50 protein-coding genes (2 of these 50 only partly in view) are annotated in these 57,471 nt (G+C 70.3%); 33 read left to right on the top strand and 17 right to left on the bottom strand.

From position 1 onward, the window contains the following. Positions 1-546, bottom strand: partial view of a tripartite tricarboxylate transporter substrate binding protein gene (locus LIN44_RS17390; RefSeq protein WP_227315520.1) — the 5' portion only. Its footprint begins 447 nt before the window's first position; only the first 546 of its 993 coding nucleotides appear in the window; its start codon is at positions 544-546; its stop codon lies off the left edge, out of view. 163 nt (positions 547-709) lie between these two features. On the opposite strand from LIN44_RS17390, the gene LIN44_RS17385 reads away from it, so the two are divergent. Further along, on the top strand, positions 710-1,651 hold the full coding sequence (locus LIN44_RS17385) for a LysR substrate-binding domain-containing protein (RefSeq protein ID WP_227315519.1): 942 nt from the start codon (positions 710-712) through the stop codon (positions 1,649-1,651). 32 nt (positions 1,652-1,683) lie between these two features. Here LIN44_RS17385 and LIN44_RS17380 read toward each other — a convergent pair whose 3' ends face one another. After that, a complete protein-coding gene (locus tag LIN44_RS17380; protein ID WP_227315518.1) occupies positions 1,684-2,235 on the bottom strand; it encodes a MarR family winged helix-turn-helix transcriptional regulator in 552 nt (183 codons plus the stop codon). 97 nt (positions 2,236-2,332) lie between these two features. On the opposite strand from LIN44_RS17380, the gene LIN44_RS17375 reads away from it, so the two are divergent. From LIN44_RS17375 to LIN44_RS17360, 4 genes are all read left to right on the top strand, one after another. After that, entirely contained in the window at positions 2,333-3,310 is a 978-nt protein-coding gene (locus tag LIN44_RS17375; RefSeq protein WP_227315517.1) for a Bug family tripartite tricarboxylate transporter substrate binding protein, read from the top strand. Positions 3,311-3,343: 33 nt separating this feature from the next. Continuing rightward, positions 3,344-4,912, top strand: a complete 1,569-nt coding sequence (locus tag LIN44_RS17370; RefSeq protein WP_227315516.1) for a sulfatase-like hydrolase/transferase — start codon at positions 3,344-3,346, stop codon at positions 4,910-4,912. A 213-nt stretch (positions 4,913-5,125) separates the two neighbouring features. Beyond that, entirely contained in the window at positions 5,126-5,650 is a 525-nt protein-coding gene (locus LIN44_RS17365; RefSeq protein ID WP_227315515.1) for a host attachment protein, read from the top strand. 145 nt (positions 5,651-5,795) lie between these two features. Beyond that, positions 5,796-6,053, top strand: a complete 258-nt coding sequence (locus LIN44_RS17360; RefSeq protein WP_227315514.1) for a hypothetical protein — start codon at positions 5,796-5,798, stop codon at positions 6,051-6,053. Between the two features lie 152 nt (positions 6,054-6,205). Here LIN44_RS17360 and LIN44_RS17355 read toward each other — a convergent pair whose 3' ends face one another. Continuing rightward, positions 6,206-6,916, bottom strand: a complete 711-nt coding sequence (locus LIN44_RS17355; RefSeq protein WP_227315513.1) for a GntR family transcriptional regulator — start codon at positions 6,914-6,916, stop codon at positions 6,206-6,208. A 175-nt stretch (positions 6,917-7,091) separates the two neighbouring features. On the opposite strand from LIN44_RS17355, the gene LIN44_RS17350 reads away from it, so the two are divergent. The 7 genes from LIN44_RS17350 to gabD all read left to right on the top strand — a co-directional run bounded on the left by LIN44_RS17350 (position 7,092) and on the right by gabD (position 14,721). Then, positions 7,092-8,762: a GMC family oxidoreductase gene (locus tag LIN44_RS17350; RefSeq protein WP_227315512.1), complete on the top strand. Its 1,671-nt coding sequence runs from the start codon at positions 7,092-7,094 to the stop codon at positions 8,760-8,762. Between the two features lie 39 nt (positions 8,763-8,801). Beyond that, on the top strand, positions 8,802-9,713 hold the full coding sequence (locus tag LIN44_RS17345) for a TauD/TfdA family dioxygenase (protein ID WP_227315511.1): 912 nt from the start codon (positions 8,802-8,804) through the stop codon (positions 9,711-9,713). A 30-nt stretch (positions 9,714-9,743) separates the two neighbouring features. Continuing rightward, on the top strand, positions 9,744-11,165 hold the full coding sequence (locus LIN44_RS17340; RefSeq protein ID WP_227315510.1) for an aldehyde dehydrogenase family protein: 1,422 nt from the start codon (positions 9,744-9,746) through the stop codon (positions 11,163-11,165). Positions 11,166-11,361: 196 nt separating this feature from the next. Then, positions 11,362-12,588 (top strand): AI-2E family transporter, encoded by a 1,227-nt coding sequence (locus LIN44_RS17335; protein WP_227315509.1) that lies wholly within the window; start codon positions 11,362-11,364, stop codon positions 12,586-12,588. A 107-nt stretch (positions 12,589-12,695) separates the two neighbouring features. Continuing rightward, positions 12,696-12,911, top strand: a complete 216-nt coding sequence (locus LIN44_RS17330) for a hypothetical protein (protein ID WP_227315508.1) — start codon at positions 12,696-12,698, stop codon at positions 12,909-12,911. 77 nt (positions 12,912-12,988) lie between these two features. Continuing rightward, complete coding sequence (locus tag LIN44_RS17325; protein ID WP_227315507.1) at positions 12,989-13,201, top strand: DUF3079 domain-containing protein; 213 nt, start codon at positions 12,989-12,991, stop codon at positions 13,199-13,201. 71 nt (positions 13,202-13,272) lie between these two features. After that, positions 13,273-14,721 (top strand): NADP-dependent succinate-semialdehyde dehydrogenase, encoded by a 1,449-nt coding sequence (gabD, locus tag LIN44_RS17320; protein ID WP_227315506.1) that lies wholly within the window; start codon positions 13,273-13,275, stop codon positions 14,719-14,721. Positions 14,722-14,732: 11 nt separating this feature from the next. Here gabD and LIN44_RS17315 read toward each other — a convergent pair whose 3' ends face one another. The 3 genes from LIN44_RS17315 to LIN44_RS17305 are packed head-to-tail and all read right to left on the bottom strand — an operon-like array spanning position 14,733 to position 16,749. Continuing rightward, a complete protein-coding gene (locus LIN44_RS17315; RefSeq protein WP_227315505.1) occupies positions 14,733-15,563 on the bottom strand; it encodes a hypothetical protein in 831 nt (276 codons plus the stop codon). A 27-nt stretch (positions 15,564-15,590) separates the two neighbouring features. Continuing rightward, a complete protein-coding gene (gene flhD, locus LIN44_RS17310; RefSeq protein ID WP_227315504.1) occupies positions 15,591-15,944 on the bottom strand; it encodes a flagellar transcriptional regulator FlhD in 354 nt (117 codons plus the stop codon). Position 15,945: 1 nt separating this feature from the next. Further along, positions 15,946-16,749: a Crp/Fnr family transcriptional regulator gene (locus LIN44_RS17305; RefSeq protein WP_227315503.1), complete on the bottom strand. Its 804-nt coding sequence runs from the start codon at positions 16,747-16,749 to the stop codon at positions 15,946-15,948. A gap of 249 nt (positions 16,750-16,998) precedes the next feature. Here LIN44_RS17305 and LIN44_RS17300 point away from each other — a divergent pair, with 249 nt between their 5' ends. Both LIN44_RS17300 and LIN44_RS17295 read left to right on the top strand, forming a co-directional pair. Beyond that, positions 16,999-18,996 carry a PAS domain-containing sensor histidine kinase gene (locus tag LIN44_RS17300; protein ID WP_227315502.1) on the top strand — a complete coding sequence of 666 codons (1,998 nt, stop codon included), beginning with the start codon at positions 16,999-17,001 and terminating at the stop codon, positions 18,994-18,996. Positions 18,997-19,109: 113 nt separating this feature from the next. Beyond that, a complete protein-coding gene (locus LIN44_RS17295; protein ID WP_227315501.1) occupies positions 19,110-20,090 on the top strand; it encodes a tripartite tricarboxylate transporter substrate binding protein in 981 nt (326 codons plus the stop codon). A gap of 17 nt (positions 20,091-20,107) precedes the next feature. Here the strand turns inward: LIN44_RS17295 and LIN44_RS17290 are convergent, their stop codons facing one another. Both LIN44_RS17290 and LIN44_RS17285 read right to left on the bottom strand, forming a co-directional pair. Beyond that, positions 20,108-20,938, bottom strand: coding sequence for an IclR family transcriptional regulator (locus tag LIN44_RS17290; protein WP_227315500.1), 831 nt, complete (start codon positions 20,936-20,938; stop codon positions 20,108-20,110). After that, positions 20,935-21,762, bottom strand: coding sequence for an IclR family transcriptional regulator (locus tag LIN44_RS17285; protein WP_227315499.1), 828 nt, complete (start codon positions 21,760-21,762; stop codon positions 20,935-20,937). The genes LIN44_RS17290 and LIN44_RS17285 overlap by 4 nt, the downstream gene beginning before the upstream one ends. Before the next feature lie 314 nt (positions 21,763-22,076). Between LIN44_RS17285 and LIN44_RS17280 the strand changes: the two genes are divergently transcribed. From LIN44_RS17280 to LIN44_RS17265, 4 genes are all read left to right on the top strand, one after another. Continuing rightward, positions 22,077-23,036: an MBL fold metallo-hydrolase gene (locus LIN44_RS17280; RefSeq protein ID WP_227315498.1), complete on the top strand. Its 960-nt coding sequence runs from the start codon at positions 22,077-22,079 to the stop codon at positions 23,034-23,036. A gap of 59 nt (positions 23,037-23,095) precedes the next feature. Beyond that, on the top strand, positions 23,096-24,847 hold the full coding sequence (locus LIN44_RS17275; protein ID WP_227315497.1) for an FAD-dependent oxidoreductase: 1,752 nt from the start codon (positions 23,096-23,098) through the stop codon (positions 24,845-24,847). A gap of 37 nt (positions 24,848-24,884) precedes the next feature. After that, positions 24,885-25,115 (top strand): DUF2783 domain-containing protein, encoded by a 231-nt coding sequence (locus tag LIN44_RS17270; protein WP_227315496.1) that lies wholly within the window; start codon positions 24,885-24,887, stop codon positions 25,113-25,115. A 152-nt stretch (positions 25,116-25,267) separates the two neighbouring features. Beyond that, on the top strand, positions 25,268-26,647 hold the full coding sequence (locus LIN44_RS17265; RefSeq protein WP_227315495.1) for an MFS transporter: 1,380 nt from the start codon (positions 25,268-25,270) through the stop codon (positions 26,645-26,647). A 56-nt stretch (positions 26,648-26,703) separates the two neighbouring features. On the opposite strand, the gene LIN44_RS17260 is transcribed toward LIN44_RS17265, so the two are convergent. Continuing rightward, positions 26,704-27,012 (bottom strand): hypothetical protein, encoded by a 309-nt coding sequence (locus LIN44_RS17260; RefSeq protein ID WP_010814535.1) that lies wholly within the window; start codon positions 27,010-27,012, stop codon positions 26,704-26,706. A gap of 173 nt (positions 27,013-27,185) precedes the next feature. On the opposite strand from LIN44_RS17260, the gene LIN44_RS17255 reads away from it, so the two are divergent. Together LIN44_RS17255 and LIN44_RS17250 are read left to right on the top strand one after the other, a co-directional pair. Further along, positions 27,186-27,407 (top strand): DUF2188 domain-containing protein, encoded by a 222-nt coding sequence (locus LIN44_RS17255; RefSeq protein WP_116296420.1) that lies wholly within the window; start codon positions 27,186-27,188, stop codon positions 27,405-27,407. Between the two features lie 59 nt (positions 27,408-27,466). After that, positions 27,467-28,852: an erythromycin esterase family protein gene (locus LIN44_RS17250; RefSeq protein ID WP_227315494.1), complete on the top strand. Its 1,386-nt coding sequence runs from the start codon at positions 27,467-27,469 to the stop codon at positions 28,850-28,852. A 45-nt stretch (positions 28,853-28,897) separates the two neighbouring features. Here the strand turns inward: LIN44_RS17250 and LIN44_RS17245 are convergent, their stop codons facing one another. From LIN44_RS17245 to LIN44_RS17230, 4 genes are all read right to left on the bottom strand, one after another. Then, a complete protein-coding gene (locus tag LIN44_RS17245; RefSeq protein ID WP_227315493.1) occupies positions 28,898-29,215 on the bottom strand; it encodes a hypothetical protein in 318 nt (105 codons plus the stop codon). Between the two features lie 86 nt (positions 29,216-29,301). After that, positions 29,302-29,577, bottom strand: a complete 276-nt coding sequence (locus tag LIN44_RS17240) for a BON domain-containing protein (protein WP_227315492.1) — start codon at positions 29,575-29,577, stop codon at positions 29,302-29,304. Between the two features lie 23 nt (positions 29,578-29,600). Further along, complete coding sequence (locus tag LIN44_RS17235) at positions 29,601-30,155, bottom strand: BON domain-containing protein (RefSeq protein ID WP_227315491.1); 555 nt, start codon at positions 30,153-30,155, stop codon at positions 29,601-29,603. Between the two features lie 56 nt (positions 30,156-30,211). Then, positions 30,212-31,375, bottom strand: a complete 1,164-nt coding sequence (locus LIN44_RS17230) for a flavodoxin family protein (protein ID WP_227315490.1) — start codon at positions 31,373-31,375, stop codon at positions 30,212-30,214. A gap of 274 nt (positions 31,376-31,649) precedes the next feature. On the opposite strand from LIN44_RS17230, the gene LIN44_RS17225 reads away from it, so the two are divergent. Together LIN44_RS17225 and LIN44_RS17220 are read left to right on the top strand one after the other, a co-directional pair. Beyond that, complete coding sequence (locus tag LIN44_RS17225) at positions 31,650-32,216, top strand: CinA family protein (protein WP_227316448.1); 567 nt, start codon at positions 31,650-31,652, stop codon at positions 32,214-32,216. A gap of 81 nt (positions 32,217-32,297) precedes the next feature. Continuing rightward, positions 32,298-32,642: a hypothetical protein gene (locus LIN44_RS17220; RefSeq protein WP_227315489.1), complete on the top strand. Its 345-nt coding sequence runs from the start codon at positions 32,298-32,300 to the stop codon at positions 32,640-32,642. Positions 32,643-32,728: 86 nt separating this feature from the next. Here LIN44_RS17220 and LIN44_RS17215 read toward each other — a convergent pair whose 3' ends face one another. From LIN44_RS17215 to LIN44_RS17205, 3 genes are read right to left on the bottom strand one after another with little or no spacing between them, the layout of a single operon-like run. Then, positions 32,729-33,346, bottom strand: coding sequence for a diguanylate cyclase (locus tag LIN44_RS17215; protein WP_227315488.1), 618 nt, complete (start codon positions 33,344-33,346; stop codon positions 32,729-32,731). 28 nt (positions 33,347-33,374) lie between these two features. Beyond that, a complete protein-coding gene (locus LIN44_RS17210; RefSeq protein WP_227315487.1) occupies positions 33,375-33,809 on the bottom strand; it encodes a PA2169 family four-helix-bundle protein in 435 nt (144 codons plus the stop codon). 36 nt (positions 33,810-33,845) lie between these two features. After that, positions 33,846-34,226: a hypothetical protein gene (locus LIN44_RS17205; RefSeq protein ID WP_227315486.1), complete on the bottom strand. Its 381-nt coding sequence runs from the start codon at positions 34,224-34,226 to the stop codon at positions 33,846-33,848. A gap of 339 nt (positions 34,227-34,565) precedes the next feature. On the opposite strand from LIN44_RS17205, the gene LIN44_RS17200 reads away from it, so the two are divergent. The 8 genes from LIN44_RS17200 (at position 34,566) to treY (ending at position 55,595) form a co-directional block, all read left to right on the top strand. Then, on the top strand, positions 34,566-37,991 hold the full coding sequence (locus LIN44_RS17200; protein ID WP_227315485.1) for an alpha-1,4-glucan--maltose-1-phosphate maltosyltransferase: 3,426 nt from the start codon (positions 34,566-34,568) through the stop codon (positions 37,989-37,991). A 21-nt stretch (positions 37,992-38,012) separates the two neighbouring features. After that, a complete protein-coding gene (gene treS / locus LIN44_RS17195) occupies positions 38,013-41,366 on the top strand; it encodes a maltose alpha-D-glucosyltransferase (RefSeq protein ID WP_227315484.1) in 3,354 nt (1,117 codons plus the stop codon). Beyond that, a complete protein-coding gene (glgB, locus tag LIN44_RS17190) occupies positions 41,363-43,657 on the top strand; it encodes a 1,4-alpha-glucan branching protein GlgB (RefSeq protein WP_370641712.1) in 2,295 nt (764 codons plus the stop codon). The genes treS and glgB overlap by 4 nt, the downstream gene beginning before the upstream one ends. Continuing rightward, on the top strand, positions 43,654-45,846 hold the full coding sequence (gene glgX / locus LIN44_RS17185; protein WP_227315483.1) for a glycogen debranching protein GlgX: 2,193 nt from the start codon (positions 43,654-43,656) through the stop codon (positions 45,844-45,846). Before glgB ends, glgX begins: the two co-directional genes overlap by 4 nt. Continuing rightward, entirely contained in the window at positions 45,843-48,068 is a 2,226-nt protein-coding gene (gene malQ, locus LIN44_RS17180) for a 4-alpha-glucanotransferase (RefSeq protein WP_227315482.1), read from the top strand. The genes glgX and malQ overlap by 4 nt, the downstream gene beginning before the upstream one ends. Before the next feature lie 120 nt (positions 48,069-48,188). Beyond that, positions 48,189-50,732, top strand: coding sequence for a glycogen/starch/alpha-glucan phosphorylase (locus tag LIN44_RS17175; RefSeq protein ID WP_227315481.1), 2,544 nt, complete (start codon positions 48,189-48,191; stop codon positions 50,730-50,732). 193 nt (positions 50,733-50,925) lie between these two features. Beyond that, positions 50,926-52,929: a malto-oligosyltrehalose trehalohydrolase gene (treZ, locus tag LIN44_RS17170; RefSeq protein ID WP_227315480.1), complete on the top strand. Its 2,004-nt coding sequence runs from the start codon at positions 50,926-50,928 to the stop codon at positions 52,927-52,929. After that, a complete protein-coding gene (gene treY / locus LIN44_RS17165) occupies positions 52,926-55,595 on the top strand; it encodes a malto-oligosyltrehalose synthase (protein WP_227315479.1) in 2,670 nt (889 codons plus the stop codon). Before treZ ends, treY begins: the two co-directional genes overlap by 4 nt. A 10-nt stretch (positions 55,596-55,605) precedes the next feature. Here treY and LIN44_RS17160 read toward each other — a convergent pair whose 3' ends face one another. After that, complete coding sequence (locus LIN44_RS17160) at positions 55,606-56,172, bottom strand: malto-oligosyltrehalose synthase (RefSeq protein WP_227315478.1); 567 nt, start codon at positions 56,170-56,172, stop codon at positions 55,606-55,608. Between the two features lie 469 nt (positions 56,173-56,641). Between LIN44_RS17160 and LIN44_RS17155 the strand changes: the two genes are divergently transcribed. The 3 genes in view from LIN44_RS17155 to LIN44_RS17145 are tightly spaced (at most 46 nt apart) and all read left to right on the top strand, a layout consistent with a single transcriptional unit that may run on beyond the window. Continuing rightward, the gene (locus LIN44_RS17155) at positions 56,642-57,013 is read left to right on the top strand and encodes a BON domain-containing protein (protein ID WP_227315477.1); all 372 of its coding nucleotides are present in this window, start codon (positions 56,642-56,644) and stop codon (positions 57,011-57,013) included. Between the two features lie 46 nt (positions 57,014-57,059). Continuing rightward, entirely contained in the window at positions 57,060-57,290 is a 231-nt protein-coding gene (locus LIN44_RS17150; RefSeq protein WP_025585081.1) for a hypothetical protein, read from the top strand. Positions 57,291-57,330: 40 nt separating this feature from the next. Continuing rightward, on the top strand, positions 57,331-57,471 hold the 5' end (the start) of the coding sequence (locus LIN44_RS17145) for a hypothetical protein (RefSeq protein ID WP_227315476.1). The gene runs 273 nt beyond the window's last position; only the first 141 of its 414 coding nucleotides appear in the window; it begins with the start codon at positions 57,331-57,333; its stop codon lies off the right edge, out of view.

Genomic DNA, 57,471 nt, shown 5'->3' with positions numbered 1-57,471 from the left:
GCCGGTCATGCGCTGGAACAGCTCGCCGGCCAGGTGGGTCGAGGTGCCGTTGCCGGCCGATGCCATATTGACGCGCTTCGGGTTGGCCTTCAGGTAGGTAATGAACTCCGCCAGCGTCTGCACCTGGGCGCGCTCGGCAAAGGCCGGCGACAGCACCACCACGTTGGGCACGCGCGCGACCATGGTCACTGGCGCGAAATCGGCCGCGGCGTCGTAGGGCAGCTTCTTGTACAGGGTGGGGTTGATGCCGAACTCGCCCACCGAGCCCATCAGCAGCGTATAGCCATCGGCGGTGGACTTGGCAGCGACGCCGGTGCCGACGATGCCGCCCGCGCCGGGGCGGTTCTCCACCAGGACCGGTTGCTTCCATTGCAGCGCGAGCCGCTCGCCGACCAGCCGCGCCACCATGTCGGTGGTGCCGCCCGGCGGATACGGCACGATGATGCGGACGGGCTTGGCGGGAAAATCCTCGGCGGCGGCGATGCCGGATACGGTGATGCCAACGGCGAAGGCGCCGGCGGCCAGCGCGCTGAACAAGCGATTCATGGTGTTTCCTGTCTACCTGATGGTTGTCGTTATGGCGGTGCCGCGCTGTGGGGGGCTGCGGGGACCAGGGCTGAATCATTTCTCATCAAGTCAGCCGTTTCAAGCGAGATTTCGGTATAGGATGATGACTTAATGTCATCAACTATACCCGCCCTTCCCCGCCATGCGGCAACGCCTTCCCAGCCTTTCCAGCCTGCGCGCCTTTGAAGCGGCCGCGCTGCACCTGAACCTGCGCCGCGCCGCCGCCGACCTGTTCATCACCGAAAGCGCGGTATCGCGCCAGATTGCCGCGCTGGAAAGCCTGCTCGGGGTGCAGCTGTTCCACCGCGCCAACCAGCGCATCACGCTGACCGCGGCCGGTGCGCTCTACAGCGTCCAGGTGCGCGAGATGCTGCGCAAGCTGCAGCGCGACACGCTCGAGGTGATGGCGCATGAAGGCTCGGGCGGCACCGTCGAGCTGGCGTGCGTGCCGACCCTGGCGGTCGAATGGCTGATCCCGCGGCTGCCTGACTTCTACGCGCGGCATCCGAAGGTCGTAGTCAATATCAGCGCCCAGTCCGACGTGTTCCTGTTCGACGGCACGCCCTACGACGCGGCGATCCACTTCGGCGAAGCCGTCTATCCCGGCGCGCGGGCGGACCTCCTGTTCGGGGAAGAGTCCGTGGCCGTGTGCCATCCTCAGCTGTTCGGCCGCAAGAAGCGCATCGGCGCGCAAGACATCGCGCATGCGCCGCTGCTGCACCTGGCCACGCGCAGTTTCGGCTGGAAGCAATGGATGGAGGCGGCCGGCATCGACGACGTCAACGCCATGCGCGGCGCCCGCTTCGACCACCACAGCATGGTCATCGCCGCGGCGCGGGCCGGCCTGGGCATCGGCCTGGTGCCGCGCTTCCTGGTGGAAGAGTACCTGGCGAGCGGGCAACTGGTCAGCCCGGTGGCGCGGTCGCTGCGCTCCACCAGCGCGTATTACCTGGTCCAGCCCGATACGCGGCCGATGAGCCATGCCATGCAGCATCTGCGCGCATGGCTGCTGGAGGCGGCGGTGACGTTTGCCAGGGGGCAGGCTGCGGGGTCAGGCGCACCGGAGCCGGCCACGCAGGAGTAAAGGACGCCACGCTCACGCCGGCGCTCCACCGCCTATCCATTCTCTGCGCGCCACAGCTGCTGCAGCTCCCACGCCGGCGCCTCGCCCGCCGGCTGCGGCAACGCCTGGGCTTCGGTCAGCATGGCGCCGGCCCGGGCCTGCAACTTGTCCAGGCAGCGCGACAGCACCCGCGCCTCCTCGGCCGTCAGGCAGGCGGCCAGCCGCGTATTGAAGTCACGCGCTTGCGCAAAGGCGGTGCGGTAGACCGCCTCGCCCTCCTCCGTCAGCGTGAACGCTGCCGCGCGCCGGTCCTGGGAACGCGTTTCCCGGCGCACCAGTCCGCGTTCCACCAGCGCGTGAACGGCGCGGCTGGCCAGCACTTTGTCTAGGCCGGCGCTCTCCGCCAGTTCGGTCAGCCGCGTGCCGGGCTGCTCGCCGAGGAAGGCAATCATGCGCCATTCGCGCCGGGTCACGCCCGCCCGCGCGCGCAGGTGCAGCGCGGCCGCGCCCAGCGCGACGCGGTTCAGGTGATAGACCCGGTAGTTGATGAAATCGGCCAGCCGCTGCGGCCGCTGCAGGCGGTTGCCGCCCTTGTCGTGTGCCATGCCACACCCGCTATTTTGGTTGACTTTGTCAATTATATCGACGGGTGTTAGCTTCCTCTCCATGCCGGCCGCCGGCGCAAAACAGACAGGAGACACCGTGAGCCCCAGCAACTTCCTTCCCCGCCTCGTCGCATGCCTGCTGGCCGTCGCCGCGGCCTGGTCCGCGCCGGCCAGCGCGCAGTCGGACCGGCCGCTGCGCATCCTGGTGGGCTACCCCGCCGGCGGCACCGCCGACCTCGCCGCGCGCCTGGTCGGCGACAAGCTGCGCGAGACCCTGAACCAGACCGTGGTGATCGAGAACAAGCCCGGCGCCGGCGGACGGCTGGTGATGGACTACGCGCGCACGCAGCCGGCCGATGGCAATACGCTGGTGGTGGCCAACTCGGCGGTGATGACCATCGCACCGCTGGTCTACCGCAAGCTCAACTACGATATCCAGCGCGACTTCACGCCGGTGGCGCAGGCCGCCAACTTCCAGCTGGCGCTAGCCACCGGCCCGGGCAGCCCGGCGCGCACGCTGAAGGATTACGTCGCCTGGCTCAGGGCCGGTGCGCAGAACAATTCCTACGCCTCGCCCGCGCTCGGCAGCATTCCGCATTTCTTCGGCCTGATGATCGGCAAGCAGGTCGGCGTCGACATGCTGCATGTCCCGTTCAACGGCTCGGCGCCGCTGATGAGCGCATTGGTCGGCGGGCAGGTGCCGGCCTCGGTCGACACCCTGGCCGACCTGACCGAAATGCACCGCGCCGGCAAGATCCGCGTGCTGGCGACCTCGGGCACGCACCGCTCGGTGGCGCTGCCGGACGTGCCGACCTTTACGGAACTCGGCTACAAGGGCATCGAGGGCGAAGGCCGCTATGGCGTGCTGGCGCCCGCCGGCACGCCGCGCGCGGCGCTCGACCGGCTCAACGCCGCCATCGTCAAGGCGGTGCAGTCGCCCGACGTGCGCGACAAATTCCTGAAGCTCGGGCTCGAGCCCGCCACCGGGCCCGCCGAGGCCTTCGCCGGGGTGCTGAAGGCCGACGCCGCCAAATGGGCGCCGGTGGTCAGGGCATCGGGCTATACCGGCGACTGATGCCGCCAGCCGGCTTCCCGCAACCTTACGACCATGACGATCCGCAACACCCTCTTCATCATGTGCGACCAGCTGCGGCGCGACCATCTCGGTTGCTACGGGCATCCGACGCTGCGCACGCGCAATATCGACGCCCTGGCCGCGCGCGGCGTGCGCTTCGACCGCGCCTATGTCACCTCCGGCGTCTGCGGCCCCAGCCGCATGAGTTTCTACACCGGACGCTATGTCAGCAGCCACGGTGCCACCTGGAACCGCGTGCCGCTTTCGGTCGGCGAAGTCACGCTGGGCGAGTACCTGAAGGACAGCGGCCGCGCGCTGGCGCTGGCGGGCAAGACCCACGTAATGCCCGACAACGCCAACCTGAAGCGGCTGCACCTGGACGGCGGCACCGAGCTGGAAACGCTGCTGCGCAGCGGCCACTTCATCGAAGTCGACCGCCATGACGGCCATCACGCCGAGCCGCGCAGCGCCTATGCCGACTGGCTGCGCCGGCAAGGCTACGACAGCGCCGACCCGTGGACCGACTACGTGATCAGCGCCGAGAACGCGCGCGGCGAAATCGTCTCGGGCTGGCACATGCGCAATGCCGGCCTGCCGGCGCGCGTAGCCGAGCCGCATTCCGAGACCGCCTACACCGTCGGCCAGGCGATGCAGTACATTGCCGCGCGCGGCGACGATCCGTGGGTGCTGCACCTGTCGCTGGTCAAGCCGCACTGGCCCTACCTCGCTCCCGCGCCGTATCACGCTGCCTATACGCTGGACGACTGCCTGCCGCTGCAGCGCCACGACGCCGAACTGGAAGACCCGCATCCGGTGCTGTCGGCCTATCGCACGCAGGAGGAATGCGCCAACTTCATGCGCGCCGAGGTCTCGGACACGGTGCGCCCCGCCTACCAGGGCCTGATCCAGCAGATCGACGACCGGCTGGGGCTGCTGTGGGAACAGCTCGAGCGGCTGGGCCGCTGGGACGACACGCTGATCGTCTTCACGGCCGATCATGGCGACTTCCTGGGCGACCACTGGCTGGGCGAGAAGGAGCAGTTCTACGACACCGTGCAGAACATCCCGCTGATCGTCTACGACCCCTCGCCGCAGGCCGATGCGACCCGCGGCACCGCACAGGACAGCCTGGTCAGCGCGGTCGATGTGGTGCCCACGGTGCTCGATGCACTGGGCCTGCCGCCCGCCGACCACCGCGTCGAAGGCCGCTCGCTGCTGGACCTGACGCGCGCCGCCGCGCGCGACGGTGCGGGTGCGTGGCGCGATGCCGTGGTCTCGGAGCTGGACTACGCCTATCGCGGCGCGCGTGTCGCGCTGGGCCGCCATCCCGGCGAATGCCGCGCCTGGATGGTGCGCGACGCGCGCTGGAAGTACGTGCATTGGCAAGGCTTCCGGCCGCAGCTGTTCGATCTCCAGAACGACCCCCAGGAATACTTCGACCTTGGCGCCGACCCAGGCCACGAAGCCGTGCGCAGCGCCATGCGGCTGCGCTTGCTGGACTGGTTCTGCACGCTCAAGCCGCGCGTGACGGTGACCAACGAAGAGGTCGTGGCCAAGACCAATGTGTACAAGCAGGCCGGCGTGTTCTTCGGCGTCTGGTAGCCGGATCGCTGCCGCCTGAGCCAGGCGCGGCCGGCGCCGCTGGCCTGAAAAAGTTGCACGGTTTGCCTGTCGATACTGCAACCGTGTGCCGCGGCCGGCATGTCAGGCCGCGTGTACCGCCGCCCGCGGCCACGGCCCGGCGACGGCCCGGATGGCGTATCCCTTGCAACAGGGCTGGAGGGCCCTGTGTTCGGGCCGGCAACCGGAGCGATCATGAAGAACATCTGGATCCTGGTGGCGGACGAATCCGTCGCCCGCATCTTTGCCTCGCATGGCGACAGCGCCCCGCTGGAAGTCGTCGAGGAAATCACCGACGCGGCCGCGCATGCCGACCGCGCCGACCTGCGCCGCGACGCCTATGGCCGCCGCGGCCAGGCAGCCGTCCAGGGCGACGCGGGGCATCCCGGCGCCCACCAGGTGGGACCGTCGACGGTCACGTCTTCGGCGGGCGAGGACGAGCTGCACCAGGAAGCGCAGCTGTTTGCCCGGCGCGTCGCGGATTACCTCGGCGATGCGCGCAACAAGCAGCGCTTCGACGAACTGGCGCTGATCGCGGCGCCGCGATTCCTGGGGCTGTTGCGCAAGACCCTGCCCGCCGGCGTGACGGACGTGGTCACCAGGGAAATCGGCAAGGATTTCAAATACGTGCCGAACAACGACCTGCAGCAGCGGCTGGCCGATGAGGGCATCGTGCCGGCGCGGCGCGACGAACGCGTCAATACCGGGCGCGACCGTTAGCGGGATGGCATGACCACGCAGCCGCCCGTGCTGGCGCAGGCGGCTGCGCCGCCGTCAGCGGGCGGTGCCGGAGCCGCTGGCGGCACCGCTGCTGCCGCTGGCGGTACCGCCAGGGCTGGTGGTGCTGGTCGCACCGGAGGTGCCGGTGGACGTGCTGCCTGGCGTGCTGCGGCTGCGGTTCTGTTCCGTCACCGAACCCGATCCGGATAGCGAGCCAGAGCCGCTGGTGCTGCCGGTGGCGGTGCAACCCGCCAGGAGGCCAAGTGCGAGCAAGGCTGTGCCGATGCGTAAGGGTGTTTTCATGTTTTCCTCCATCTGGCAGGTTGGCGGCAAGCCTTGCTGCATGGCGCAGCCTGCCGGCGGGGCGCCGATGGCGCCGCTGCGCTGGAGAAGACGCAACTGACGTACCAGATTGGGAGGCGCGGGTGCAGCGCTGCGGCGAAGCGGGCACGGCAGCTCACCGTGCGTTCGCCGCAGTAAGAAGTACGCGGGGCGGGTAAAAGTTACCGTGCGGGTACCTGGGGGCCACGGCATCGGGGCCGTCGACGCGACACTTTATCGCGTCAGCGTCCACTTGTAGGCGTAGCGGTCCGGGCGGAACAGCAGCTCCGCGCAAAACAGCGGCGTGCCTTCGATGTCGTAAGGCGTGCAGCGCAGGCGCAACAACGGCACCCCTTCGGCAACGTCAAGCTTGCGGGCCACGTCGGCGGGCGCCGGGATCGCGCTGGCCTCCATCGCCACGTCGCGAAAGCGATACCCCAGCCGGCTTTCGAACAGCGCCATGGCGTCGTTGGTCTCGACGTCTTCCTGCACCAGGCGGCGCATCAGCGGCTCGGGACCCATCAGGTTGAAATAGGCGACCGCAACATCGTCCCAGTAGCGCACCGTGGCGACGCTCAGCACCTTCTCGCCGGGTTGCAGGCTCAACGCTGCCGCGACATGCGGCGGCGCCCGCAGCAGGCGCACCGAAGCCAGCTTGCCGTAGGCCAACTGGCCGCGGGCGCGCCCGGTCTCATAGAAGCCGGTCAGTGCGCCCAGGCTGGGCGTGTCGGCCGGCCGCGTGACGAAACTGCCCTTGCCATTCACTTTTTCGATGAGGCCGGCGTTGTGCAGGCCGGACAAGGCCTGCCGCACGGTGATGCGGCTGACGGCGAATTCCGCCATCAGCTCGGCCTCGGACGGCAGCTTAGCGCCCGGGCCCCATGTATTGCTGGCGATCCGCTGGCGAATCTCGGTTTCGATCTCTTTGAACCTGGGCAGCGCCACGTGTGTTCCGCCACGGCCGGCGGCTCCTGACTGAGTGGCACGGATTATACCTGTCATGACAGGCAGCGCCTTAACCTATTGACCTGTTATAACAGGTAATGGCAGTATCCGACGTCACCAGCGAACTTGCGCCCCGCACCATCCCCGCTTGCTGGCCACTCAGGAGACACTGCAATTGAAAACCAGGGCAAATGACACCGCCAGCGCGCCGGCGGAGTTCGACTACATCGTCATCGGCGCCGGATCGGCGGGCTGTGCCGTCGCCGCGCGCCTGGCCGAGGATGCCGGCATCACCGTGGCGCTGCTCGAGGCCGGCCCGCATGACCATCATTACGCGATCTGGGCGCCGGTCGGCATCGCCGCCGTGGTACGCAAGGCCGGGCCGCGCAACTACGCCTACTACACCGAGCCGCAGCCGGGCCTGAACGGCCGCCGCTCCTACCAGCCGCGCGGGCGTGGCCTGGGCGGCAGCTCCTCGATCAACGGCATGGTCTATATCCGCGGCCACCGGCGCGACTATGACGACTGGGCTGCGCTGGGCTGCCGCGGCTGGGGTTTCGACGACGTACTGCCCTACTTCCGCCGCAGCGAGCGCAATCCCCGGCTGGGCGGCAAGCACGATCCGCTGCATGGCGACGACGGACCGCTGCACGTCAGCGACCTGCGCTCGCCCAACCCGTTCGCGCAGCGCTTCGTCGAGGCGGCGATCCAGGCCGGACTGCCGCGCAACGACGACTTCAACGGCGCCACCCAGGAGGGCGCGGGCCTGTACCAGGTGACGCAGCGCAACGGCGAGCGCTGGAACGCGGCGCGGGCCTACCTGCACAGCGGCAACGCCGCCGATTCAGCGCTGAATGGTGGCCGCCGCGGACTGGCGGTGATGACCGATACGCAGGCGCTGCGCATCGTGTTCGACGGCAAGCGCGCGACCGGCGTGGAGGTGGTCCGCGGCGGCACCGTGCAGGTGCTGCGCGCGCGGCGCGAGATCGTGGTCAGCGGCGGCGCCTTCAATTCGCCGCAGCTGCTGCTGGCCTCCGGCATCGGCCCGGCCGCGCACCTGCGCGAAGTCGGCGTCGACGTGGTCCATGAGTTGCCGGGCGTGGGCGAAAACCTGCAGGACCACCTCGACATCATCGTCAACAAGCAGCTGCAGACCACCGAGCTGTTCGGCAAGACCGGACGCGGCATGCTGCGGCTGGCGCGCGAGGTGATGCGCTACCGGCGCACCCGCACCGGCATGGTCACATCCAATATTGCCGAGGCCGGCGCGTTCCTGCGCAGCCGTCCCGAACTGGAGATTCCCGACGTGCAGCTGCACTTCGCGGTAGCGCTGCTGGGTAACCGCAACCTGGGCAATCTCGGCCACGGCTATTCCTGCCATGCCTGCGTGCTGCGCCCGAAGAGCCGCGGCCACGTGCGCCTGCGCAGCGCCGACATGCGCGACGCGCCGCTGATCGACCCGCGTTTTCTTTCGGCCGAGGAAGACATGGCCGGCATGGTCGAAGGGGTGCGCGCGATTCGCCGCATCTTTGCCCAGCCCGCGCTGGCGCAGCACGGCGGGCGCGAGATACTGACCGACGCCTTCGGCCCCGACAGCAGCAACGAGGCGGCAATCCAGGACTTCGTGCGCAACCATGCCGATACGGTCTACCACCCGGTCGGCACCTGCAAGATGGGCGTCGACGACATGGCGGTGGTCGACCCGGAACTGCGCGTGCGCGGCGTGCAGGGCCTGCGCGTCGCCGATGCCTCGATCATGCCGACCCTGGTCGGCGGCAACACCAACGCGCCGGCCATCATGATCGGCGAGAAGGCCGCGGACCTGATCAAGGCCGCGCTCCGCTAAGCCCCCTGCATTGGCACACCACACTTCAAGGAGACAACCATGCAAGCCACCACAGCCGCCAGCATCAGCCCGCAAGCCTACCGCGAGCTGGAGCAGGAACCGTTTCCCTTTACCGTGCGCCGCTGCACGCCGACCATCGGCGCCGAGGTCGAGGGCATCGATTTCCGCGAGGACTTCGACCACGACACCTATCTCTCGCTGCGCCGCGCACTGCTGAAGTACAAGGTCCTGTTCTTCCGCAACCAGGCCATCACGCCGGCCCAGCACGTTGCGGTGGCGCGGCGCTTCGGCGAACTCGAAGTCCACCCGATGTTCACCAACCATCCCGAGCATCCGGAACTGGTGGTGTTCGGCCGCAACGACAAGACCCGCGGCCGCGAGAACCTGTACCACTCCGATGTGTCGTGGCGCGAGATCCCGTCGATGGGCTCGATGCTGCGCTGCCTGGAGTGCCCGGAGGTTGGCGGCGACACCATCTGGATCAACATGGCCGCGGCCTACGACAACCTGCCGCAGGAGATGAAGGACCGCATCGCCAATCTGAAGGCGGTGCACGACGCCATGCCGGCATTCGGCACCGCGCTGAGTGAGGAAAAATACGCCGAGATGCGCGCCAAGTATCCGCCCATGGTGCATCCGGTGGTACGCACCCATCCGGAAACCGGCGAGAAGATCCTGTTCGTCAACGAAGCCTTCACCACGCATTTCGCCAACTTCGCCAAGGAACAGCCGTACCGCTTCGGTTCCGATTTCCGGCCAGCCGAACTGGACCTGATGCAATACCTGTACCGCCAGGCTGCCGCGCCCGAATACCAGGTGCGGCTGCGCTGGCAGCCCGACACGATCGCGCTGTGGGACAACCGCTCCACGCAGCATTACGCCGTGCAGGACTACTTCCCCGCGGTGCGCCACATGAACCGCGCCACCATCATCGGCGACCGTCCGGTCTGAGCCGGCACCAACCCAACGAGGCAAGCGGACATGCATAGCGTCGACAAGTTCTATATCCAGGGCCAATGGGTGCAGCCCGCCGAGGGCGCCACCCGGGCCGACCTCATCGACCCGGCCACCGAAGCGGTCGCGGGCCAGCTCGCCATGGGCACCGCCGCCGACGTGGACCGCGCCGTCGCCGCCGCGCGCGAGGCCTTCCCCGCGTGGTCGGTATCCACCCGCGACATGCGGATCGCGCTGCTCGAGCGCATCATCGCCGCCTACCAGGCGCGCCTGCCCGAGCTGGCGCAGGCGGTGCGCCAGGAGATCGGCGCGCCGATCACGCTGGCCACCAACCTGCAGGCCGCCATCGGGCTGGCGCAGCTGCAGGCAACGCTGCAGGCGCTGCGCGACTTTGCCTTCGAAAGCCCGCGCGGCAAGAGCCAGGTGTTGCGCGAAGCCATCGGCGTGGCCGCGCTGATCACACCATGGAACTGGCCGCTGAACCAGATCGCGGCCAAGGTGGCGCCGGCGCTGGCGGCGGGCTGCACGGTGGTGCTCAAGCCATCGGAGATCGCGCCGCTGGACGCGCAGATCTTTGCCGAGATCATGGATGCCGCCGGCACGCCGCCGGGCGTGTTCAACATGATCTATGGCGAAGGCCGCGTGGTGGGCGCCGCGCTGTCGTCGCATCGCGACGTCGACATGGTGTCGATCACCGGCTCGACCCGCGCCGGCGTGGAAGTGGCCATCAGCGCCGCGCCCACGGTCAAGCGCGTGGCGCAGGAACTGGGCGGCAAGTCGCCGCTGATCATCCTCGACGATGCCGACTTGCAGGCCGCGGTGACCAGCGGCGTGTCCCAGTGCATGGTCAATTCCGGCCAGACCTGCGTGGCGCCCACGCGCGTGCTGGTGCCGCGCGCGCGCTACGAGGAGGCGGTACAGATCGCGGCGGCGGTCGCCAATGCGGTGAAGGTCGGCGACCCGTCCGATCCCGAGACCAGGATGGGCCCGATCTCCAACCGCGGCCAGTATGACAAGGTGCAGCGCCTGATCGGGATCGGCATCGAGGAAGGCGCGCGGCTGGCGGCCGGCGGCCCGGGCCGTCCGGACGGCATCGAGCGCGGTTTCTATGCCCGCCCGACCATCTTTGCCGATGTGCGCAATGACATGGCCATTGCCCGCGAGGAAATCTTCGGGCCGGTGCTGTGCCTGTTGCCGTATGACAGCGAAGAGGAAGCCGTCGCCATCGCCAACGACACGGACTTCGGCCTGGCCGCCTATGTCGCCTCGTCCGACCCGGCGCGCGCGCGCAGGCTGGCGGCGCGGCTGCGCGCCGGCAACGTGCGCATCAATGGCGCGATGATGGATATCACCGCGCCGTTCGGCGGCTACAAGGCTTCCGGCAACGGCCGCGAGTACGGCCCCGAAGGCATCGCCGAGTTCCTTGAAACCAAGACCGTGACCGGCTGAAGCCACGGCCGTCCGTCCACGCACCGCCCGGCCGCCAGCGCACCCCGCTGGACGCCGGGCGGTGTCGTTTGTGCGGCGCATGCGCCCGCACTGCCGCGCTTGTCTGACATCGGCAGGCGGCGGCGTCCGACAGCCAACGCCTGCCGGACAGCTATCTTCGAGGGTAGCGCCAGGCCTTTTGCCGAAGCGCCCGGCTATGTCAACCGTTCCCGATCCCACCGCACCGGGGCTGCCGCCCGCGCAGCCCGTCCCGCGCCTCACCGACGACGGCCGCCCCGACGGCGCCGGCGCCGGTCCGACTGCGTCCGCGTCCGCGCCCGCGCCCGCGCTGTTGACCGATGCCGCGGTCGCCGGCGCGCTGCATCGTGCCAGCACGGCGCTGATGGTGCTGGCGGTGCTGTTCTCGCTGTACGCCGTGCACGTGGCGCGCGATTTCCTGGTGCCGGTGGTGATCGCGGTGGTGATGGCCTACCTGCTGGACCCGCTGGTGTGCGCGCTGCAGCGGCTGGGGCTGGCGCGCTCGCTGGCCAGCACCATCGTGCTGCTGGCATTGCTCGCCGCCCTGCTCAGCGGCGCCTACCTGCTGCAGGGCCAGGTCGAATCGATGGTCAACAGCCTGCCGGAGATGGCAAGCAAGCTGTCGCGTTCCGTGGGTGCGCTGCTCAGCGGCGACGACTCGATGTGGCAGAAGATACGCCGCGCCGCCACCGTGCTCAGCGGCACCGGCCAGCCGCCGCCGGCGCGCGGCACCCAGGTGGTGGTGGAGCAGTCGGCGGGCCAGATCAACAACATGCTGCTCGCCGGCTCGGTCAGCATCTTTACCATGGCGGCGCAGGCGGTGGTGGTGGTGTTCCTGCTGTATTTCCTGATGCTTGCCGGGGATACCTTCAAGCGCAAGTTCATCAAGATGGTCGGCACCACCATCTCGCAGAAGAAGATCAGCGTGCACATGCTGGACGAGGTCAACCGCTCGATCCGCCGGTACATGGGCATGCTGGTGGTGACCAACGCCGGCCTTGGCGTCTGCACCTGGCTGCTGCTGAAATGGCTTGGGGTCGACAACGCCGGCAGCTGGTCGATTGCGGCGGCGGCATTGCATCTGGTGCCCTACTTCGGCGCGCTGGCGATCGCGGTCTGCCTGGGCATGGTGACCTTCATGCAGTTCGGTACGCTCGGCATGGCTGCCGCGGCAGCAGGCGGTTCGCTGCTGATCGCGACCCTGATCGGTTCGGTCATCACCACCTGGATGACCGGCCGCATGGCGCGCATGAACGCCGTGGCGGTGTTCGTGGCGCTGCTGCTGTTCACGTGGTTGTGGGGCGTGTGGGGCATGCTGCTCGCGATTCCGCTGATTACCATCGCCAAGGTGGTGGCGGATCACATTGAAGGCATGGAAGTGGTGGCCGAGTTCCTTGGCGAGTAGCGTGCGTTCGCGCACCTGTCGCAGCGGAACTGCACCGCTATACTGAAACAGCGATTGCTGCACCACAGCATTAACGGGCACGGCAATGCGCGCGGAGGAAAACCACCATGTCTCTATGCGACCTGTGCGCGTCGCAGCTCGACCGCCCCGGCCATGTGCCGCCGCATCCGCGGCTGGCGATATCGGCGACGCTGCGCATGGCGAGCGGCCAGAATGCGTTCGTGTACCGCTGCGGCCACTGCGGCGAGACCCTGCTGCTGTCATCCGACGACGGTGAAGCGCCCGACCGCTGGACACGCCTGGACGCGGAAGGCTGGCGCTGACCGAGCGCCACAGCGTGATGATGCCGCCTTGATCCAGCACAAGACCGAGATCGGGAGCGTCGACATAATGGCCGATCATGGCCAAGAAATTTCCCCTCTACCCCAGCCATCCCGAGCGCATCTGCTGGGGCTGCGACAAATACTGTCCGGTCGATGCCATGCGCTGCGGCAATGGCTCCAGCCGCACCCAGCATCCCGTCGAACTGCTCGGCGACGACTGGCTCGAATGCGGCGACTGGGGCATCGAGCCGCCGTCCGCCACGCCACCGTCCGGAACCACCTCCAGGTAGCAGGATTACAATCGTTGTCTCCGGCTTAACGATAAGACCCGGCGCCAGCGCCGGCATACACCGAGACAACCATGCTGAATCTCCAGGACTCCTCGCTGCTGCGGCAGCAATGCTTGATCGACGGCCGCTGGATCGATGGCGAGCGCCGCATCGATGTGACCAACCCCGCCACCGGCGAGCGCGTCGGCCAGGTGCCGCAGCTGGGCGCCGCCGAAACCCGCCAGGCCATCGAGGGCGCCAACCGCGCGCTGCCGGCATGGCGCGCGCGCACCGCCAAGGAACGCTCGGCGCTGCTGCGCAAATGGTTCGAGCTGATCATGGCGAACCAGGAAGACCTGGCCCGCATCATGACCGCGGAGCAAGGCAAGCCGATCGCCGAGGCGCGCGGCGAGATCGCCTACGCGGCCTCGTTCATCGAATGGTTTGCCGAGGAAGGCAAGCGGGTCTATGGCGATACCATTCCCGCCCCGGTCAGCAACCAGCGCATCGTGGTGACCAAGGAGCCGGTCGGCGTCTGCGCCGCGATCACGCCGTGGAATTTTCCCGCCGCCATGATTACCCGCAAGGCAGGCCCGGCGCTGGCGGTAGGCTGCACCATGGTGCTCAAACCCGCCTCGCAGACGCCGCTGACGGCGCTCGCGCTGGTGGCGCTGGCCGAGCGCGCCGGCATTCCGGCCGGCGTGCTGTCGGTGGTGACCGGCTCGGCCAGCGCGATCGGCGGCGAGATGAGCAGCAATCCGCTGGTGCGCAAGCTGACCTTCACCGGCTCGACCGAAGTCGGCCGCACGCTGATGGCGCAGACCGCTGCCACCATCAAGAAGGTGTCGATGGAACTGGGCGGCAATGCGCCCTTTATCGTGTTCGACGATGCCGACCTCGACGCCGCCGTGGAAGGCGCGATCGTCTCGAAGTACCGCAACGCCGGACAGACCTGCGTCTGCGCCAACCGCATCTATGTGCAGTCCGGCGTGTATGACGCGTTTGCGCAGAAGCTGGTTGCCGCGGTGGCGGCGCTGAAGGTGGGCAACGGCATGGAAGACGGCGTGCGCATCGGTCCGCTGATCGACGACAAGGCCGTGGCCAAGGTGGAAGAGCATATCGCCGATGCGCTCGGCAAGGGCGCGCGCCTGCTGCAGGGCGGCCAGCGCCACGCGCTCGGCCATTCTTTCTTCCAGCCGACCGTGCTGGCCGACGTCGCGCCCGGCATGCTGGTCGCGCGCGAGGAAACCTTCGGCCCGCTGGCGCCGCTGTTCCGCTTCGACACCGAGGACGACGTGGTCGCCATGGCCAACGATACCGAGTTCGGCCTGGCCAGCTACTTCTATGCGCGCGACCTGGGCCGGGTCTGGCGCGTCTCCGAACGGCTGGAATACGGCATGGTCGGGGTCAACACGGGGCTGATCTCGAACGAGGTCGCGCCGTTCGGCGGCGTCAAGCAATCGGGCGTGGGCCGCGAGGGCTCGCATTACGGCATCGACGATTACCTGGTCATCAAGTACACCTGCATGGCAGGCATCTGAGCAAGCGCCCTTCAGCCCGCCGTGCCGGCTGCGTGCCGGCACGGCTGCTGCGGCGCCAGCCGGCAGCTGTCCCGAAAGCGCGCGATCTGGTCGTGCACCTGCCGCATCTGTTCGATCTGGTAGCTGGCGCGCTCGCGGCTGTAGCGGCTGCCGGACTCATGCAGCGCCTCGTCCGCGGCGCGGGCCAGGCCTTCCAGCGCCTGCGCCAGCGCGCGGCCCTCGACGCTGCGGTGCCGCCGCAGGCGCCAGGACAAGGCCTCCTGGCCCTGGTCCAGCAGGTTCTGCTGCAGAAGGCCGAGCCGCTGGGCAAGGCCCTGCGCGTCATGCAGGACCGACAGATAAGCGCAGACGACCGCGAGCCGCTGCTGCATCTCGCCGCCGGACAGCAGCTCGCGCGCGCAGTCAGCCCAGGCCTGCGCCTCGGGCCCGGGCGCTTGCCCGCGGCAATCGCCCACATAGACGGCCAGCGGCAGCACCGACACCGCCAGCCCGGGCGGCAGCACGCTGGTGAAACGGCTGGCGACGGCCTGCTGCACGGTGCGGTCCAGGGCGCAGCAGGCCTGCATGTCGGCGTCGACATAGAAGTCGAGCGCCGGCTGCCGGCCGTCGCCCACCGAGACCACCGCGCGCACCGGCGGGTGCCCCGCCATCGCCAGGGTTTCCAGGCCGGCTTCGATGCAGCCCTGCTCGGCGGCCTCGGCGCCGAGCGCCTGGACGATGTCCTGCATCTGCAGCGTGCCGGCGATTTCAGTGCGGTCGGCGGCGGGCAGCCACCCGCCGCGACGGTCTGTGGCCATGGTGATCCGCTTCAGCTCGACATGCGTGATCGCATTGCCCGTCATATACCCTCCGATTCCAGAAGTCGTGTCTCAATCGCGCCGCGATGCCATCACGATGGCGGCATGCATGCCTGGCAAGGCGTGCGGCGGCTCAGTCCCGGTCAGCGTGGCCACCAGCAGGCTGTCATCCAGCCGGAAGCGGCACAGCACCAGGCTGGAACGCGCCAGCGCCACGATCTGCGGCGCCGTCAGCGCTGCCAGAAGGCGTCCCAGCTCGCGCCCGAGGCCGAGCCGGAACAGTGCCTCGGCCTCGTTTTCGCGCATCAGCCGCTGTACCAGCAGCAGGTAGGACAGGTTCAGCGCCTCGACCTGCCGCAGGCTGTCCGCGTCCGCTTCGTGGTGCGTGTCGGGCGCGCTGGCACCGGCAGGCCTGGCCTGTTCCATGTCAGCCTTGCGCGGGTGCCGCTGCGCCGCCCGCCAGCGGCAAGCGTGGCGCGGGCGCGTGGACGAGGATCATCGGGCGCGCGGCAATGGCGCGCAGCGCGGGCTTGTCGAGCAGCGTGATGGTGCGGTGCCGTACCGTGATCAGGCCGACGTCCGCCAGCCGCGAGAACTGCCGGCTGACCGTTTCCAGCGTCAGGCCGATAAAGCTGCCGATTTCCTCGCGGCTCATGCGCAGCACGAAGGCCGACGATGAAAAGCCGCGCAGCGCGAAGCCGTCGGCCAGCCACAGCAGGAAGGTCACCAGCCGCTCTTCGGCAGTCATCAGCGCCAGCATGGTCTGCACCGCCCGCGCGCGCTGCAGCTCGCCGTCCAGCGCCGCCAGCAATTGCCTGCCGAGCGGCGCCAGCGTGGCCGCGGCGAGGCGCAGCGCGTCGACGGTGAACAGGCACAGCTTGGTGTCTTCGAGCGCGGTGGCGTACGACGCATAGTGCGGGCGCACCAGGCTGTCGAGTCCGACCATGTCGCCGGGGAAGTGGAAGGCGACCACCTGGGTGCGCCCGTCTTCGGTGGTGACATGGGTCTTGATGGTGCCGACGCGAATGGCATAGACCGATGTCACCGGGTCGCCCAGCAGGTACAGGAACTCGCCCTTGCGCAGGCAGACCGTGCGTTGCGCGCCTTCCGTGCCTGCCGTGCCCCGTTGCGGGCCGCCCGGCTTGCACTCAGGGCAGGCGCCGGCCATCCGGCAGCACGTGCTGCACGGCATGGCTTTGCGCTGCGGCTGGCGATCGTCGGACTGTGTCATCGGCGCTGAGGGATGGAGGCCTGAAGAACCTGGTACGTCCATTCTAGGGAGCCACCCTGGCCAGACAATCCGTACATTCCGATTGCCATCACGGAAGCGTCTGACCTTGGCTTGCGCCGGCGCGCCGGGAAGTTTGTGCTGCACTTGACGATGCGGGCGGGTGCCAGCGAAGCGCCAGCAGGCGTATCCTTACCGCACGACCAGGATCGGATGTGCCGGTACATGCCGGCACGTCGCCCAGCCCATCCCATGACAAGACGCCCCGAGGATCCGCAACCCCATGCCGGCAACGCCAGCGCCCCAACCAGCGCCCCAACCAGCGGCGCGCAGCCCGGCAGCCCGGACGACCGCAACGCCGCGGACACCCCCTACCGGACGCTGGTGGAAGCCGTACAGGACTACGCCATCTTCACGCTCGACGTGGACGGCCATGTCTCCAGCTGGAACAAGGGCGCCGCGCGCATCAAGGGCTACCGGCGCGAGGAGATCCTGGGCAAGCATTTCTCGCAGTTCTATACGCCCGACGCTATCGCCCGCCGCTGGCCCGACGCGGAACTGAAGGCGGCCGCCGAACTGGGCCGCTTCGAGGACGAGGGCTGGCGCGTGCGCAAGGACGGCAGCCGCTTCTGGGCCAACGTCGTCATCACCGCCTTGCGCGATCCCGACGGCCGTCTGATCGGCTTCGGCAAGGTCACGCGCGACCTGACCGAGCAGCGCCGCGCTGCCGAGGCGCTGCGCCAGAGCGAAGAATCGCTGCGCCTGCTGGTGGAGGGCGTCAAGGACTACGCGATCTTCATGCTCGATCCGGGCGGCCATATCGCCAGCTGGAACTCGGGCGCGTCCTATATCAAAGGCTACCGGCGCGACGAGATCATCGGCCGCCATTTCTCGCTGTTCTATCCGCAGGAAGACGTCGCCGCGGGCAAGCCGGCCCGGCACCTGGACCTGGCCCGGCGCGCCGGGCGCATCGAGGACGAAGGCTGGCGCGTGCGCAAGGACGGTTCGCTGTTCTGGGCCAATGTCACGCTGACCGCCGTGTACGACGATTCGCGCGCGCTGCGCGGTTTTGCCGAGGTGACGCGCGACATGAGCGAACGCCGCCGCCGCGAGGAACTGGAACGCTCCAGCCAGCGCCTGAACGAATTCCTCGCCACGCTTTCGCACGAGCTGCGCAATCCGCTGGCGCCGGTGCGCAGCGCGCTGACCGCGATGCGGCTGGCGCCCGGCGACGGCGCGCTGGCCAACCAGAGCCTGGCGCTGATCGAGCGCCAGGTGACGCACCTGAGCCGGCTGGTCGACGACCTGCTCGACATCGGGCGCATCACCTCCGGCCGGATCGAGCTGCGCACCGGACCGGTGGAACTCGACGACATCATCGCGCTGGCGATCGAGGGCGCGCGCCCGGCGCTCGATGCCAAGTCGCAGCGCGTCGACGTGCAGCGCGCGCACGGCCCGATCCGCATGGATGCCGACAAGACGCGGCTGGTGCAGGTGTTGCAGAACCTGGTGCTCAATGCATCGAAGTTTTCACCGCCCGGCACCGTCGTGACGATTGCCACGGCGGTGCAGCACCGTACCCTCGAGATCCGGGTGGCGGACCAGGGCCGGGGCATCTCGCCGCATGCGCTCGAGGAAATCTTCCAGCTGTTCGTGCAGGAAGGCCGGCCCGGCACCGATGTGCAGGGCGGGCTGGGCATCGGCCTGTCGCTGTGCCGCTCGCTGGTGGAGCTGCACGGCGGCACCATCGCCGCCGCCAGTGCCGGGCCCGGGCTGGGCAGCACCTTCACCGTACGCCTGCCGCTGCCGGCCGCGCGCCAGCCTGACGCCCCGCGCGACGCCGCCCTGCCGGCGACCGACCACGCCAGCGCCGAGGTGAAGGTGCAGCGCATCCTGCTGGTCGACGACAACCGCGACGCCGCCGACAGCCTGGCGATGCTGCTCGAAATGTGCGGCCACGAGGTGACCATTGCCTACGACGGCTCCGAGGCCCTGCACGTGGCGCCGCGCTGCCGGCCGCATATCGCGCTGATCGACCTGGCCATGCCGGGCATGGACGGCTTCGAGGTGGTGCGCGCCATGCGCGGCGTGGCCGGCACCGAATCGACCCGTTTCGTCGCGCTGACGGGCTTTGGCCAGCCGGCCGACCGGGAGCATACCGAAGCCGCGGGCTTCGATGCGCACCTGGTCAAGCCGGTGGAGCTGGAAACCCTGTTCGGCACCATCGCGCGGCTGCGCCAGCCTGACTGATCGGCACTGCATCCGGCCGAACCCGACCTTCGCCAATCCCGAACCCGCACGCGCCGCCGCTGCGACACACTGACGCCCGTTCCATCGCAACAGATCAAGGAAAGGAGACAGCGATGCAGGGTTGGATCAGGCGTGCGGCCACGGGGCTGCTGTTTGCATGGGCGGCGACCGCCGCCGGCACCGCGCTGGCGGACTACCCCGACAAGCCGGTGCGGCTGGTGGTGCCGTTCCCGCCGGGCGGCGCCACCGACCTGCTGGCGCGCGAAATCGGCAACGCGCTGTCGGCGCGGCTGCACCAGCCGGTGGTGATCGACAACCGCCCCGGCGCCGGCGGCAACCTCGCGGCGATTGCGGTGGCGCGCGCGCCCGCCGACGGCTATACGCTGCTGTTCGGCACCTTCGGCTCGCTGGCGGTGAACAAGAGCCTGTATGACAAGCCCGGCTACGATCCGCTCAAGGACTTCGCGCCGGTGGCGTCGGTGGCTTACCTGCCCAACGTGCTGGTGGTGCATCCCAGCGTGCCCGCGCGCACCGTGCCGGAACTGCTGGCGCTGGCGCGCAAGGAGCCGGCCAAGCTCACCTACGGCTCGTTCGGCAACGGCTCGTCGTCGCACCTGGCGGGCGAGCTGTTCACGCACCTGGCTGGTGTCGATATCACGCATATTCCGTACAAGGGCAGCGCGGCGTCGATGACCGACCTGATCGGCGGGCGCATCACCATGATGTTCGACAGCGTCTCCACGGCACTGCCGTATATCCGCGACAAGCGCGTGCGCGCGCTGGCGGTGACCACGCAGAAGCCGTCCGAGCAGCTGCCCGGCGTGCCGACGCTGGCCGCCGCCGGCGTGCCCGGCTACGAACTGACCGCATGGTTCGGCGTGGCGGCTCCGGCCGGCACGCCGAAGGCGGTGATCGACCGTCTCAACGGCGAGATCGTCGACGCGCTGAAGCAGCCCGAACTGGCCGCCAGGCTGGCCAGCCAGGGCACGGTGCCCTTTCCCGCCACGCCGGCGCAGTTCGGCAGCTATATCCGCGCGCAATACGAGAAGTGGGACAGCCTGATCAAGTCCGCCAAGATCAAGCTCGATAACTGACCGCCAGGCCTGAGGCCTCAGCCAGCCTCGGGGGCGCCGAAGCGCCACGACAGCCGTGCCGCCGCCTGCCGCACCAGCGCGGCGGTGGCGCCGGCGGTGCTGCTGTCGAAGCTGCCGCTCGAACCCATCACCGCGATCACCAGCGCCAGGCTGCCGGTGTGGTCGAACACCGGCGCCGCCAGCGTGTCGATGCCCGGCACCGGATGGCTCAGCGCATTGTCGAGGCGCGCCGCACGCACCTGCGCCAGCCGCGCGGCGTAGGCCGGCGCCAGCTTGCCGCCGGGCCCGAGCACCTTGTCGGCGGCGGCGCCCGCCATGCGCAGCGCATCGTTCTGCAGCAGGCCCGCCAGCACGTTGGCCGGCAGGTGCGCCGCGACGGTGCGGCCGATCGCGGTATGGACCAGCGACAGCACCGTGCCCACGCGCAGGCTGACATGCTGCGGCCGCGCCGATTCTTCCAGCCGCACCACCGTGGGCCCGAGCGGCCCCAGCACCGCCATGGCCACGCTCAGGCCCGTGGTGCCGGCCAGCTCGATCACCTCCGGTTCGGCCTCGCGCGTCGGCGACAGCCGCTGCAGCGCGATCAGCCCCAGCTCCAGCGCCAGCGGTCCGCACCGGTAGTTGCCGGCGGCATCGCGCGCCAGCAGTCCGGTCTTCTGCAGGCTCACCAGGTGCGGAAATGCCTTGGCCGCCGGCATGCCCGCGGCCAGCGCCAGGTCGCGCAGCGGCAGCGGCCGCCCCGCGGCCACCAGCGCGCCGAGCAACTGGCCGGTGCTGTCAAGCGACTGGATGCCGCGCTGCGGCTTGCCGCCGTCCGGGTCCTGCGGGGTTTCGTTCGCGCCGCTCATGGCTGTTCACCGTTCGGTTCGCGCAGCGCCGCACCGATCTCCGCGCCCGCGGCGAGCAGCGCCCGCGCCGCCGCGCCGTGCCAGTCGACATCGATGGCGCCGGTCGATCCCACCAGCGTCAGCACCAGCCGCAACGCGCCGGCGCCGTCGAGCACCGGCACGCTGAGGCTGCTGACGGCGGGGCTGGGGGCATCGATGCTGCGCTCGATGCCGCGCGCGCGAATCTCCGCCAGCCTGGCGTTGAATGCAGCCAGGTCCGCCGCGGTGGCATCCGGCTGCTGCGCGTGCCACAACGGCTGCCACTGCGCCGGCGGCTGGAAGGCGCAGAACACGCGGCCGGTGGCGGTGGCGGCCAGCGCCATCACCGTGCCCACGTGCAGGTTGACGTGCAACGGCGCGCTGGCCGGCACATAGCGCACGATGGTCGGCCCCTGCGGCCCCGCCAGGCAGATCGCCACGCTGCAGCCCAGCGCCTGCGCCAGCGCATCGGCGCGCGGCAGCGCGGCGCGCCAGGCGGCGTCCTGCTCCAGGTGCAGCAGTCCCAGGCGCAGCGACAGCGGGCCGGGCTCGTAGCGGCCGGACAGGTGGTCGCGCTTGATCAGGCCCAGCCGCGCCAGGCTGACCAGATAGGCATGCGCCTGGGCCGGCGCCAGCTGCGCGGCCTCGGCCAGCGCCGCCAGCGGCATCGGCACGCGCGCCGCGGCCAGCGCCGCGAGCAGGCGCGCGCCCACCTCGACGCTCTGGATGCCGCGCTGCGCTTTGTCGGCGCGCGCCGGGGGCTCGCCTGACGGCTTTGCCCCCGCTCCTGCCCTGGGTCTGGCCATTGAGGTCCTGTGTGATCGGAAAAGCCGGATATTAATCGAACGCCTCCCCAATCCCGCCGTACGCGGGTTTACCCCGACATCAGCGCGGCCCCTGGTCGTCGCCACAATTATTTGTCATAGACGAATCATTTCGCTATTGATTAATTCACCGACCTTTCCTAAGATGGCATTACCCCGTCGCGACACGGCCGGCCAGGCCGTGCGAGATCCGGAAATCCATACGAACGGGGGCGAGACAGCCAGCGTCCTGCCGCGTGCACCACCATGCACTGCGGTCCGTGCCGTCTTGCCCTCCCACAAAAGGAAAAGACGCCATGTCCAAGGCATTCGCATCGCAGGCTGACCTGGAAGCCAAGCAGATCACCTTCACCCAGCTGTCCGACAACGCGTGGGCCTATACCGCCGAGGGCGACCCCAACTCCGGCGTGGTGATCGGCGACGACGGCGTGCTGATCGTCGACACCACCGCCACGCCGGCCATGGCGCAGGACCTGATCGCACGCATCCGCACCATCACCGACAAGCCGATCAAGTACGTGGTGCTGTCGCACTACCACGCCGTGCGCGTGCTGGGCGCGTCGGCCTACTTTGCCGAGGGCGCGCAGCAGATCATCGCCAGCCGCGGCACCTACGAGATGATCGTCGAGCGCGGCGAGGCCGACATGAAGTCCGAGATCGAACGCTTCCCGCGCCTGTTCGCCGGCGTCGAGACCGTGCCCGGCCTGACCTGGCCGACGCTGGTGTTCGAGAAGGAAATCACCCTGTTCCTGGGCCAGCTGGAAGTGCGCATCGCCCACCTGGGCTCGGGCCACACCAAGGGCGACACCGTGGTCTGGCTGCCGCAGCAGAAGGTGCTGTTCTCCGGCGACCTGGTCGAGTACGACGCCGCCTGCTACTGCGGCGATGCGCAACTGGCCGAATGGCCGGCCACGCTCGATGCGCTGCAGGCGCTGAACCCCGAGAAGCTGGTGCCTGGCCGCGGCCCCGCGCTGACCACGCCGGATGAAGTGAAAAAGGGCATCGCCTACACCAAGGACTTCGTCACCACGCTGTTCAAGTCGGGCCAGGAAGCGGTGGCGGAAAAGCTCGATCTGAAGGCCGCGATGGCGCACACGCGCCGCGCCATGGATCCGAAGTTCGGCCACGTCTTCATCTACGAGCACTGCCTCCCCTTCGACGTCTCGCGCGCCTATGACGAGGCCAGCGGCATGCGCCATCCGCGCATCTGGACCGCGCAGCGCGACAAGGAGATGTGGGCCGCGCTGCAGGACTGACGACGGCACCCCCACAAGCCATCGCACAACAGAGCTTTTCAGGTGGAGGAGACACAAGCATGAGCAGCATCGACTACCAGCGGCTGTCGTTCGCATACCAGCCCTGCGCGGAACAGCAGCGCGCCGGGCAATCCGCCCAATCCGCCGACGCCGCGCCCGCGGCGGTGCATCCGGTGGTCGTGGTCGGGGCCGGCCCGGTCGGGCTGGCCACCGCCATCGACCTGGCGCAACGCGGCGTGCGCGTGGTGCTGGTGGATGACGACTGCACGCTGTCGACCGGGTCGCGCGCGATCTGCTTTTCCAAGCGCACGCTCGATATCTTCGACCGTCTCGGCTGCGGCGAGCGCATGGTCGACAAGGGCGTGCGCTGGCATGTCGGCAGGGTGTTCCTGCGCGACGAGCAGGTCTACAGCTTCGACCTGCTGCCCGAGAGCGGCCATCGCCGTCCCGCCTTCATCAACCTGCAGCAGTACTACCTGGAAGGCTACCTGCTGGAGCGCGCACAGGCGCTGGCCAATATCGAGATCCGCTGGCGCAACAAGGTGGTCGGCGTGGAAAGCCGCGGCGGCACCGATGCCGGCGTGGTGCTGAGCGTCGAGACCCCCGACGGCTGCTACCCGCTGGCCGCGCGCTACGTGGTCGCCGCCGACGGCTCGCGCAGCCCGATGCGCAAGCTGCTGGGCCTGGACAGCAAGGGCCGCACCTTCCGCGACCGCTTCCTGATTGCCGACGTCAGGATGGAGGCCGATTTCCCGGCCGAGCGCTGGTTCTGGTTCGATCCGCCCTTCCATCCGCACCAGTCGGTATTGCTGCATCGGCAGCCGGACAATGTCTGGCGCATCGACTTCCAGCTGGGCTGGGACGCCGACCCGGTGCTGGAGAAATCCCCGGAGCGCGTGATTCCGCGGGTGCAGGCGCTGCTGGGCAAGGAGGTGAAGTTCGAGCTGGAGTGGGTCAGCGTCTACACCTTCTCCTGCCAGCGCATGGACAGCTTCCGCCACGGCAATATCCTGTTCGCCGGCGACGCCGCGCACGGGGTCTCGCCGTTCGGCGCGCGCGGTGCCAACAGCGGCGTGCAGGACGCCGAGAACCTGGCGTGGAAGCTGGCCTACGTGCTGCAAGGCCATGCCTGCGACCGGCTGCTGGACACCTACGCCAGCGAGCGCGAATTCGCCGCCGACGAGAACATCCGCAACTCCACCCGCTCGACCGACTTCATCACGCCCAAGAGCGCCGCCAGCCGCGTGTTCCGCGACGCGGTGCTGGCGCTGTCCAGGCGCCACGCGTTCGCGCGCGCCCTGGTGAACAGCGGCAGGCTGTCGGTACCGGCGGTGCTGCACGGCTCGCCGCTGAACACCGAGGACGCCGCGCCCGCTGCCGGCGGCAAGCTGGTGCCGGGCGCGGTCTGCTGCGATGCGCCGGTGTCCGGCGTGGGCGGCGCGGGCTGGCTGCTGTCGTACCTCGGCGGCGACTTCACCTTGCTGGTGTTCGGCAATCCGGAAGGCCTCGATGCCGGCACGCTGGCCGACCTGGCGGCGCTGAAGCAGGCCGGCACGCCGCTGCGGCTGGTCTATGTCACCGACGCCGCGCAGCCGCCCATGACCTGCAGCCACGCCACCGTGCTGCGCGACGACCAAGGCCTGGCGGCGGCACGCTACGGCGCCGCGCCCGGCACCTGCTACCTGATCCGTCCGGACCAGCATGTGTGCGCGCGCTGGCACCGTCCCGACCCGGCCGCGATCCGCGCCGCGCTGGCGCGCGCCACCGGCGCCGGGCTGCGCGCGCCGCAGCCGGGCCGCATGGCCGCCTGATTGCCCGAGCGCCAGCCCAGCACCACCGGAGATAGCGATGCCCAATACCCTCAACACCCAGTCCAACCTGGCGCGGCCCGACGACTTCTACGAAGCGCTGATCGAGATGCACCGCGACCTCGACGAAGCCCAGAGCCAGGCCGCCAACGCGCAGCTGATCCTGCTGCTGGCCAACCATATCGGCGACCACGACGTGCTGCTGGCGGCTATGGCCGAAGCGCGCGCGGGCGTCATCGCCAGCGCGGAAACGGATACCGCGCCGGCCTGACCGGAGCGCGCGGCGCAAGCGCGGCCGGTCCGCGCCTGCGCCGCGCGCCCTTCTGCAACACATCCCGGGCCAACGCGCACCAGACGCGGCCCACTGGCGGCATCCGCCCGGCTGCCTGCCGCCGCAGCCACCCTCGCACGGAGACAACACCGATGAGCCATCCGGTCTCAGGGGAGCTTTCGTCCCTATCCAGCCTGGCGCCTTCCGACCCAGCCGCAGCCCCAGCCGCCGCCCCAGCCGCAGCACTGGCCGCGCGCGACGAGGACGCGCTCTACCGCAAGGTCTGGCTGCGCATCATTCCCTTCCTGTTCGTCTGCTACGTGGTGTCGTTCCTGGACCGCATCAACATCGGTTTTGCGCAGCTGCAGATGAAGCAGGACCTGGGCTTCAGCGACGCCATGTACGGCCTTGGCGCCGCGGTGTTCTACGTCGGCTACGTGCTGTGCGAGGTGCCGAGCAACATGCTGCTGGCGCGCTTCGGCGCGCGCCGCACCTTTACCCGCATCATGGTGCTGTGGGGCATCGTGTCGGTGGCGATGATGGCGGTGTCGACACCGACGCAGTTCTACGCGCTGCGCTTCCTGCTGGGCGTGTTCGAGGCCGGCTTCTTCCCCGGCATCGTGCTGTACCTGACCTACTGGTTCCCCGCGCGCCGGCGTGCCGCGGTGATGGCGATCTTCTTTGCCGGCGTGGCGGTGGCGGGCGTGCTGGGCGGGCTGGTGTCCGGCTGGATCATGCGCGACATGGCCGGCGTGCTGGGCCTGCAGGGCTGGAAGTGGATGTTCGCGATCGAAGGCGCGCCGGCGGTGCTGCTGGGGCTGGCGGCCGCGCGTTTGCTGGTCGACGGGCCACAGCAGGCAAGCTGGCTGAGCGAGCGCGAACGCGCCTGCCTGCTGCGCGACACCGCCGCGCACGCGCAGGCCGGCGGCCATTCGCTGCATGCCTTGCGCCAGGTGCTGCGCAACCCGCGCGTGTACCTGTTCGCCTTTATCTATTTTTCGCTGACCTGCGGCTCGCTCGCGCTCAGCTTCTGGATGCCGCTGATGATCCGGGATTTCGGCGTGACCGACGTGATGTCGGTGAGCCTGTATTCGGTGGTGCCGAATGCGGTGGGCGCGGTCGGACTGATCGTGATCGCGCGGCATTCCGACCGCACCGGCGAGCGCCATCGCCATTTCCTGCTGTGCACCGCGGGCGGCGCCCTGGCGCTGGCGGCGCTGACGCTGCCGCTGCCGGGGCTGGCCGCGATGCTGGCCATCCTGTCGGTGGCGGCGGTGCTGATCTTTGCCGCGCTGCCGGTGTTCTGGGCGCTGCCGCCGGGCTACCTGCCCGGCGCCGGCACCGCCGCCGGGATCGCCTTCATCAGCAGCGTCGGCATCACCAGCGGCATCGTCAGCCCGTGGGTGATCGGGCAGATCAAGACCCGCACCGGCAGCCTGGACCATGCGCTCTACCTGCTCGCGGCACTGCTGCTGGCAAGCGGCCTGGCAATGTGGCTGGGCGTGCCGAAACAGCCCGCGCGGCCGGCGTAAGGCCGGTCCCGGGCAACGTCAATTCCGGATGGCCCGCACCCGCACGGGTGCGGCGTTCAGTGGGATCGGCCGCAGGGAATCACGGAGGCGATTTCCTCCCGCATCACCTCGACCACATCGTCGATCTCCAGCCCTTCGGCGGTGACCAGCACGTCCTGTCCGCGGCCGATCGCGTAGACCACGCCGCGCCAGCGGCCGGGCTCGACGGCCTCGCACAGGCGGATATTGAATTCGGTGTCCTGGTCCTGGCTATACACCGTCACCAGGTCGCCCACCTGGGGAGTGCGCACCGCTTCTCCGTCGAACGCCCGGGCCACCACGGTCACCGGCGACTGCGTCAGCCCCCTGGCAAATCTTGCTCGCATGGTCCGCTCCTCTGATTGCGATCCAAGTCCAGCTTACAAGAGGCCGGATAAATAACCAGGGATTTCCATCGGAAAGTGGAACCGGAAGCGCTTCGCGCCTGTCAGACGCCGCCGGATAGACAGCCCGCGCAGATCGACCACAATAAAAGGACCGATATCCGAGGAGACCCGACATGGGCAGCAACATACACGTCGTTCCGCACGACGAAGGCTGGGACGTCATCCACGAAGGCGCACGCTACGCCGAATCGCACCACGCCACGCAGGAAGAGGCGGTCGCCGCCGGCACCTCGCAGGCCCAGCGCGAGCACGTCGAATTGCTGATTCATGGCCGCGACGGCCAGATCCGCTCGCGCAACAGCTTTGGCCACGATCCCCGCGCCATTCACGGCTGATCCGCACTGCCTGCCGCAACGCTGAGGCTGCCGGCACGCGGCCGGCAGCCCGCGCGACCATGCCACGACACCGGGCCGACCCACACGCCGTGGCCGCCATCGCGGCCGCGACCGTGCCGTGGCCGGCCGTCGACCACGCGGCCGAAAGCCCCTTCACCGGCGCCTTTGCCAACAGTGCCGCGGCGCTGGCCGACCGGCTCGGCGGGCACCGCGTGGTGCTGCTGGGCGAGAGCACGCACGGCACCGCCGAGTTCTACCACGCCCGCGCCGCGCTGACCGCGCAGCTGGTGGCGCGGCACGGCTTCCGCATCATTGCGGTGGAAGCAGACTGGCCGGACGCCGCCGCGGTGGACCGCCACGTGCGCGGCCGCCCGCAGCAACCCGCCGAGTCCCCCGGCGCGGCCTTTACGCGCTTCCCGGTCTGGATGTGGCGCAACCTCGAAGTGGCGCGCTTTATCCGCTGGCTGCACGCGCACAATGCCGCGCTCGCGCCCGCCCGGCGTGCCGGTTTCTTCGGTCTCGACATCTACAGTCTGGGCGCGTCGATGGCGGCGGTGCTGGCCTACCTGGAAGGCGTCGACCCGCGCGCCGCACAGGCCGCGCGCGAACGCTATGGCTGCCTGGAGCCATGGCGGCGCGACCCGGCGCGCTACGGCCGCGCCGTGCTGCACGGCACCCATGCCGACTGCGAGGACGCGGTGGTCGGGCAGTTGCAGGCCTTGCTCGACAAGCGCCTGGCCTATGCGCGCGCCGGGCACGAAGACTTCCTCGATGCCGCGCAGAACGCGCGCCTGGTGGCGTCGGCCGAACGCTATTACCGCGTCATGTACCACGGCAGCGACGACAGCTGGAACCTGCGCGACACGCATATGTTCGAGACCCTGTCGCAGTTGCTGCACGCCCATGGGCCGGAAGCGCGCGCGGTGGTGTGGGCGCACAACTCGCATATCGGGGATGCCGCGCAGACCGAAATGGGCATCAGCCAGGGCCAGCTGAATATCGGCCAGCTATGCCGCGAGGCCTTCGGCGACGCCGCCGCGCTGGTCGGCTTCAGCACCTACGACGGCACCGTCGCGGCGGCAACTTCGTGGGACGGGCCCATGGAAATCAAGCAGGTGCGTCCCGCGCGGCCGGACAGCTACGAGCACCTGTTCCACGCGGCCGGCCATGCGCAGGGCTGGACCGACTTGCGCGGCGGCGGCGTGGCTGACGGTGATGGCAGCGCGGTGCACGCCGAACTGCGCGAACTGCTGATGCCGGCGCGGCAGGAGCGCTTCATCGGCGTGATCTACCGGCCGGAGACTGAACTGCAGAGCCACTACGCGCGCGCCATCCTGCCGCGGCAGTTCGACGTGCTGGCGTGGTTCGACCGCAGCAGCGCGGTGCCGGCGCTGCCGGCGGCGCCGGTGCCGGGCGCGCCGGAAACCTGGCCTTCGGGACTCTGAAACACTGGCCAGGCCCTGTGTGCGGCCCCGGCTGCCGGGTGGCAACTACTTGCGGCTCTTGGGCGCCTTCGGTTCCGACGCCGGATAGTCATACCGTTGCGGCGATTGCGGCCCCTCGTTCACGGCGGGGCTGGCAGGCGTGGCGGGCGTTGCCGGCGTGGCGTGGGTGCCGTGGCCGCCCGGGGTGGCCGGTGTGGCCGGCGTCGCGGGCGTGGCGCGGCGCGTGTCGCCCTGGCCCGGCATGACGTCCGACGCCGACGTGCCCGGCGCGCGCGTGTCGGCGCCGGGGCGCGTGGTGGTGGTCTGGGCCCACGCGGGCATGCTGAGCAGCGCGGCCAGCGCAAGGATCGCAGTGTGTCTCATGACAGTCTCCTTCCTCGGGAACGGCCAGCGGCATTTCGCGTGGCCGGATCTGCCGCTGTTGCGAAAGCCATGCCAGCGCACACGGCTCACCCCCCGGTGCGGTCGGGCGCGACCTCGATGTGATTGACGACGTCGCGCCCGCCGGCGCTCGCGCGCACGCAGGCCTCGACCGCGTCGCGGTCGGCGGCGCTGCCGATCGCGCCGCGCAGCGTGATGCGGCCTTGCGCCACGTCCAGCGCAATCTCGCTGACGTCGAGTCCGCTCTCCCACAAGCGCTCGCACAGCGATGCCTGCAGCGCCGTGTCGGCCGCGCCGACGGCGTTGCCGCGCGGGTTGGTGTCCGTCCTCGGGGAATCGGGCATGGCCGGGCCTCCGCGCCGCCGCCTCAATACATGCGCATGCCGTGGCCGGGGTGGCCTTCGGCCCCGGACGCCCTGACCACCCGCAAGTGGTTGACCAGGTCCCTGACGCCGAAGACCTCGTCGGCAATATCCTCGATGCGGTACTTCTGGTGGCGATCCGGCACGCTGCCCTCCAGCGTGACCACGCCCTGCTCGACCCGCACCTCGACCTCGTTCAGGTCGAGCCGGCCACTGCGCGTCAGTTGCTCGCACAGGTCTTCGAGGATGCGCTCATCGCTGCGCTGGTAGTTGCGCGGCCCGACCGGCCGCCGGTGTTCCGTGCCGCCGCGGTAGAGGTCCATGCGCTCGTTGTAGCCGGTGAACTGGCGGTAGGGATCGGCCATGCCCCGGGCTGGCGGCGCCTGGGTATCGCGCGGCCGCCATTCCCCGGTACCGCGGCCGCCACCGAATTCGCCGGGGTCGACGGGCTGGTCATAGTCGTACACGCCATAGGCACCCACGTAGTGGCTGCGCATATCGGCCTCGGGCACGGCACTTTCGTGCCATGGGCGGCCGCGCCAGTTGTCTCTGCGATCCATCGTTGCCTCCGTTCGTCCCGCCGCGGCGGCCAGCGGGGTTGCTGTCAGCGCTTGCGCTATTTCTGCCGCGGCGCCACCAGGCCCTGGTCCGCCGTGCGCAGTTGGCCATGGCGCAGCTGCTCGACCGCGCAAGCCAGCGCGCGCGCCACGTTGTCGACTTCGCCCTGCACGCCGGTATCGTGGTCCAGCGCGACGTGGCTGGTGGCATAAGGCTCGTAGTAGCCGATATACCGGTCCAGCCGCGCCTGGGCGCCGGCATCGATCAGTCCCATCCAGTCCAGCCAGTCCGACAGCGCGCGGCGCACGCCTTCGATGCCGGCGACGTCGCCGTGCACCACCAGCCCGTAGGCGCGCCCGGCCAGGTGCTTGGGATAGTCCCAGCCCGACAGCTCGATCGCCTTGGCCCGCGTCACGTCCTTGCCGTGCGTGCTGGTGGGATCCGGGTTGCCGCCATCGGCGCAGACCAGCCGGTCCATCATCAGCTTGAGCGGGCTGCTGGCCTGGTACCAGTACACCGGCGTGACGATCAGCACGCCGTGGCAGGCGGCCCAGCGCGGGTAGATCTCGTTCATCCAGTCATTGACCTGGCCCAGCGCATGGTTGGGATAACAGCTGCACGGCCAGTGGCACAGCGGCATCGCAGTCGATACGCAGCCCTTGCACGGATGGATGTGCAGTTGCGGGTCGGAGGCCAGGTGGCTCAGGTCGAGCAGGTCGACCTCGATGCCCTGCGCTGCCAGCCGCTCGCGCGCAAGCCCGGCCAGGCGCCAGGACTTCGACATTTCACCCGGGCAGGTGTAATCGTTGCGCGAGGCCGCGCAGATCAGCAGCACGCGCGAACGCGTGGCCGGATCGGCCTGGCGCTGCTGGGCCACGCGCACCGCCTCGCTGGCGGCGCGCCATTCGTCGGAGAGGTCGTAGTCCGGGTCGGCATAGCCGGCGCCCGCCTTGTGCGTGAGCGGCGCCTTGCGGCTTTGCGCATAGGCATCCCACGCAATGCGCTCGAGGCGGTCGAGCGCTTCGTCCTCCTGCCGGTAGGCCGGATCGGTAAAGCGCGCCAGGAAGCGCTGGCGAAAGACTGCGCGCGGCAGCGGGCTGGTTACCTGGCCCCTGCGCACGTCCTCGGGATTGCCGGCGTGGCGCGGCGCGCGCGGCGCATCGGCTGCGGGACCATGCGGTGGCACAGGGGGCGTGGGCGGCTTTGGCGGCTGCTCGGGCATGGCGCTCTCCGTACAGGTCGTTGCGCGGGAGACATGCAAGATGAGCGCCACCGCCGTGCCACGTATGCGCGGCGCGCGGCGCGCAGCTTTTACAGGCGCGCTCCGGCGCTGCATGTACATTTTTCCCCGCATTTGGATCCGCCGCTGCCGCCATCGGTGGCGCGCTGTCCCTGCGGCGCAGCGCGTCCGCCATCCACGGTGCTGGCACGGAACCTGCCGCCTTGGCGGGAAATCGACTGCGGATACCGCAATGGAGAACCTGCGAGTGATTGCGATGAGCCACGGCGGCGCAGGCGGCAGCAATAACGTCGGCATCGCGCGCTATCTGCTGCGTCACGGGCTGCACGTGGTCACGGCGGAATCCTGCACCGCTGGCCTGATTGCCTCGCGCATCGCCGAGGTGCCCGGCTGCGGCGACGTGCTGCGCTGTGCGATCGTGGCCTACTCGCCGTCCGCCAAGGAACAACTGCTGCACGTCCCGCCGGAGACCATCCGGCGCCATGGCCTGACCAGCGAGGCGGTCTCGCTGGCGATGGCGCGCGGCGCCATGCAGCTGACCGGCGCGGACCTGGCGATCGCCAACACCGGCGTGGCCGATGGCGGCGGCGACGGCGATATCCCCGCCGGCACGCAATGCTTTGCCTGGGTGTTCCGCCGCCATGGCCATGCCGCCCACGACGTGCTGTCGCACGCGCAGGGCATCGCGGCCTTTACCGAAACCCGCCGCTTTGCCGGCGCGCGCAACGCCGTGCGCGAAGCCGCCGCCGACTGGGCGCTGGCACGCATCTGCCACTACCACCAACTGGCGCGCAGCGGGCCAGGCCGCGACCCGCGCGCATGAATCGCCGGCGCGCCGAAACGGCACGCCGGCAATCCCGAGGGCCCTGGGCCCGACCGACGTAGTCTTGCAATGGAGACCATCATGAAACGTACTCTCGCTACCACGGCACTGGTCGTCGGCACCGCGCTCTGCCTGCCGGCCTTTGCCCAACAAGCACCGGCGTCGCCGAACGTGCCGAACCCCAGCGTGCCGCCGATCGAAGGCTCACCTCCGTCCTCGCGCAACCAGCCGGCCGCCACCGACATGGGCGCCGCTTCCGCCCCTGGCGCCAGGGACACCATGAAGAAATCGAAGTCCAAGTCGGACAAGGCCTCGAATACCGCGCGCAGCAAGAAGCCGCGCGAGCAAGGCGCGCCCGCCGCACCCACCGCCGATGCGCCAAGCGGCCCCAAGGGCGATTCGCCGGATCCGGCGCCGAAGCAGTAAGCGCCCGGGTGCGCTGAACTCACCCGTGTTCCCCTGACCTGCCGCGCCCGCCACCGGATCGTCCGGTCGACTGGCGTCGCCGCAGGTCAGCCGTCGCCTCGCATGGCGCGCGTCGCTTGCGCCAGCAGGGCTTCGCGTTCGCGCCGGCGCCAGCGCACGCAGCGCCATAGCTCTTCCAGGTAGGGCAGCCCCGCCAGCAGCACCACCGCCACCATCAGGCCGGCCAGATAGCCGGGCGGCAGCGGCTGCGCCTTCAACGCCAGCGCCATGCGCGCCGGCTCGGTGCCGCGCCCGAACAAGGCGAGGAACTGGTCCCAGTGCAACACCACCACATACGATGCCGCGGCCAGCGGCAGCACTTCCAGCAGGCTGTGCATGTGCTGCTCGACCGGCGCGATACGGCGGCGCTTGCTGGCGTAATGCACGTCCCACCAGGCGGTGGCCTCGTGAACCACCAGCGCCGCCAGCACCGCCGCGATCACCAGCGCGTTGACCTCGAGGAACAGCACCAGCAGCAGCGGCAAGCCCACTTCGGCCAGCATCAGCATGTGCAGCAGGGATTCGGGGACACCGGCGTTGCGTTCGATCTGCGTGGCCCGGTGACATAGCCAGTCGCCCACGCCCGCCAGCAGCCACAGCGGCACCAGCCCGTACATCAGCACGAGCCGGGCAGCGTGTTCGAAGGCATGGAGGTCGGCCGGCATGGCAGTGCTCTGGTCCGATGCAGGCCGGCTACGGCCGCTGTTGCGGCACGCGGTACTGCTGCCGCAGCACCCGGAACAGCTCATGGTTCAGCTGCACGCCGCGATACTGCCGGCGCACCACGGCGCGCACGCGCGAGCCCAGCACATGCGTGCGCAGCGCGCGCGCATAGCGCCGCTGCACGGCGTGCTCGCGCTTGCTGATCGCCTGCACGATGGCACGGTCGGAGCTGTGCTTGCCGATGCTGCGCGCCGCGGAGGCGGGACCAGCGGCGGGCACCTCGCCCAGGTCGAGCAGGCACGCCCGCAGCTCATGCGCGGCCTGGGCGAAGGCATTGGCGCGGCTGGTCAGCACGGACTTGAGGTGGGGGTTGGCCGCGGCGGTGGCGGCGCGGCGGCAGCCCAGCTCGCCCTCGCGCGAGGCCGCGATCAGTGCATTGAGCAACAGGATTTTTTTCTTTGCCATGGCACACCTGCCCTGGTCCGCGCACGGACCGTGAAGTCACCGATCGGAGCCGGCGCCTGCCGGCGGTTGCGCGTTGGCGCCGGGCATGCGGCGCATGCCGGGCTGGTCCAAGGATAGCGGCCCGGGACGCGCGGCGCCAGTTGCGTCGGTGGCCGCGAAGGCGCGCCACGCGGCGGCCTGCCACGCCTTGCGCGCCTCGCGCATGCCGCGCAGGTTCATCGCGATCAGCGCCAGCTGCAGCACGATCAGCGCATAGGCGTCGCCATGCCAGCCCCACGCGATCCACAGCACGTTGCTGGCCAGGAACACCCAGAAGCCGGCGCGCCGCCGCGCGATCGAGCGCGAACCGACCAGCCAGGTCGCCACTACCGTCACCACCATTGCCGGCCATTGCGCCGCCTCCAGCCATTGATCCATGGGTCCCCTTTTGATGGCTTGCCACCGTGCCGGCAAGGGCACGCATGGGCGCAAAGGGGCAAGAAACGTACCGGCAGCGCACCGGTGGATGGCGGGCGCGCGGCCTTGCGCGTTATTTCCATCGGCACGGCGGGCTCCAGTAGTTTTTACAAGCGGTGGCAGAAGCGGCACATGCGCTGCCGCGGCGCACGGCCTTGCGCTGCCTCGCCGGACCGCCGTGTCTCCGCACGCGGGCGCGCTGGCACGCACTTCGCATGGCACAGCCATCCCGGCGGCCGGCCGCAAGGCGCCGCTCCGGGATTTTTGTTGCTCCGCCGGAGCGAAACACCGGGAGGACATGTGCGGATCTGCCAGATCGACCTGACCGGAACGCCCGAGGCCGACCAGCATGCGCTGCAGCGCGTGGCGGCGCTGGGGTTCGACCACGTATTGATCGGCGGCTGGCCGCATCTGCCTGGGGACGACACGCTCGCGGCGTGCGCCAGGCATGGCCTGGCCCCTCTGCTCGATATTTCACTGGACCGCTATATGGCGGATGGCGCCGCCGGGAAGGACGACCTGCCCGATGCCGCCTGGATCGACACCGCGGCGCCCGCGTTCGCGCCGCACGAGACCGACAACCACATCCCCGGCACGCGCCTGCGCTGGCATGACCGCCAGATCGCCGAAGCGCTGGTGCAATGGTGGGCGGCGCGGCTGCGCCTGGCGTGGGCCGCGGGTGCGGCCGGGTTCTGCTGCCGCGCGCCGGCACGCGTGCCCGGCGAGAGCTGGGCCGCGCTGCTGGCGACCCTGCGTGGCGACGCGGTACCGGAAACGGCGCGCGGCACGCCGCGCTTCCTCGCCTGGACCCCGGGGCTGACGCCGGCACAGGTAGACGCGCTGGCGCCCGCCGGCTTCGACGGCGCCTTCTGCTCGCTGCCGTGGTGGGACTACCGCAGCGCCTGGCTGACCGAGGAAATGGCGCGGCTGCGCCGCCTCGGCCGCGTGCTGGCGGCGCCGGCGCTGGCGCCGGCGCGCCATGACGCGCTCAGCGCGCGGCGCGCGCTGTGGACCGCCGCGGCGATCGGCGACGGCATCCTGGTGCCGGCGGGATTCGAGACCGGCGGCGCGCAGGCGCGCGATCCGCTCGCCCCCGACGGCCACGCGCATGACGGCGTGCCCTACGACATCACCCATGAAGTGCTCGAGGCCAATACCTGGCTGGCCGCGCGCGACCCCGCGCCGGCCCTGGCGGTGCGCCTGCTGAGCGGCCCCGACGCGCCGCTGACCGTGCTGGCGCGCCTGCCCCTGCCCGACGGCCATGGCAACGGACCCGAGGCCGCCCCGCACCGCGATGACCCGGCGGTGCCTGACGCCGGCCCCGCGCTGGCGGTGGTGCTCAATCCCGACCCGATGGAACCGGCCAGCCTCGGCGCCGACCGCGTGCTCAGCGCCATGCCGCATGCCAGTGCCCGCCTGGAGCCGGCAGCGGGCGGACCGGGCGGCACCCTCGACGGCACCAGCCGGCTCGACGCGCTGTCCAGCATCACGCTCGCGCCGGCGGATATCCGCCTCTACGAAGTGCCGCCGGTGCCGCTGAGCCGGCCCGGCATGCCGCGGCCCGACGCGACCGCACCGCACGGCCACGAAACCCTGGCGGTAACGGGACTCGGCAGCGTGGTCGCCGCCATGGAAGCGCCGCGCATCGCCATCGAACGGGTCGAGCCGGCCTGCGACGCCGGCCGCTTTGCCGTGCGCCGCGTGGTCGGCGAACGCGTGACCGTCAGCGCCGATATCTGGATGGATGGCCACGACAAGCTTGCCGCCGCGGTGTTGTGGCGCGCGCCGGGCGAGACCGACTGGCGCGAAACGCCGATGCAGCCAGGCATCAACGACCGCTGGGAAGGCAGCTTCCCGCTGGTGGCGCTGGGCCGGCATGAATTCACGGTCGAGGCCTGGCGCGATACCTTCGCCAGCTGGCTCGACGAGATCGGCAAGAAGCGCGCGGCGGGGCTCAACGTCGCGCTGGAAACCGAGGAAGGTGCCCGGCTGGTGGCCGACGCGCTGCTGCCGCCCGGCGGGAACGGGAAACAGGGCAACGGCAGGAAGAACGGCAAGAAGGATAACCAGAAAGCCGCCGGCAGCGAACTCTCCGCCATCGTCGACGAGCTGACCGCTGCCGCCGGCGACGACGAGCGGCGCCTGCAACTGCTGCTGTCCGAACGCACCGCCGCGGCCATGCACGCCGTGATGCAGACGCCGGCCGGACGCCCGTTCGCGTCGCGCCACCCGGTGGCGATGCCGGTCGAGGCCGACCGGCTGGCGGCGCGTTTTGCCAGCTGGTATGAGCTGTTTCCGCGCTCGCAAAGCAACGACGCGCAGCGCCATGGCACCTTCGACGACGTCATCGCGCGCCTGCCCGCGATCCGCGCCATGGGCTTCGACGTGCTCTACTTCCCGCCGATCCACCCGATCGGACGCACCCATCGCAAGGGCCGCAACAACAGCCTGCGCAGCGAGCCGGGCGACCCCGGCAGCCCTTACGCGATCGGCGGCGAGGAAGGCGGCCACGATGCCTTGCACCCGGAACTGGGCACCTTCGAGGATTTCAGCCGGCTGATCGACGCCGCCGCGGCGCACGGCCTGGAGCTGGCGCTGGACTTTGCGATCCAGTGCTCGCCCGACCATCCGTGGCTGCGGGACCATCCGGAGTGGTTCGCGCACCGGCCCGACGGCTCGCTGCGCTACGCCGAGAACCCGCCGAAGAAGTACGAGGACATCGTCAATGTCGATTTCTACGCCGCGGCGCCGGCCGGTGCCGCGCTGTGGCAGGCGCTGCGCGACGTGGTGATGTTCTGGGCCGACCACGGCATCCGCATCTTCCGCGTCGACAACCCGCACACCAAGCCGCTGCCGTTCTGGGAATGGATGATCGCCGACGTGCGCGCGCGCCATCCCGACACCATCTTCCTGGCCGAGGCCTTTACCCGGCCGAAGATGATGGCGCGCCTGGCCAAGCTGGGCTTCAGCCAGTCGTACACCTACTTCACATGGCGCAATACCAAGTGGGAGCTGACCGAGTACCTGACCGAACTGACGCAGAGCCCGCTGCGCGAATTCTTCCGCCCGCACTTCTTCGTCAACACGCCCGACATCAATCCCTACTTCCTGCATCACGGCGGCCGCCCCGCGTTCCTGATCCGCGCGGCGCTGGCGACGCTGCTGTCCGGGCTGTGGGGCATGTACAGCGGCTTCGAGCTGTGCGAGAGCGCGCCGTTCGTGCTCGACGGCAAGGTGCGCGAGGAATACCTGGACTCCGAGAAATACCAGCTGCGCGTGCGCGACTGGCAGCAGCCGGGCAATATCGTCGCCGAGATCTCGCGGCTCAACGAGATCCGCGCCGGCCACCCCGCGCTGCAGAACCACCTGGGGCTGCGCTTCTACCAGGCCGGCAGCGACGCGGTGCTGTGGTTCGCGCGCTTCGTGCCGGGCACCGATTACCTGTTCGGCGACGACGTGCTGCTGGTGGCGATCAACCTCGACCCGCGCACCGCGCACGATGCCGATATCGAAATCCCGCTGTGGGAATGGGGCCTGCCCGACCAGGCCGGCCTGGCGGTGCAGGACCTGATGCGCGGCCAGCGCTTCGAGCTGCGCGGCAAGCACCAGCGCATCCGGCTCGACCCGGCGCAGCTGCCGTTCGCGGTCTGGCATGTGCAGCCGCTGGAACGTCCCGCCCCCCGCCCACCTGCTGCGCCGGTCTCGACCGACCCGCACGGCGCCTGACAGGCATACGTGGAGACACGGATGAAACGCCTTACCGAAACCGCCAGCGCCGCCCTGCTCAACGCCGATCCGCTCTGGTACAAGGACGCGGTGATCTACCAGCTGCACATCAAGTCCTTCTTCGACGCCAATGGCGATGGCGTGGGCGACTTCGCCGGCCTGCTCGGCAAGCTCGACTACCTGGTCAACCTGGGCGTCGACACGGTATGGCTGCTGCCGTTCTATCCGTCGCCGCGCCGCGACGACGGCTATGACATCGCCGACTACCGCAACGTCCACCCCGACTACGGCACGCTCGCCGACGCACGCCGCTTTATCGCCGCGGCGCATGCGCGCGGCCTGCGCGTGATCACCGAGCTGGTGATCAACCATACCTCGGACCAGCATCCGTGGTTCCAGCGCGCGCGCAAGGCCAAGCCCGGCTCGGCGGCGCGCCGCTACTACGTGTGGTCGGACCATGACCAGGCCTACGCCGGCACGCGCATCATCTTCTGCGATACCGAAAAATCCAACTGGAGCTGGGACCCGGTGGCGGGCGCGTATTTCTGGCACCGCTTTTACTCGCACCAGCCGGACCTGAATTTCGACAACCCTCAGGTACTCAACGAGGTGCTGTCGGTGATGCGCTTCTGGCTCGACATGGGGGTCGACGGCCTGCGCCTGGACGCGGTGCCCTACCTGGTCGAGCGCGAAGGCACCAGCAACGAGAACCTGCCCGAGACCCATGCCGTGATCCGCAGCATCCGCTCCCACCTGGACCAGCATTTCCGCGGCCGCATGCTGCTGGCCGAGGCCAATATGTGGCCGGAGGACGCGCAGCAGTACTTCGGCCTGACCGGGCCCGACCCGGAAGGCGACGAATGCCACATGGCATTCCACTTCCCGCTGATGCCGCGCATGTACATGGCGATCGCGCGCGAAGACCGCTTCCCGATCACCGACATCATGCGCCAGACGCCGGAGGTGCCGCCCAACTGCCAGTGGGCCATCTTCCTGCGCAACCATGACGAGCTGACGCTGGAGATGGTGACCAGCAGCGAGCGCGACTACCTGTGGGAGGTCTACGCCACCGACCGGCGCGCGCGCATCAACCTGGGCATCCGCCGCCGCCTGGCGCCGCTGATGGAACGCGACCGCCGCCGCATCGAGCTGATGAACAGCCTGCTGTTCTCGATGCCGGGCACGCCGGTGATCTACTACGGCGACGAGATCGGCATGGGCGACAACATCCACCTGGGCGACCGCGACGGCGTGCGCACGCCGATGCAGTGGTCGCCCGACCGCAACGGCGGCTTCTCGCACGCCGATCCCGAGCGCCTGGTGCTGCCGCCGCTGCAGGGCCCGCTGTATGGCTACGAGGCGGTCAATGTCGAGGCGCAGGCGCGCGATCCGCACTCGCTGCTGAACTGGATGCGGCGCATGCTGGCGCTGCGCCGCAAGCACCGCGCCTTCGGCCGCGGCACGCTGCGCTTCCTGTTTCCCGGCAACCGCAAGATCCTGGCGTACCTGCGCGAGTTCGAGGGCGAGCACATCCTGTGCGTGGCCAACCTGTCGCGCGCGCCGCAGGCGGTGGAGCTGGACCTGTCCGCCTTCAACGGCCGCGTCCCCGTCGAGATGATGGGCGCGACGCCGTTCCCGGCGATCGGCACGCTGACTTACCTGCTGACGCTGCCGCCCTATGGCTTCTACTGGTTCGTGCTGAGCGACGAGGCCCAGCCGCCGTCATGGCACGTGGAGGCGCCTGAACAAATGCCAGACCAGATCACCCTTGTGATGCAGAACACCGGCCGGCCCGAACTGACCGAGGCCTCGCGCCGGCTGATGGCCAGCGAAGTGCTGCCGCACTACATCGGCCGGCGCCGCTGGTTCGGCGGCAAGCACGAGCGCATCGAGCGCGTCGGGCTGGCCTACCTGCTGCCGTTTGCGCGCGGCAGCGGCGGCGAAGACATCTACCTGGGCGAGGTCGAGGTCGGCCTGCCCGGGCGCACCGAGCGCTACCAGCTGCCGGTGGGCATCCTGTGGGACCGCGAAAGCGCCGACGGGGTCTCGCAGCTGGCGCATGGGCTGTCGATGGCGCGGGTGCGCCAGGGCAGCCGCGTCGGGCTGGCCACCGACGGTTTCGTGGTCGAGCCGTTTGCGCGCGAGGTGGTGCGCGCCTTGCGCAACGACCTGCAGCTGCACGCCGGGCACGACGTGATCCACTTCCGCGCCGAACCCGGGCTGGCCGCGCTGGAACTGGAACGCGACCCGATCGAGTACATGTCGGCGGAGCAGTCCAACAGCTCGCTGTCGTACAACAACACCGCCGTGCTCAAGCTGGTGCGCCGGCTCTCGGGCGGCATCCATCCGGAAGCCGAGATGACGCGCTACCTGACCGCGCAGGGCTATGCGCACGCTGCGGCGCTGCTGGGCGAGGTGGTGCGCACCGGGCCGGACGGCGTGCCGCATACCATGATGCTGCTGCAGGGCTATATCCTGAACCAGGGCAACGGCTGGGACTGGACCCTCGATTACCTGGGCCGCGCCATCGACGATGCGCTGCCGTCGCAGGACAGCGAGGACGAGTTCGCCGAGGCCATGAACGGCTACGCCGCGCTGGCCGGCACGCTGGGGCGCCGGCTGGCCGAACTGCACGCGGTGCTGGCGCGCCCCACCGACGACCACGCCTTCACGCCGCTGCCCGCCAGCGACGACGATGCCCGCGCCTGGGCCGGGCAGGCAATGGAGGCGCTGCAGCGCGCGCTGGACCGGCTGCAGGCGCGGCCCGCCACCGAGGCCGCAAGCCCGGCCTTCGCGGCCGATGTGCAAACCCTGATGGCCGCGCGCGAGGCGCTGCCCGGGCTGGTCGAGCAGCTCGCCGCCGCGGCGCCGGGCAGCCTGCAGACCCGCATCCACGGCGACTTCCACCTCGGGCAGGTGCTGATCGCGCAGAACGACACCTACCTGGTCGACTTCGAAGGCGAGCCCGGCCTGCCGCTCGACTGGCGCCGGCGCAAGACCTCGCCGCTGCGCGACGTGGCCGGGCTGCTGCGCTCGCTCGACTATGCCGCGGCCACGGTCGGCACCGACCGCAGCGAACGCACCCACAGCGAACTGCCGCCGCAGCTGGCCGAGCGGCGCGCGGTGCTGCTCGAGCGCTTCCGCACCACCGCCAACGATGCCTTCCTGAACTGCTACCGCCAGCACATGGAGGCCGCCCCCGTGCCCTGGGTGGCGCCCGACCAGCTGCAGCCGCTGCTCGACCTGTTCCTGCTGGAACGCGCCGCGTATGAGGTCGAATACGAAGCCGCCAACCGCGTCACGTGGATCGACCTGCCGGCCAGCGGGCTGGCGCGCCTGCTGCGCAAGCTGGCCCCGACCGGAGAACCGGCATGAGCCCCCCGGCCAGCCCCGGCGGCGGCACCCGCGCCGGCCAGCAGGCGGGCATGCTGCCCGGCCATGAACTCGAGGCCCTGCTGGGCGGCCGCCATCCCGATCCGTTCAGCGTGCTGGGTCCGCATCCGGATGGCGACGCCACGCTGGTGCGCGCCTGCCTGCCCGGGGCGGCGTCGGCTCAGCTGGCCGATGCCGGGGGCGCGCCGCTGGCGGAGATGGAGCGGCTGCATGGCGGCGGCGTGTTCGCCGCCCGGCTGCCGCGCGCGGCCGGCACCGGTGCCGCCGCCTACCGGCTGCGCGTGCAATGGTCCGACGGCACCGAGCAGTGCAGCGCCGACCCCTACGCCTTTGGCCTGCTGCTGGGCGAGCTGGACCTGCACCTGATCGCCGAGGGCCGGCACTTCGAGCTGGGCGCCTGCCTGGGCGCGCAATGCCAGCGCGTGGATGGCATCGACGGGGTGCGCTTCGCGGTGTGGGCGCCGAATGCGCGGCGGGTCTCGGTGATTGCCGACTTCAACGGCTGGCATCCGGCGCGGCATCCGATGCGGCTGCGCCATCCCAGCGGGATCTGGGAGCTGTTCGTCCCCGCCGCGCTGGGCGCGCAGCCAGGCAGCCGCTACAAGTACGACCTGCTCGACCCGCATGGCACCGAGCTGCCCGACAAGGCCGATCCGCTGGCGCTGGCCACCGAGCCGCCGCCGGCCACCGCTTCGGTCGTGACCGGTCCCGGCCAGGGCGCGCCCCCGTTCAGCTGGCACGATGACGACTGGATGGCCGGGCGCCAGCAGCGCGACCCGTACACCACGCCGATGTCGGTCTACGAGGTGCACGTGCTGTCTTGGCTGCGCGCGGCCAACGACGCTCAGCATGGCTGGAATATACTGGCCGACCGCCTGGTGCCCTACGTGCAGGAACTGGGCTTCACCCATATCGAGCTGCTGCCCATCACCGAGCACCCGTTCGGCGGCTCCTGGGGCTACCAGCCGCTGTCGCTGTATGCGCCCACCGCGCGGCTGGGACCGCCGCAGGCCTTTGCCGCCTTCGTCGACCGCTGCCACCAGGCCGGCATCGGCGTGATCCTGGACTGGGTGCCGGCGCACTTCCCTACCGATCCGCACGGGCTGGCGCAGTTCGACGGCACCGCGCTGTACGAGCACAAGGACCCGCGCGAAGGCTTCCACCAGGACTGGAACACGCTGATCTACAACCTGGGCCGCAACGAAGTGCGCGGCTTCCTGCTGGCCGGCGCGCTGCACTGGCTCGAGCACTTCCACGCCGACGGCCTGCGCGTCGACGCGGTCGCTTCCATGCTCTACCGCGACTACAGCCGCCAGCCCGGCCAGTGGGTGCCGAACCGGTTCGGCGGCCGCGAGAACCTCGAGGCGGTGGACTTCCTGCGCGAACTCAACGCGGTGGTCCATGAACGCTGCCCGGGCGCGCTGACCATCGCCGAAGAGTCGACCGCGTGGCCCGGCGTGACCGCCAGCGTCGCCAGCGGCGGGCTCGGCTTCGACTTCAAGTGGAATATGGGCTGGATGCACGACACCCTGCATTACCTGGCGCATGAGCCGGTCCACCGCGCCTGGCACCACCAGAACATGACCTTCGGCCTGGTCTACGCCTGGTCCGAAGCCTTCGTGCTGCCGCTGTCGCACGACGAGGTGGTGCACGGCAAGGGCTCGATGCTGGGCAAGGTGCCGGGCGACGACTGGCAGCGCTTTGCCGGCCTGCGCGCCTATTACGGCTTCATGTGGGCGCATCCGGGCAAGAAGCTGCTGTTCATGGGCGGCGAGCTGGCGCAGTGGCAGGAATGGAACCACGACGCCGAGCTCGACTGGCCGCTGCTCGACCAGCCCATGCACCGCGGCATGCACACGCTGGTGCGCGACCTGAACCGGCTCTACCGCGAACTGCCCGCGCTGCATGCGCTTGACCACAGCCCCGAGGGCTTCCAGTGGGTAGTGGGCGACGACAACCACAACAGCGTGTTCGCATGGCTGCGCCGCGCGCAGGCCGACAGCCGCGAGGTGGTGCTGGCGGTGGTCAACATGACGCCGGTGCCGCGCCACGGCTACCGTGTCGGCGTGCCTTGTGCCGGCGCATGGCGCGAATGCCTGAATACCGATGCCGCCGTCTACGGTGGCAGCAACGTCGGCAACGGCGGCGCGGTCACGGCCATCGACGTGCCTTCGCACGGGCAGCCGGCTTCGCTGGCGCTGACGCTGCCGCCGCTGGCCACGCTGGTGCTGCGCTTCGACCAGGGTGACGGCAGCGAAGGCGCCGCGACATGACCCGCCAGTTCGCTGACCGGCTGCTGCCGGGCAAGCCGTTTCCGCTCGGTGCCCACTGGGACGGGCTGGGGGTCAATTTCGCGGTGTTCTCGGCCCACGCCTCGCGCATCGAGCTGTGCCTGTTCTCCGACAACGGCCGCAAGGAACTGGCGCGGCTGCCGCTGCCGGAATGCACCGACGAGATCTGGCATGGCTACCTGCCCAACGCGGCGCTGGGCACGCTGTACGGCTATCGCGCGCATGGCCCTTACGACCCCGGCCATGGACACCGCTTCAATCCGCACAAGCTGCTGCTGGACCCGTATGCGCGCCAGCTGAGCGGCCCGGTGCGCTGGTCCGACGCGCTGTTCGGCTACCGGCTGCAAAGCGCGCGCGCCGACCTGACGCCGGATCGCCGCGACAGCGCGCCGACCATGCCCAAGGCGGTGGTGGTCGACGAAAGCTTCCACTGGGGCGACGACCGGCCGCCGGCGGTGCCCTGGCCCGCCACCGTCATCTACGAGGCCCACCTGCGCGGCCTGTCGATGCTGCGCGACGACCTGCTGCCCAACCTGCGCGGCACCTTCGCGGCGCTGTGCGACCCGCGCTTTATCGACCACCTGGTGCAATTGGGAGTGACCACCATCGAGCTGCTGCCGGTGCACGCCATCCTGCAGGACCGCTTCCTGCTGGAGCGCGGCCTGCGCAACTACTGGGGCTACAACACGCTGTCGTACTTCGCTCCGGAGCCGGCCTACCTCGGCACCGGACAGCTGCAGGAATGCAAGGTGGCGATGCGGCGCCTGCATGCCGCCGGCATCGAAGTGATCCTCGACGTGGTCTACAACCACACCTGCGAAGGCAACGAACTGGGGCCGACGGTGTCGTGGCGCGGGCTCGACAACGCCAGCTACTACCGGCTGATGCCCGGCGACGAGCGCCACTACATCAACGACACCGGCTGCGGCAACACGCTCAACCTGTCGCACCCGCGCGTGCTGCAGATGGTGCTGGACTCGCTGCGCTACTGGGTGGATTGCTACCACGTCGACGGCTTCCGCTTCGACCTGGGCAGCACGCTGGGGCGCGAAGGCAACGGCTTCGACGCGGGCTCGGGCTTCTTCGACGCGCTGATGCAGGACCCGGTGCTGAGCCGCGTCAAGCTGATCTCCGAGCCCTGGGACCTGGGTCCGGGCGGCTACCAGCTCGGCAACCATCCGCCCGGCTTTGCCGAGTGGAACGACAAGTTCCGCGACGTCAGCCGCCGCTTCTGGCGCGGCGACGCCGGCCACCGCGGCGAGCTGGCGGCGCGCCTGGCGGCCTCGGCCGACCTGTTCGACCGCCGCCACCGGCGCCCGTGGGCCAGCATCAACTTCATCACCGCGCACGACGGCTTCACGCTGGCCGACCTGGTCAGCTACAGCGCCAAGCACAACGAGGCCAACGGCGAAGACAACCGCGACGGCACCGACGACAACGCCAGCGCCAACTGGAGCCCGGACGGCAGTGTCGAAGGGCCCACCGACGACCCCGATATCCTGATGCGCCGCAACCGCGTGGCGCAGGCGCTGATGGCCACGCTGCTGCTGGCGCAAGGCACGCCGATGCTGACCGCCGGCGACGAATGGGGCCGCAGCCAGGCGGGCAACAACAACGCCTATTGCCAGGACAACGAGCTGTCGTGGCTGGACTGGAAGCAGGCCCAGGCGCCCGGCGCGCAGCCGATGCAGAAGATGGTGCGCCGGCTGCTGGCGCTGCGGCGCAAGCTCTATGCGCTGAGCGGCGACCGCTTTGCCCACGGACGCGAAGAACCAGCGCCGGGCATTGTCGACATTGCCTGGTTCGACACGGACGGCAAGCCGCCCACGCCAGAGGAATGGGCCGATCCGGACATCCGCACGCTGGCGCTGCGGCGCGCCGCCGCCCCGCCGCAGCCGGAACGGCCGATGCTGGGTTCGCTGGCGGAGGCCGAGCCGAGCGATGCGCGCGCGGTGCAGGTGACGCTGCTGCTGCTCAACGCCGGCGACAGCGACGCCACCTTCCAGCTGCCCGAGCCCGCGCTGCCGTGGGTGCTGCTGTTCGACAGCAGCCGCCCCGAGGCGAGCGATGCCGAGCTGGCTGGCGCGCCGGTGCACGAGACCCAGGCGGTCGCCGCCCACTCGCTGGTGCTGCTGGCGGCGCAGGCGCCCACGCCGGAGGACCACGCGTGAGCCGCGCCGGCACCCCCTCGCCGCTGCAGGCGCTGGCGCTGCGCGCCGGCCTGCAGCCGCACTGGACCGATGCCTGGGACCAGCCGCGCGAGGTCGGCGACGCGGCGCTGCGGCGCGTGCTGGAAGGTCTGGGACTGCCCTGCGGCAGCCCCGGGCAGTGCGCCGCTTCGCACGCGTGGCTGGCCGCCGACAACGCAGCGCATGCGCTGCCGCCGCTGCTGACCGCGGAACGCGGCCAGCCGGTCGCGGTGCCGTGGCCGCATACCCTGCCGCAGCGCGCCTACCGGGTCACGCTGGAAGACGGCGCGGTCCTCACCGGTATCGCGGTGCGCGTCGAAGGCGCCGGCGGCGGGCTGATGCAACTGCCCGCCATCGACGTGTGCGGCTACCACCAGCTGGACCTGGGCGATGGCCATGCCACGCTGGCGGTGGCGCCGCGGCGCTGCTACGGCGTCGCCGACGCGCTGCGGCATGCCGGCCGCGGCGGCAACGGCGGCGAAGGCGCGCGCACGCCGCCATGGGGCCTGGCGGTGCAGCTCTACAGCCTGCGGCGCGGCGCGCCCTGCGGCATGGGCGACCTGACCGCGCTGGCCGAAGCCTGCGCCAGCGCGGCGCGCGCCGGCGCCGACGCCATCGCCATCAACCCGCTGCATGCGCCCTTCGCCGCGCTGCCCGAGCGCTACAGCCCCTATGCGCCGTCCAGCCGGCTGTTCCTGAACCCGCTCTATGCCGACCCGGCCATGGTGTTCGGCCAGGCGGCGGTGGACGCCGCCATCGCCGGCCTGGGCGCGGGCGACACGCTGCAGGCACTCGACGGCCGCCGCGAGATCGACTGGATCGCGCTGGCGCCGCTGCGCTACGCCATGCTGCGCTGGCTGTGGCAACGCCGCGAAACCCTGCTGCCGCGCGCGACGCTGGACGACTATGCCGCCTTTCGCGCGCGCGGCGGCACGGCGCTGCATGCGCATGCCTGCTATGAGGCGATCCAGGCGCAACGGCTCTGCGACAGCGCCAACGGCACCAACCACAAGGCCGCGCCGGACTGGCGCTGCTGGCCGGTCACGCAGCGTTCCCCCGCGGATGCCGCGGTGGCGGCCTTCACCCAGTCTCATGCCGACGAAGTGGCCTTCCACGCCTTCCTGCAATGGCTGGCCGACGACGGGCTGGCGCGGGCGCAGCGCGCGGCGCGTGACGCCGGCATGGCCATCGGCATCATCCGCGACCTGGCGGTCGGCGCCGACCCCGGCGGCAGCCAGGCCTGGACCCGCCAGCCCGAAACCCTGGCCGGCTTCCATGCCGGCGCGCCGCCGGACCTGTACAACCCGCTCGGCCAGGACTGGGGCGTGGCGGTGTTCTCGCCGCGCGGACTGCGCCGGCACGGCTACGCGGCGTTCCTCGAGATGCTGCGCGCCAACCTGGCCCACGCCGGCGGCCTGCGCATCGACCACGTGCTGGGCCTGGCGCGCATGTGGCTGGTGCCGGCCGGCGCGCCCGCCAGCGACGGCGCCTACCTGCGCTATCCGCTCGAAGACTTGCTGCGGCTGGTGGCGCTGGAGTCGTGGCGGCATCGCGCCATCATCATCGGCGAGAACCTGGGCACGGTGCCGCCGGAGCTGAATGCGGCACTGTCGGCGCGCGGCGTGCTCGGCATCGACGTGCTGTGGTTCCAGCGCGAGGCGCGCGCGCCGGACGACGCACCGGGCCGGCCCGGCGAGGAAACCGATGCCGCTGCCTTCCTGCCGCCGCAAGCCTGGCCCGCGGATGCCGTCGCCACCACCACCACGCACGACCTACCCACCGTCGCCGGCTGGTGGGCCGGCCAGGACCTGGCGTGGCGCGGCCGGCTGCAACTGCTGGCGCCCGGCGAAACCCTGGCGCAGGCACAGGCCGGCCGCGCGCGCGAGCGCGTCGCGCTATGGCAGGCGCTGTGCGAGGCGGGGCTATGCCGCGGCGCCGTCCCCGCGCCGCAGCATGCGCCGCTGGACGCGGTGCTCGCGTGGGTGGGCACGGCGCCCACCGCCATGCGGCTGCTGCCGGTCGAAGACCTGCTTGGCCTGGCCGAGCAACCCAACCTGCCGGGCACCACCAGCGGCCACCCCAACTGGCAGCGCCGGCTCGATACCGAGGTGCGTGCGTGGTTCGACACCCCGGCGCTGCGCGCGCGGGCGGACGCATGGCGTGGCCTCCGCCCCGGCGCACGCCCACCGCCGGCGCAGGCATGAGCACGACACGCCCACAGGCAGCGCAAATGTGCAGTGCCCGAAACCGCCGTCCGGATCCTTCGTGCAACCGCCGCCCGATCCGCTAAGCTTGACCCACTCCCATGCGTCAGGAGCCCCGCCATGAACGAAGCCGTCCGGCCCGAGCATGCCGATGACACCCGCACCGCCCTGTCCGGCGCCAGCCTGCGCCAGGCCTTTCTCGACCACGTGTTCCATACCCAGGGCAAGCTGCCCGGGCATGCCAGCGAGAACGACCTCTACCAGGCCGCCGCGCATACCGTGCGCGACCGCCTGGTGCAGCGCTGGATCAGCACCGCCGAAGCCTACCTGGGGCAGCCGTCGCGCACGGTGGCCTATCTCTCCGCCGAATTCCTGATGGGCCCGCACCTGGGCAACAACCTGATCAACCTGGGCATCTTCGACGAGGTCAGCGAGGCCATGGACGCAGCCGGGCTCGACCTCGACCGCATCCTCGACCAGGAAGTCGAGCCGGGCCTGGGCAACGGCGGCCTGGGACGGCTGGCGGCGTGCTTCATGGACTCGCTGGCCACGCTGGAAATTCCCGCGCTGGGCTATGGCATCCGCTACGAGTACGGCATCTTCCAGCAGATCATCATGGACGGCATGCAGGTGGAGAAGACCGACACCTGGCTGCGCAACGGCAACCCGTGGGAAATCCAGCGCTCCGAATGGGCGGTGCAGGTGCGCCTGGGCGGGCACACCGAGCACTACACCGACGACCGCGGCCACTACCGCGTGCGCTGGGTGCCGGCCAAGACCGTGGTCGGCGTGCCGTTCGATTCGCCGATCCTGGGCTACCGCGTCAACACCGTGAACACGCTGCGGCTGTGGCGCGCGGACGCGACCGAGGCGTTCGACTTCCATACCTTCAACCGCGGCGACTACCTTGGCGCCGTCAGCAAGAAGGTGACCTCGGAGAACCTGACCAAGGTGCTCTACCCCAACGACGAGACCACGCAGGGCAAGGAACTGCGGCTCGAGCAGCAGTATTTCTTTGTCGCCTGCTCGCTGCAGGACATGCTGCGGCTGCTCGCGGTCGACGGCATCCCGGTGACGCGCTTCCACGAGAAGTTCGCGGTGCAGCTCAATGACACCCACCCCGCCGTCGGCATCGCCGAGCTGATGCGGCTGCTGGTCGACGAGCATGACCTGCCGTGGAACGAGGCCTGGCACATCACGCAGAACGCCTTCGCCTATACCAACCACACGCTGCTGCCCGAGGCGCTGGAGCAGTGGCCGCTGCCGCTGTTCGGGCGGGTGCTGCCGCGCCACCTCGAGATCATCCTGGAGATCAACGCGCGCTTCCTCGACGAGGTGCGGATCCGCTTCTACGGCGACGAATCGCGCCTGGCGCGGCTGTCGCTGATCGACGAGCACGGCCAGCGCCATGTGCGCATGGCCAACCTGGCGTGCGTCGGCAGCCATGCCATCAACGGCGTGGCCGAGTTGCATTCGCGCCTGATGCGCGAGGACGTGCTGAAGGACTTCTACGACATGTGGCCGGAGAAGTTCACCAGCATCACCAACGGCGTGACGCCGCGGCGCTGGCTGGCGCTGTCCAACCCGCGGCTGACCCGGCTGGTATCGGATGCGATCGGCGACGGCTGGATCTCGGACCTCGAACAGTTGCGCGCGCTGGAGCCGTATGCCGACGACGCCGGTTTCCGCGAGTCCTGGCAGGCCGCGCGCCGCGCCAACAAGACCGACCTGGCGCAACTGGTGCGCGACACCACCGGCGTGGTGGTCGACCCGTCGTCGATGTTCGACGTGATGGTCAAGCGCATCCACGAATACAAGCGCCAGCACCTGGCGGTGCTGCATGTGATTGCGCTGTACCACCGCATCAAGTCCGATCCCGGCGCGCAGATCCAGCCGCGCACCTTCCTCTTTGGCGGCAAGGCCGCGCCCGGCTACGCCTATGCCAAGCTGATGATCCGCTTCATCACCTCGGTGGCCGACGTGGTCAACCGCGACCCGCAGGTGCGCGACCGGCTCAAGGTGGTGTTCCTGCCCAACTTCAACGTCACCTACGGCCAGCGCATCTACCCGGCGGCGGACCTGGCCGAGCAGATCTCGCTGGCGGGCAAGGAAGCCTCCGGCACCGGCAACATGAAGTTCGCGATGAACGGCGCGTTGAATATCGGCACCATGGACGGCGCCAATATCGAACTGCGCGAAGCGGTGGGCCATGACAACTTCTTCCCGTTCGGCCTGACCGCGCCCGAGGTCTATGCGCTGCGCGACAGCGGCTACGACCCGGCGGCGTATTACCACAGCAACCCGCAACTGCGCGCCGTGATCGACCTGGTCCAGCAGGGCTTTTTCTCGCGCGGCGAACCCGGGCTGTTCCGACCGTTGTTCGAGCCGCAGCACGGGCACGACCCCTACCTGCTGATGGCGGACTTCGCTTCCTATATCGATTGCCAGCAGCAGGTATCGGCCGCGTATGCCGACCCGGCGCGCTGGCAGCGCATGTCGGTGCTGTCGTGCGCGCGCTCCGGACGCTTTTCGTCGGATCGTGCCATTCGCGAATACTGCGAACGCATCTGGCATGTCGCGCCAGTGCCGGTGCGGCTGCTGCACCGCGCCAGCGGTTCGCCCGGGCAGGCGGAAGCCGCGGTGAGCGGGCCGCGCGCGGCCTGAGGCGCGCAGCGCTTGCGCGCGTCGCCGGCGGGTGGGGCAAAGCGCAGGGTAGTTTCTACAATGCCACAGGTAACAAAGCCCGCCCCGCACCGCGCCGCGGGCACGCCGGTGGCGCCGCGAAAGCGCCGTTCTGCTGGCATGGAGTTCGCATTGCGCAAGGACGTCTACTTTCCCAAGCAGGCAGGAGCCGAATTTGAACGCCGACCCCTTTCTCCTTGCCCCCGGCACCCGCTCCGCCGGGCCGCGGCTGGCGCCGTTCGACTGCTTTGCCGCGCCTTCGGCATCCGCCTTCCCCGCGCACGACGAACCTGCCCAGGACTACCTGTTCGGGCCCGCCTGGCTGCCGGACGGGCGCGTGCGCTTCCGGCTGTGGGCGCCCGACGCGGCCGAGCAGGGCCACGCGGTGCGGGTGGAGATCGCCGGGCTGGGCCCGGTGCCGATGGCATGCGGTCCCAACGGCTGGTTCGAGGCGATCGTGGCGGGCTGCGCCGGCGCGCGCTACTGGTTCCGGCTCGACGACGGCACCACCGTGCCGGACCCGGCCTCGCGCTGGCAGGCCGACGACGTCCACGGCCCCAGCATCGTGCCGGCGCGCGACGCCGCCAGCGCGTTTGCGTGGACCTGCCCGGACTGGCGCGGCCGCCCCTGGCACGAAGCCATCATCTATGAAATGCACGTTGGCCTGTGCGGCGGCTATGCGGGCGCCGCGCAGCAACTGCCGCGGCTTGCGGCGCTGGGCTTCACCGCGGTCGAGCTGATGCCGGTCGCCGAGTTTCCCGGCACGCGCAACTGGGGCTATGACGGCGTGTTGCCATTTGCGCCGGAGTCCGGCTACGGCACCCCGGACGAACTGCGCGCACTGGTCGATCGCGCGCACCAGTTGGGCATGATGGTGCTGCTGGACGTGGTCTACAACCATTTCGGCCCGGAAGGCAACTACCTGCACCGCTACGCCAGCGCCTTCTTCCGCGCCGACCGCCAGACCCCCTGGGGGCCTGCCATCGATTTCCGCCGGCCGCAGGTGCGGCGCTTCTTTACCGAGAACGCGCGCTACTGGCTCGAGCAGTTCCGCTTCGACGGCCTGCGCCTGGACGCCGTGCATGCGATCGAGGACGAAGGCTGGCTGGCGGCGCTGCCGGGCGAATTGCGCGCCGCGCTGGCCGACGGCGATGGCGCCCATCGCCATGTGCACCTGGTGCTGGAGAACGACAACAACGATGCCGCGCTGCTGGCCGCGGGCTACGATGCGCAGTGGAACGACGATGCCCACCACGCGCTGCACGTGCTGCTGACCGGCGAGGAGGACGGCTACTACGGCGACTACCGCACCGCCCCGGAAACCGGCAATGGCGGCGATGGCGACAGCGCGGCCGCCAGCCGCGGCGTGCCGGCGCTGCGGCACCTCGTGCGCGTGCTTGGCGAAGGCTTTGCCTACCAGGGCGAACGGTCGGCGTTCCGCTCCGCCGCGCTGCCCGCGGTGGCGGAGGGCGTGCGGCGCGGCCAGCCCAGCGCGCACCTGCCGCCGACGGCCTTTGTCTGCTTCCTGCAGAACCACGACCAGACCGGCAACCGCGCCTTCGGCGAGCGGTTGACGCAACTGGCCGATGCCGAAGCGCTGCGCGCGGCCATCGCCTTGCAGCTGCTATGCCCACAGGTGCCGCTGGTGTTCATGGGCGAAGAAACCGGCACCGCGCAGCCGTTCCTGTATTTCACCAGCCATCCGCCCGAGCTGGCCCGCGCCGTGCGCGACGGCCGCCGGCGCGAGTTCGCCGCGACCGCCGCGTTCCGCGACGACGCGCGCGCGGCGGCGATCCCCGATCCCAATGACCCGGCCACCTTCGACGCCTCGCGCCCGTGCTTCGACGATGACGGCGAGTGGACGCCGTACTACCGCGAGCTGCTTGCCGTGCGGCGCCGCGAACTGCTGCACCGGCTCGCCGGCTGCCAGAGCGCCGGCGTCGATGTGCTGGGGCCGGCGGCGCTGTGCGCACGCTGGCGGCTGATGGACGGCGTAGAGCTGAGCCTGTGGCTGAACCTGGGCCACGAGGCCGTGCCGTGCACGCGGCCGTGCCACGACCGCAGCACCGCGCTGCATGAGAGCTGCACCGGCGCGGCCGCCGCCCTGTCGGCCGGGCTGCTGCCGCAGCGCTGCTGCGTGGCCACCGTGTGCGAGCCCGCCGCGGCCCGCGCGCGATGAGGCCTGACGGCGCGCCACAGGCCTTGCCGCGCGCGACCGCCCGGCTGCAGCTGCATCCGGGCTTCACCTTTGCCGATGCCGCCGCCGTGGTTGGCTATTACGCCGCGCTGGGCGTCAGCCACCTCTACCTGTCGCCGATCTGCGAGGCGCGGCCCGGCTCGACCCATGGCTATGACGTCACCGATTTCACCGCCGTGCGCGCCGAGCTGGGCGGCGAGCCCGCACTGAAAGCGCTGGCCGCGCGCGCCCGCGACGCCGGCCTCGGCCTGATCGCCGACATCGTGCCCAACCATATGGCGGCCGATCCCACCCACAACCGCTGGTGGCGCGACGTGCTGGCGCACGGCCGCGGCAGCCCCCACGCAGCCGCCTTCGACATCGACTGGACCCCGCGCGACGCGGCGCTGCACGGCAAGGTGCTGCTGCCGATCCTGGGCCAGTCGTACTGGGATACCGTGGTGGCCGGCGAACTGCGCTGGGTCCCCGCCGGCGACGATGCTCCCGCCCATCTGCGCTATTTCGACCACACGCTGCCGCTGGCGCCGGGCAGCGTGGATGCCGAGGCCGAACGCGCCGGCCCGGCCTGGTACGACGCCACGCGCACCGACGGCCGCGGCCGGCTCCATGCCTTGCTGGAACGCCAGCACTACCGGCTGGCGTGGTGGCGCACCGCGGCTGCCGCGCAGAACTGGCGCCGCTTCTTCGAGATCAGCGACCTGGTCGGCGTGCGCGAGGAAGACCCGCGCGTGTTCGATGCCGTCCATGCGCTGGTGTTGCGCCTGCTGCGCGAGGGCTGGATCGACGGCGTGCGCGTGGATCATGTCGACGGCCTGGCCGATCCCGCCGGCTACTGCCGCCGGCTGCGCGCCGAGCTGGACCACCATGCCGCCGCGCGTCCGCCAACGCTGCGGCTGGAGCGTCCCTGGCTGGTGGTGGAAAAGATCCTCGGCCCGCGCGAGCGCCTGGCGCCGGACTGGCAGGTGCATGGCACCACCGGCTACGACTTCATGGACGAGGTCGCCGCGGTGCTGCACGACGGCGACGGCGAGGCGGCGCTGGACGCGCTGTGGACGAGGGTCAGCGGCGATGCGCGCAGCTTCGCCGCGCAGGTCGAGGCCGCGCGGCGCCAGGTGCTGACGCGGCACCTGGTGACGGAATTCGAAGGCGCCGCCGCGTGCCTGCGCGACTGCGCCGAGCAGGAGCCCGGCACGCGCGACCTGACCCGGGCGGCGCTGCGGCGCGCGCTGGAGGCACTGATGGCGGCGGTGCCGGTGTATCGCAGCTACTTCGATGCCAGCCCTGCCGAACGCGATGCCGGCGCCGCCCTTGCCGACGATGCCATGCTCGACCAGGCCATGCAGACCGCACGCGCCGGCCTGGCGCCCGACGAAGCGGTTGCCCTTGCCTTTATCGGCGGCTGCCTGCGCACCACTGCGCCGGCGGACAGCGAGACCGGCGCGCTGCGCCGCCGGCTGCAGCAACTGATGCCGGCGCTCGCGGCCAAGGCCGGCGAAGACACCGCTTTCTACCGCTACGGCCGGCTGCTGTCGCGCAATGAAGTCGGCAGCGATCCGGCCCGGCTGGCGCTGCCGCCGGCACAGTTCCACGCCCGCATGGCGGCGCGGCGGCTGGCCTGCCCCTACGCCATGCTGGCCACCGCCACCCACGACCACAAGCGCGGCGAGGACGCGCGCATGCGCCTGGCGGTGCTGAGCGAGATGCCGCATGCATGGGCCGACGCCGTGGCCGCGTGGGAGGCCGCGTCGGCACCGCTGCGGGCGGCACCGCTGCAGGCACCCGACCCCGTCGACCGGCTGATGCTGTACCAGACCCTGGTCGGCGCCTGGCCGATGGAGGACCCCGGCCTTGCCGCCGATGCCGGCGCCGCGCAGCCTTTGCTGGAGCGCATTGGCGCGTGGCAGCGCAAGGCCATCCGCGAAGCCAAGCGCCATGGCAACTGGACCTGCCCCGACCTCGACTACGAAGCCGCGTGCGAGGCCTTCCTGCGCGGCATCGCCGCCGGCGGGCCCGAGGGGGGGCCCGGCGGCGTGCTGGCGCAGATCGGCCAGTTCGCCCAACGCATTGCCGTGGCCGGGGCCGTCAACAGCCTGGCGCAGGTGCTGGTGCAACTGACCGCGCCCGGCATCCCGGACCGCTACCAGGGCTGCGAAGGCTGGGACCTGAGCCTGGTCGATCCCGACAACCGGCGCCCGCCCGACTACGCCCGGCTGCAGGCCCGGCTAAGCTGCAGCGCAGGCTGGGCCCACTGGCTGGCGCACTGGCGCGACGGCCGCATCAAGCAGCAGCTGGTGCGCCAGGTGCTGGCGGTGCGGCGCGCGCATGCGGCGCTGTTCGCCGACGGCCAGTACAGCATGCTGGCCGCGCAGGGTGCGCTGGTGCCGCAGGTGCTGGCGTTCGCCCGAACTGCCGACGGACGCCAGGCCATCACCGTGGTGACCCGGCTTGCCGCCGCGCGCGTCGACCCCGCCATGCCGCGCATTCCGCAAGCGGCCTGGGGCGACACCACGCTCAACGTCGGCGCGCCCCAACCCAGCCGCTGGACCGATGCCCTGACCGGCCATGTCATCGACGCCCCCATGGGGCGCCTGCGGCTGCGCGAAGTGCTGGGCGGCCTGCCGGTGGCGCTGCTGCTGCGCGAGCCCTGACGCCTCAGGCTCAGGAGTGCGGTGGCGCCGTCGGCTGCAATACCACCGGCGCGAAGGGCCCGCGCGATGCCTGCGTCGGCGAGGCGCTGCGCTCCTGCGGCAGGTAGGGCCGGATCACCACGGCCACGTAGTCGTCTTCCTTGGGCGTCACCACGATGTACGCGAGCCCCGACATCACCAGGCCGACCTCGCCGAGCTCGGTGGCGATGCGGGCCACGATAAAGCGCTGCAGCAGCATCGGATTGACGCTGTCGTCGATGGCAAGCGCGGCGGTGCAGATGGTCAGGAAGCAGCGTTCGACCTCGCGGCACACCACCACCACTTCATCGATGGCGTAGCCGGCGCGGCTGGCGCGCACCAGCACCGACACCCCCGAACTGGGCGCGGCGCGGTGCCATCCCGGCTTGACCTTGAAGCTGGGCAGCGCCAGGCCGGAACCGGTGTCCTGCGCAACGGTGTTGAAACGCTGGGCGAAGTCCGAAGGCGTGATGGCAAGCAGCTGGCGCTCGACCGGTGCCGACGACACCGACACCGACGAGGCCAGGACCACGGTGGACAGAATGCTGGCTAGGTTCATAGCTTCCTCGCAACGGCGATACGCTCCCCCGCGCTGTCGGGCCCGGCAGCACACGGCGCACGCTGCGCCGCGGCGGGAAGGCCGGCGTTGCGGGTGCTCGCCGGCACCTGCCGCACGCCAGTTTTTGCCAGCATTTCCTTCACTATAGACAGGACCGCACGCCAGCACAGGACGGAACGCAAGCGGCGCGCCCAGGCGCCGCGCCAAAGCCCGCGCAACGACTTCCGGCGCACTGCGCCGGGTCCGCCACGCGCGCCATGCAGTTTCTGCAGCGCCTGTAAAAACTACGGCGCGTGCGGCCACACGCCGCACCGGCGGCAGCGCCGCATGGCGCACAGGCCGCGTCGTGGCGCAGCGCGTGCCCGCCCATGGCCTTGCCTGGGCGCTTGGCCGCGCGGGAACGGAGCTTGCAGGCCAACTGCAGGGGCGGGCCGAACCGCAGGCCCGCCAGCATCGACAGGAGGGCCCTATGACCGCACGCTACCGCTCCCGCATCGCCGCGCTGGCGCTGCCGCTGGCCGTGCTGGCCGGGGCGGCCTCGCAGCCGGCCGCAGCCGCCGCGACCGATGCGCCCGCGGCGCCGTCTTCCACTGGCCGCACCGCGGCGCCGCGCGACACCGCTGCCGCCAGCGACCGCGCCATCACGGCCGAGGTCCAGGCGCGCCTGGCCAATGCGCGCACGCTGGATCCGGGCAAGATCCGGGTTTCGACCACCGACGGCGTGGTCAGGCTCGAAGGCACCGTGCGCGACGACAAACAGCGTACGATGGCCATGGAACTGGCGCGTTCCGTGCGCGGCGTCAGCGCGGTCTCGGATGAACTGCGCGCCGGCACCGACTGACCTGTCTTCCCGCCGGCAGCGCCATGCCAACCTTGATGGAGACGTGATGAGCACCCATCGCCAGCCCGACCACGACACCACCCGCCGCCGCAGCGAGCCCCGCGACCCGCACAAGGGCGGTCCGGACACCGAGCATGAGCGCGGCAAGCCGGGGCGCGACCGGCGCCACGATGTCGAGCGCGAGCACGACATTCCCGACGAGAACGGCGAGCCGCCCTCGGTCCGGCGCCCCGGCGGCAAGCCGGAGGAAAGCGAGCCGCCGGTCGAGAACTACTGAACCGCGGCACCCCCTTGCACCCACCCGAACAGGAGGCATGATGAGCAAGACCGTACGTACCGGCCCCACCCGGCATGCCGGCACCCGCACCGACCGCGTGGGCAGCCCGTTGGCGGGTGGCCGGCGCGAAGGCGCGCAAGCCGCCTCGGGCCGAGGCCGTTCGCGCCAGAATACCGCCACT

This window comes from Cupriavidus sp. MP-37 (assembly GCF_020618415.1).
GTDB lineage: Bacteria > Pseudomonadota > Gammaproteobacteria > Burkholderiales > Burkholderiaceae > Cupriavidus.
The sequence above is the reverse complement of the archived record's forward strand: the minus strand, read 5'-3'. Positions and strand labels throughout refer to the sequence as shown.

Bases quoted from the DNA above. Each gene is read 5' to 3' on its own strand.
- LIN44_RS17385 (WP_227315519.1), top strand. From the start codon at position 710: ATGCGGCAACGCCTTCCCAGCCTTTCCAGCCTGCGCGCCTTTGAAGCG.
- LIN44_RS17380 (WP_227315518.1), bottom strand. From the start codon at position 2,235: ATGGCACACGACAAGGGCGGCAACCGCCTGCAGCGGCCGCAGCGGCTG.
- LIN44_RS17370 (WP_227315516.1), top strand. From the start codon at position 3,344: ATGACGATCCGCAACACCCTCTTCATCATGTGCGACCAGCTGCGGCGC.
- LIN44_RS17365 (WP_227315515.1), top strand. From the start codon at position 5,126: ATGAAGAACATCTGGATCCTGGTGGCGGACGAATCCGTCGCCCGCATC.
- LIN44_RS17345 (WP_227315511.1), top strand. From the start codon at position 8,802: ATGCAAGCCACCACAGCCGCCAGCATCAGCCCGCAAGCCTACCGCGAG.
- LIN44_RS17340 (WP_227315510.1), top strand. From the start codon at position 9,744: ATGCATAGCGTCGACAAGTTCTATATCCAGGGCCAATGGGTGCAGCCC.
- LIN44_RS17335 (WP_227315509.1), top strand. From the start codon at position 11,362: ATGTCAACCGTTCCCGATCCCACCGCACCGGGGCTGCCGCCCGCGCAG.
- LIN44_RS17330 (WP_227315508.1), top strand. From the start codon at position 12,696: ATGTCTCTATGCGACCTGTGCGCGTCGCAGCTCGACCGCCCCGGCCAT.
- LIN44_RS17325 (WP_227315507.1), top strand. From the start codon at position 12,989: ATGGCCAAGAAATTTCCCCTCTACCCCAGCCATCCCGAGCGCATCTGC.
- gabD (WP_227315506.1), top strand. From the start codon at position 13,273: ATGCTGAATCTCCAGGACTCCTCGCTGCTGCGGCAGCAATGCTTGATC.
- LIN44_RS17315 (WP_227315505.1), bottom strand. From the start codon at position 15,563: ATGACGGGCAATGCGATCACGCATGTCGAGCTGAAGCGGATCACCATG.
- flhD (WP_227315504.1), bottom strand. From the start codon at position 15,944: ATGGAACAGGCCAGGCCTGCCGGTGCCAGCGCGCCCGACACGCACCAC.
- LIN44_RS17305 (WP_227315503.1), bottom strand. From the start codon at position 16,749: ATGACACAGTCCGACGATCGCCAGCCGCAGCGCAAAGCCATGCCGTGC.
- LIN44_RS17300 (WP_227315502.1), top strand. From the start codon at position 16,999: ATGACAAGACGCCCCGAGGATCCGCAACCCCATGCCGGCAACGCCAGC.
- LIN44_RS17295 (WP_227315501.1), top strand. From the start codon at position 19,110: ATGCAGGGTTGGATCAGGCGTGCGGCCACGGGGCTGCTGTTTGCATGG.
- LIN44_RS17290 (WP_227315500.1), bottom strand. From the start codon at position 20,938: ATGAGCGGCGCGAACGAAACCCCGCAGGACCCGGACGGCGGCAAGCCG.
- LIN44_RS17285 (WP_227315499.1), bottom strand. From the start codon at position 21,762: ATGGCCAGACCCAGGGCAGGAGCGGGGGCAAAGCCGTCAGGCGAGCCC.
- LIN44_RS17280 (WP_227315498.1), top strand. From the start codon at position 22,077: ATGTCCAAGGCATTCGCATCGCAGGCTGACCTGGAAGCCAAGCAGATC.
- LIN44_RS17275 (WP_227315497.1), top strand. From the start codon at position 23,096: ATGAGCAGCATCGACTACCAGCGGCTGTCGTTCGCATACCAGCCCTGC.
- LIN44_RS17270 (WP_227315496.1), top strand. From the start codon at position 24,885: ATGCCCAATACCCTCAACACCCAGTCCAACCTGGCGCGGCCCGACGAC.
- LIN44_RS17265 (WP_227315495.1), top strand. From the start codon at position 25,268: ATGAGCCATCCGGTCTCAGGGGAGCTTTCGTCCCTATCCAGCCTGGCG.
- LIN44_RS17260 (WP_010814535.1), bottom strand. From the start codon at position 27,012: ATGCGAGCAAGATTTGCCAGGGGGCTGACGCAGTCGCCGGTGACCGTG.
- LIN44_RS17255 (WP_116296420.1), top strand. From the start codon at position 27,186: ATGGGCAGCAACATACACGTCGTTCCGCACGACGAAGGCTGGGACGTC.
- LIN44_RS17250 (WP_227315494.1), top strand. From the start codon at position 27,467: ATGCCACGACACCGGGCCGACCCACACGCCGTGGCCGCCATCGCGGCC.
- LIN44_RS17245 (WP_227315493.1), bottom strand. From the start codon at position 29,215: ATGAGACACACTGCGATCCTTGCGCTGGCCGCGCTGCTCAGCATGCCC.
- LIN44_RS17240 (WP_227315492.1), bottom strand. From the start codon at position 29,577: ATGCCCGATTCCCCGAGGACGGACACCAACCCGCGCGGCAACGCCGTC.
- LIN44_RS17235 (WP_227315491.1), bottom strand. From the start codon at position 30,155: ATGGATCGCAGAGACAACTGGCGCGGCCGCCCATGGCACGAAAGTGCC.
- LIN44_RS17230 (WP_227315490.1), bottom strand. From the start codon at position 31,375: ATGCCCGAGCAGCCGCCAAAGCCGCCCACGCCCCCTGTGCCACCGCAT.
- LIN44_RS17225 (WP_227316448.1), top strand. From the start codon at position 31,650: ATGAGCCACGGCGGCGCAGGCGGCAGCAATAACGTCGGCATCGCGCGC.
- LIN44_RS17220 (WP_227315489.1), top strand. From the start codon at position 32,298: ATGAAACGTACTCTCGCTACCACGGCACTGGTCGTCGGCACCGCGCTC.
- LIN44_RS17215 (WP_227315488.1), bottom strand. From the start codon at position 33,346: ATGCCGGCCGACCTCCATGCCTTCGAACACGCTGCCCGGCTCGTGCTG.
- LIN44_RS17210 (WP_227315487.1), bottom strand. From the start codon at position 33,809: ATGGCAAAGAAAAAAATCCTGTTGCTCAATGCACTGATCGCGGCCTCG.
- LIN44_RS17205 (WP_227315486.1), bottom strand. From the start codon at position 34,226: ATGGATCAATGGCTGGAGGCGGCGCAATGGCCGGCAATGGTGGTGACG.
- treS (WP_227315484.1), top strand. From the start codon at position 38,013: ATGAAACGCCTTACCGAAACCGCCAGCGCCGCCCTGCTCAACGCCGAT.
- glgB (WP_370641712.1), top strand. From the start codon at position 41,363: ATGAGCCCCCCGGCCAGCCCCGGCGGCGGCACCCGCGCCGGCCAGCAG.
- glgX (WP_227315483.1), top strand. From the start codon at position 43,654: ATGACCCGCCAGTTCGCTGACCGGCTGCTGCCGGGCAAGCCGTTTCCG.
- LIN44_RS17175 (WP_227315481.1), top strand. From the start codon at position 48,189: ATGAACGAAGCCGTCCGGCCCGAGCATGCCGATGACACCCGCACCGCC.
- treY (WP_227315479.1), top strand. From the start codon at position 52,926: ATGAGGCCTGACGGCGCGCCACAGGCCTTGCCGCGCGCGACCGCCCGG.
- LIN44_RS17160 (WP_227315478.1), bottom strand. From the start codon at position 56,172: ATGAACCTAGCCAGCATTCTGTCCACCGTGGTCCTGGCCTCGTCGGTG.
- LIN44_RS17155 (WP_227315477.1), top strand. From the start codon at position 56,642: ATGACCGCACGCTACCGCTCCCGCATCGCCGCGCTGGCGCTGCCGCTG.
- LIN44_RS17150 (WP_025585081.1), top strand. From the start codon at position 57,060: ATGAGCACCCATCGCCAGCCCGACCACGACACCACCCGCCGCCGCAGC.